The sequence below is a fragment of the Polynucleobacter sp. AP-Nino-20-G2 genome (assembly GCF_018688235.1).
Classification (GTDB): Bacteria; Pseudomonadota; Gammaproteobacteria; order Burkholderiales; family Burkholderiaceae; genus Polynucleobacter.
Genome location: NZ_CP061313.1, coordinates 1,683,515 through 1,741,185, shown reverse-complemented (window position 1 = coordinate 1,741,185; position 57,671 = coordinate 1,683,515). Strand labels below are relative to the sequence as shown.

Here is a 57,671-nt window from a genome sequence, read left to right as displayed (position 1 = left end):
TCTGAAGTCGCAGGCTACATCCATAATGCCGGCCTCAAGTTCAGGCGGCGCACCGAATGGAATGGGGTTCCTCAAGGCGGTGTAGATCTCGAGGTCATTCTCGGTGACTCTATGGGTGAAATGCCGATGTATTACAGTGCCGCGGATTTGGTGGTGATGGGCGGCAGTTTATTGCCGTTTGGCGGTCAGAATTTGATTGAGGCCTGTGCAGCCGGATGCCCGGTCTTATTAGGCGAACATACCTATAATTTTCAGCAGGCTGCTCTGGATGCACTAGGGGTTGGTGCAGCAAAGCGCATTCATGGCGAACTCTTACTTGGTGAGCCAATTGCCCTAACGGAAGCTTTGAAGGATTTATTGGCTAATTCTGCTGAATTAGCGAGGATGGCTGCTGCTGCGAAAGTCTATGCCACTGAGCACCAAGGCGCGACTCAGAAAATATTGGCCGCCCTTGAGCATCAGAATTTCACGCTAAATTGATGATTCAGTTAACCGCGTAGTTCACTATGCGGTTAACTGAGGTGTGAAGCTTAGACCTGCGCTCCAAAGTTTGGGTCGTCATTGCGTGCCGCATCATCCGGCTTGCGCTCACCCTTTACTAAATCTTCGCGTGTAACACCAAGCCACATGGCCAAGGCTGCGGCCACGAATACGGAAGAGTAGATACCAAACAAAATACCAATCGTTAGCGCTAAGGCAAAGTAGAAGAGAGTAGGGCCGCCGAAAACAAGCATAGCCAAGACCATCATCTCAGTACTGCCGTGAGTAATCACGGTACGACTAATAGTGCTGGTAATTGCATTGTCAATAATTTCGCGGGTATTCATCTTGCGGTATTTGCGGAAGTTTTCGCGAATACGGTCAAAGATCACCACAGACTCATTGACGGAGTAGCCCAGCACAGCAAGTACTGCAGCAAGCACTGAGAGCGAGAACTCCCATTGGAAAAATGCGAAGAAACCAAGAATGATCACCACGTCATGTAAGTTCGCAATGATGCCGGCAAGAGCGAACTTCCATTCGAAGCGGAATGAGAGATACACCACAATGCCGATGATCACAAACACTAGCGCCTTCAATCCATCTAAAGCAAGTTCTTGACCGACTTGGGGGCCAACGAACTCAACGCGCTGAAGTTTGACTCCAGAGGTTTTTGGATCCAAGGCTTCCATTACTGCGGCACTTTGATCTGCTGAAGAAATCATCTTTCCTTCCGTATCTTTCTGAAGCGGTAGACGAATCATCACATCACGTGAGCTGCCAAAGTTTTGAATTTGGGTGTCAACGTAACCGAGTTTCTCTACATTGGTGCGAATGGAATCTAATGGAGCAGTCTGCGGATAAGTAACCTCCATGACGGTGCCACCAGTAAATTCGATCGATAGATGTAGGCCGTTATGCCACAGGAAGAAGACCGCGGCAAGGAAAGTGACTAGAGAAACCGCATTGAGCGCCAAAGCGTGGCGCATAAAGGGAATATCTTTTTTTATTCGGAAAAATTCCATGGCTTATTTCTCCTGTGGACGCCAAACTTGGCCAATAGCGAGCTTCTGAACTTTCTTGCCTCTGCCGTACCAGAGATTCACCAGGCCGCGTGAGAAGAAGACGGCTGAGAACATCGATGTGAGAATGCCGAGGCAATGTACTACCGCAAAGCCCTTAATAGGGCCTGAGCCGAATGCAAGCAATGCAAGACCGGCGATTAAGGTGGTGACGTTCGAATCCAAAATAGTTGCCCAGGCTTTATCAAAGCCCACCGCAATCGCGGTTTGTGGTGAAGCGCCATTGCGCAACTCTTCGCGAATACGTTCATTGATCAGCACGTTTGAGTCAATCGCCATACCCAATGCCAGTGCCATCGCCGCGATACCCGGTAAGGTCAGCGTTGCCTGCAACATGGACAGAACGGAAATCAACAGCAGTAAGTTCACTGCTAGAGCGACAACTGAGAAAGTGCCAAACAGAAGGTAGTAGCACATCATGAATACAGCAATCGCCGCAAAACCAATAATGAGGGACTTAAAGCCCTTTTCAATATTTTCCGCACCAAGACTTGGTCCGATAGTGCGCTCTTCAATAATTTCCATTGGCGCCGCTAAAGAGCCTGCACGAAGCAAGAGGGCTAAGTCGTTAGCGCTCTCAGTAGTGGGTTGGCCGGTAATCTGAAACTTGGAGCCGAACTCACCTTGAATGGTGGCAATCGTAAGAACTTCGCCCTTACCTTTTTCAAATAAGATCATGCCCATTGGCTTGCCAATGTTTTCACGGGTGACCTCTTGCATGACGCGTCCGCCAGCAGCATCCAAAGAGATGTTGACCGCGGGGCGTTGGTTTTGATCAAAGCCAGCACTTGCATCGGTAATACGATCACCGCTGAAAATGACCGACTTTTTAAATACACCTTGGCGAGTTTCACCAAAACGGAATACATCCATACCTGGAGGAGGTGTTTCGCCAATCGCAATGGTTGAAACGACTGGGTCAGCCAATCTTGACTCCAGTGTTGCGGTGCGACCAATAATGTCTTTTGCGCGAGCGGTATCTTGTACGCCTGGCAATTGAACAACGATACGTTCAGCACCTTGCTGCTGAATAACTGGTTCTTTTACAGCCAATTCGTTCACACGCTTATTCAGTGTGATGATGTTTTGTTTAACGGCATTATCTTGAATCTCTTTCAACGCCACTGGCTTAAATTCGCCAACGAGTTTTGGGGAGAGACCGGTAGGTTTGATCTGCCAAACCAATTCAGGCTGACCACTTGTCAGTACTGAACGTGCTTTTTCCGCCTCCTCAGTACTGCCAAAGGTAATGGTGATGGTATCTTGGCCACGCTCAATGCCTTGATGACGCACAGACTTATCGCGCAATTGGCTACGAATATCCGCTGCTAAAGAAGTAACCTTCTTCTGCACGGCGCCTTTCATATCCACTTGCAGCAGGAAGTAGACGCCACCACGTAAGTCAAGACCGAGTGGCATTGGTAATGCGTTGATTGCGTTCAGCCATCCGGGTGTATTGGATAGGAGGTTCAACGCAACCGTGAAATTAGGATCGTTTTGATCGATATTCAGTTTTTGCTGCAAGAGATCGCGAGCACGCAGTTGAATGTCGGTATTGGTAAAGCGAATTTTGATTGAGCCTACATTACCTGCGGACTCAAAGAAGATGCCGGTATTGCTAATGTTGTCTTCAGTCAGAATCTTTTCAACTCGAGACTGTGTCGCCAAATCAACTTTGGTAGTTGGTTTGGCGGACGAGACTTGAACCGCTGGAGCCTCACCGTAGAAATTGGGTAGTGAATATAGTCCGCCGATTAATAAAGCAAATAGGATGACTATGTATTTCCAGAGAGGGTAGCGGTTCATATTGAGATACTTTTAAGCAGACGTATTAAGCAGACTTCAGTGAGCCTTTTGGCAATACTGTTGTGATGGCGCCTTTTTGCATTTGCACTTCAGTGCCAGCAGAAATTTCAACGGTCACTACTTGATCTTTCAATGCAGTTACTTTGCCAATGATGCCGCCAACAGTCACTACTTCGTCGCCTACTGCCAAAGACTCAAGCATTGCTTTGGTTTCTTTTTGACGCTTCATTTGAGGGCGAATCATGATGAAGTACAGCACTGCAAACATCAGAATCAGGGGAAGGAAGCTCATCAAGCCACCAGAATCTGCACCCGCGGCTGGAGCCTGGGCAAAAGCGTTACTAATCCACATACAAAACCTCCATTAATTACCAATTGGAAACTGCTTCAGTTTTAGGCTTTTAAAGCGAAGCCGTAAACCCGCAATTCTAAACTGTATGGGGCTTTGAGGGCTGATTTACTGCCCTAGGGTCATTAATCCTGTCCGGGCTCTACACCGCGCTGACGGTTCCGATGAAATTCCTCGCGATAGGCGCTAAAACGGTCTTTTGCTAGGGATTCCCGGACTTCTTCCATGAGTTGGAGGTAGTAGGAGAGGTTGTGGATGGTATTGAGCTGGGATCCTAGGATTTCATTCGCCTTTTGGAGGTGATTTAAGTAGGATCTGGTGAAGTTTTGGCAGGTGTAGCAGGCGCATGTAGGATCCAGCGGACGATCGTCGTCCTTGTAGCCGGAATTGCGTAATTTTAGGTCTCCAAAACGGGTGAAGAGCCAGCCATTACGAGCATTTCGAGTGGGCATCACACAATCAAACATGTCGATTCCTAGGCTGACACCCAACATCAAGTCTTCTGGTGTGCCAACCCCCATCAAGTAATGGGGCATATGTTCAGGGAGTTTTGGGGCTGTGAAATTGAGAATGCGCTCAAATTCGGGCTTAGGTTCGCCTACGGATAGGCCGCCGATGGCAATACCATCAAAGCCTTGTTGGCTGACTGCGTCCAAAGAAAATTCGCGCAGATTTTCAAACATCCCGCCTTGAACGATGCCAAAGAGTCCATTACCAGTTTCTAGATCTCGAAAGCGCTTTAAGGAGCGGTCACCCCAACGCAGAGACATTTCCAGGGAGGCGCGCGCGGTTTTCTCGGAAGTGGGTTGCCCCTTTACTTCGTATGGAGTGCATTCATCAAATTGCATGGCGATATCGCTATTGAGTACCGCCTGAATTTCCATCGAAACCTCTGGCGACATAAATAACTTATCTCCATTGATTGGAGAGGCAAAGGTTACCCCTTCCTCGGAGATTTTTCGGAGGGCGCCCAAACTAAATACTTGAAAGCCACCAGAGTCAGTGAGGATGGGTTTATCCCATCCCATAAAACGGTGCAAACCCCCATGCTTTTTAATGACATCCAAACCAGGCCGTAGCCACAAGTGAAAGGTATTGCCTAAAATAATCTGCGCTTTAGCCTCATTTAAATCGCGAGGTGTCATGGCCTTGACCGTGCCGTATGTCCCCACTGGCATAAAGATCGGGGTTTGAACCGTACCGTGCGGAAGGTCGAGTTGACCGAGGCGTGCAGGGCTTGCGGAGTCGCGTGCCAAGATATTGAAGTGAACTGGTTTGGTCATGGGTTTGTATTGTGAAGACGACTTAAGAACATCGCATCACCGTAGCTAAAGAAGCGATATTCATTTTGAATGGCGTGTTGATAGGCCTTGCGGATATTGTCCACACCAGCAAAGGCGCTTACCAACATCAGCAAAGTAGATTTGGGTAGATGAAAGTTCGTTAACAGGCAATCTACCGTTTTAAATGTAAAGCCAGGTGTGATGAATAAATTGGTTTCACCGCTATTCTTCTGGGTCAATGCTTGGCTCTCCAGGGCTCGCAGGCTGGTGGTTCCAACCGCAATGACTCTCCCGCCTTTGCGATGCGTCTCGTCAATAGCCTCGAGAGTTTCAGGAGGAATGGAGAACCATTCGTAATGCATCTTATGTTTAGTCAGGTCTTCTTCACGAACTGGGGTAAAGGTTCCGGCCCCGACGTGAAGTGTGACGGTTGCATAGTGAGCGCCTTGCTCACTGAGTTGACGCAGGATATTCTCATCAAAATGTAGACCAGCAGTCGGTGCGGCAACGGCCCCCGGATTTTTGGCAACTACAGTTTGATAACGAGTAGCGTCATCTTCATCTGGCTTATGCTCAATGTAGGGAGGAAGCGGCAACTCGCCAAAACGTTCCAGCAGAGAGAAGACATTCTCTGGAAAGCGAACTTCATAGAATCTGCCATCGTAGCCAATCATCTCGACTGGGAAGGTTTCACCCGCTTTGTTGAAGACATTAACGATCGTTCCGGTCTTTGGCACTTTGGAGGCTCGGATTTGAACCCAGGCTTGGTTCTCAGCGCTAATGCGCTCAATCAGTAGCTCAACATTGCCGCCGGTCTCTTTTTTGCCGTGTAGGCGAGCGGGAATGACCTTGGTGTCGTTAAAAATCAGTAAGTCCCCTGGATTAATAAGGGAAAGAATGTCGCGAAATTGCCGATCAATGAATTGGGCGTCCTTATCCCCTTGAGCCCTGACCTCTAGGAGGCGGCTATCGGTTCTATTCGCCAGCGGATGCTGGGCAATTAGATTGGGCGGGAGGTCGTAATTGAAGTCGGAAAGTTGCATAGCGTTACCATCAGGTATTGGATTTTAACGATGACAACTAAGCGACCGCCAACTGCACTCGAAAAGATGGGTTTAAACACCCCTATGGCACTTGCTTTGCATCTGCCATCTCGATATGAGGATGAGACCGAGCTTTTCAGCATAGAGGAGGCTTTGGGGCTTGGAAGGTTCCAATCCATTCAAACTCAGGGTGTTGTCATCCGAAATCAGGTCATGTTCCGCCCTAGACGCCAGCTATTGGTCACGATTGAAGACGATACAGCCACGCTCCAGCTCCGCTTCCTCAATTTTTACCCTAGTCAACAAAAGCAAATGGCGGTTGGGGCCCATGTGCGAGTGCGTGGGGAGGTTCGTGACGGATACCAGGGCGCGGAGATGGTTCATCCCACCGTGCGTGCCGTGACTCCAGACGCGCCATTGTCGGCAAGTTTGACCCCGGTATACCCCGCAAGCGCCGGAATCTCCCAGGCTATTATTCGGAAAGCGGTCGTTCAGGCCTTACGCGATGCCAGCCTGAAGGAAAGTTTGGCGGAGTTTTTGCCTGTCAAGCTGATGGCGGAAATTTTGCCGACACAGGATTGGCCTCCGCTCCAACAAGCGATTGCTTATTTACATCAACCTCCTGCGGATGCGAACACTCAAGCATTGCTAGAGCGCACTCATCCTGCTTGGCGTCGGGTCCAGTTTGAGGAATTGTTGGCGCAACAAATTTCTTTGAAGCGAGCGCATGCCATTCGTCGAGAAAGACGTGCCCCCAGCTTTCCGCCGTTCATTACGAAAACCAAATCCTCTATCAGTATTGAAGAGGGCTTAATTAAGGCTCTGCCGTTTCAGTTAACGGGTGCGCAAGCGCGGGTATGGTCAGAGATCGGTCGGGATTTATCCAATGCCTTTCCGATGAATCGTTTATTGCAGGGTGATGTCGGTAGTGGAAAGACGGTGATTGCCGCTTTGGCTGCGGCACGTGCAATTGATCATGGTTATCAGGCGGCCATCATGGCTCCGACAGAGATCTTGGCGGAGCAACACTACCTCAAGATGAAGGAGTGGTTTGAGCCCTTAGGTATCAAGATTGCCTGGCTTTCTGGAAGTTTGAAAGCAAAAGAAAAAAGACTTGCTCAAGAAATCATCGAGAGCGGTGGTGCTCAACTCATCATTGGTACGCATGCCTTGATTCAGGATAAGGTCAGTTTTTTTAAGTTGGGTTTAGCGGTCATTGATGAGCAACATCGCTTTGGCGTGAGACAGCGCCTAGAGATTCAGCAGCGGGTTGGTTCCGAATTGTTTTACTGCCACCAGTTGATGATGTCAGCCACACCCATTCCGCGTACATTGGCGATGACCTACTATGCTGATTTGGATGTCTCGGTGATTGATGAGCTTCCTCCGGGCCGCAAACCAATTGCCACAAAAGTAGTGAAGGCGGCACGCAGAGATGAAGTCATTAGCGGTTTACATGATTGGTTATCTAAGGGGCTGCAAGCTTATTGGGTTTGTCCCTTAATTGAAGAATCTGAAGTATTGCAATTGCAGACGGCAGTGGAGAATTTTGAGCAGCTCACTCAAGCCTTGCCAGCATTTAAAGTTGGCTTAGTGCATGGGCGCCTCAAGAGTGATGAGAAGGCTGCGGTCATGGCGGCATTCAAGGCAAATGAGATTCAGCTGCTAGTAGCGACGACAGTCATTGAGGTTGGTGTTGATGTTCCTAATGCGGCATTGATGGTCATTGAACATGCAGAACGTTTTGGTTATGCCCAAATTCATCAGTTACGTGGCCGTGTCGGGCGCGGATCAGCTGATTCGGTTTGCATCTTAATGTATGCAGAGCCTTTGTCTATGGCAGCCAAAGAGAGATTGCAAACCCTGCGAGAAACCGCTGATGGATTTGTGATTGCGGAGCGAGATTTATCCTTGCGCGGACCGGGCGAGTTGTTGGGTGCAAAACAATCGGGCGATGCTATGCTTCGTTTTGTTGATCTTCAGCGTGATGCCTGGTTAATAGAATTGGCGCAAATAGCCGCAGAGCGTTTGCTTGCAGAGCACGCTGATTTAGTAGAGAGGCATTTGGAGCGCTGGCTGGGATCTCGCACTGAATTTTTAAAAGCCTGATAATTGCTGATAACTCTTGTGAAAATTATCTAATGCGCGATCGTTTCATTGCTTATGCCCATTTAATTCGGCTTGATAAGCCTGTTGGAATCTTGCTTCTCTTGTGGCCCACCTTGTGGACGCTTTGGTTAGCGAGCGGCGGTTTTCCAGAATGGCATCTCTTGCTGATTTTCTCCGTGGGAACATTCTTAATGCGTAGTGCGGGATGCGCCATCAATGACTATGCGGATCGCGATTTTGATCGGCATGTATTGCGTACTAAAGATCGCCCTATTACGAGTGGCAAGATTTCGGGAAAAGAAGCATTACTTGTTGCTGGGGGCTTAGCTCTGCTTGCTTTTTTACTCATACAGCCACTTAATACCTTGACTAAAGAACTTTCAGTATTCGCTTTGGCGGTGGCGATTATTTATCCTTTTACCAAGCGCTTTTTAGCAATTCCACAGGCGGTTTTAGGGGTAGCATTTGGCTTTGGTATTCCGATGGCTTATGCAGCAGTCTTGAATTTCATTCCGCCTGAAGCTTGGATTCTATTTATTGGAAACATCTTCTGGGCGATTGCTTATGACACTGCTTATGCGATGGTCGATCGTGATGATGATCTGCGTTTAGGTTTGCGCACCTCGGCAATTACCTTTGGCCGTTTTGATGTTGTCGCAATTGCCATCAGCTATGGGATCTTGTTTGTTAGTCAGATACTGGTTGCGCAACTTGCCAATCTCAGTAATTATTTTTGGCTTGGTTGGTGCTTGGCTCTTGCTTGTGCCATCTACCATCTCAAATTAGTCGCCACCAGAAAGCGTGATGATTGCTTTAAAGCGTTCCGTCACAATAACTGGTTAGGCGGCTTTCTCTTTTTGGGAATTGTGCTCGGTTTAGCTTTTGCCTAACTCGTCGCCCATGGCTTTGCCACGTTGGCTGGCAGCATCAATCGCCTTTTCAAGGGCGCCATGCCAATCTAGCTGCTTGAGAATATCAAGTGCCGCAGCTGTTGTGCCACCTTTAGAAGTCACGCGTTCCCGCAATACCCCAGCGTGCTCATCTGAATTATGGGCTAGCTGAGTAGCGCCTTCGAGCGTTGCATAAGCAAGCTTACGTGCTGTGGCTGCATCAAGCCCCAGTTTTTCACCACTGGATTGCATAGCCTCTAGGAAAGCAAAGACATAGGCGGGACCGCTGCCAGATACTGCTGTAACGGCATCCATCAATTTTTCTTCGTTCACCCAGACGGCTTGACCTACTGCATTGCAAATGGTTTCAGCGAGAGAGCGGTCAGATGCGTTTACAGCGGCATCCGCAAATAAGCCAGTAATGCCTTTGCCGATGAGGGCGGGAGTATTTGGCATAGCGCGTACACAACGTTCATGATCGAGCCAGCGACTCATATCCTTGAGGCGTATTCCAGCTGCGATACTGAGGATGAGCGGGCCGGGCGCAGTTGCATGCTTAAGCTTTGCGCTTAAGGCTCTCGCTACGATATTGAAATCCTGTGGCTTGATGGCCATCACTACAACATTATTTTTGGAGAAATCAAAAGCGATTTGATCTAAAGCGCCAATGACTTGAACACCGAAATCCTGATGCAACTGCAAGCCAGTACTCGCATTAGCCTCGACTACCGAGAGTTGGTTTGCTTCAAAGCCGTTAGCCAATAATCCGCTGATCAGCGCGCGACCCATATTGCCTCCACCAATGAAGGTGATATGAGCGTTTTGATTTATTTGTTGTGTGTTCATGTTTTTATCTTATTGCGCTTCCCAAAAATGGCGCTTCCTATTCTGACCATTGTGCTGCCTTCTGCAATCGCAGATTCGAGATCGTCTGACATTCCCATGGATAGGGTGTCAAAGAATTCATAGCCAATATCGTTCGAGTGCTTTACCTTGATTCCTAAGAAACACTCTCGAACCGCCGCAAAGGCTGCCCGTTGTTGCGCGATATCGCTACTGGGTTCGGGGATGGCCATTAAGCCTCTGAGGATGATGTTGGGCAGCTTCGCAACTGAATCGCATAACAACTCAGCTTCATTCAGGGATACCCCACTCTTGCTCTCCTCAGCGCTAACGTTGAGTTGTATACATACCTGCAAATCACCAAGATCGGGAAATTCAGCGCGTTGAGTAGAGAGACGCTCCGCGATTTTGAGTCGGTCAATGCTGTGCACCCAATCAAAATGCTCTGCTACTTCTCTGGTCTTATTGCTTTGCAGTGGCCCGATAAAGTGCCATTCCAACCACGGACGTAATTTAGCAAGCTCCTGAATTTTCTCAACACCCTCTTGGACATAGTTCTCTCCAAAGGCAGATTGTCCGGCATGCATGGCCTCTTCGATGGCTCTTGCTGGAAACGTTTTACTCACCGCAAGCAATTGAATATCTTCAGGCTCACGGTTTGCGGCTAATGCCGCTAACTCAAGCCTCTGCCTAACCAACATGAGGTTGGTGGTAATTTGACTCATTATGTAACCGGGTGCGCTATGTGTTTTTTGGCGATTAGTTGATCAACAATCTCAATCCAATGCAGGACTGGGGTGTCGTCTTGTTGAAGATGGGTGATGCAGCCAATATTTCCTGAGACGATTATCTCTGCGCCAGACTCTTCACAAGCGGCTTGTAAATGATTTAGCTTGTTTTTGCGGAGTTGCTCTGAAAGTTCTGGCTGGGTTACTGAATATGTTCCCGCAGAACCACAGCAAAGATGGCTATCGGCGCAAAGACGAACAGCAATGCCGATACCGCTTAAGAGTCCCTCTACTTTTCCACGAACTTGTTGTCCGTGTTGCAAGGTGCATGGTGGGTGATAGACGACGCCCGGCTTTGGGTCTGCCCCAAGCAAATTCACTAGCTCGCTTTGCAGGGTCGGCATGATTTCGGAAATATCTTTAGTGAGATCGGAGATCTTTTTAGCTTTAGCCGCATATTGTGGATCGCTTGCAAATAGATGGCCATAGTCTTTCACCATGACACCGCAGCCAGATGCAGTCATAACAATGGCTTCTACGCCTTGCTGAACCAAGGGCCACCACGCATCGATATTTTGTTTGGCGTTATCCAAGCCGCCAACTTGATCATTCAAGTGATAGCGTAAAGCTCCACAGCAAGTGGCATTTGAGGCGCTGATCAATTGAATCTTGAGCGCATCTAATACACGGGCTGTCGCAGAGTTAATATTGGGCAACATGCCTGGCTGTACACAGCCTTCAAGCAATAGCATTTTGCGTGCGTGGCTTGTGTGTGGTCGCGCATAAGGATCGGTAGAGCTTGCCAACACCTTATTTTTCGTTTCTGGAATCTTGCGTTGAATTCCGCTAGGCATGAGTGGGCGGACAAGTCTACCTAGTGCTATTGCCGAATTAAATAATTTTGGACTGGTCAATCCTTCTTTCAGTGCCCAGCGGGTGAGGCGTTGAGCAAGCGGACGTTCTGGCGTATTTTCTTCGGCCCATTTGCGACCGATATCTACTAGGTTGCCATACTGCACACCACTAGGGCAAGTGCTTTCACAGTTGCGGCAAGTGAGACAGCGGTCTAAGTGCATCCGCGTTTTTTCTGTTGGCGTCTGACCTTCTGCAATTTGCTTAATGAGGTAAATGCGGCCACGTGGACCATCTAATTCATCGCCCAAAATTTGGTAGGTAGGGCAGGTTGCGGTACAGAAGCCGCAGTGAACGCATTTACCAAGAATTCTGGCAGCTTCAATACCTTCAGGCGTGTTGGCGAATTGGGGGGCGAGTTGAGTTTGCATATAAAGACTTATGGAAGGCGGTGCGTAGCAAAAACGCCTGCTGGATCGAAGGAGGCTCTTAGGCGCGCTTGTACTGCCTCCAATGCTATGGAGTGCGCTTGTTCGCTCAGTAAGGTGAAGCGTTGCTTGCCTGGATCAACATTCACCCCTTGTTTAAAGCGGGTGGCATGTCCTCCATTCGCATGAACGGTAGATTTAATCGCCGCAAATGTTGCATCATCACCCGGCGCTTTAAACCAACGTTGTTGACCATGCCACTCTAGGATGAGTTGATCCTTCATGCTTGTGAAGGCAAGCGGACCGCATGCTGCTGGCAAGGCTACTCGATACAGCGTTTCATCGCCTTCAAGGTTTTCAAAGGCGGGTAATTGTTGTTCGCGCAGATGACTCCAGAATTCTTCCGCAACGTTTGGGTCCAATTCTTTTGCGTTGATTAAGGCGCTCATGAGCGGAATTGCCGCTTTTACCGCGGCAGCTGCGCCAGCTAGGCGAATGGTTAATTCACCATCTTGCCCTGATTTGGCTGAGCCAATCCAGCAACTTGCGGATAGCGGTAAAGGCTGTCCCGCCCACTCATTGAGTAGCTGCAATGCGCGTGCTTGAGAAATATTGCACCGTAGCGTAGCAGTAGCGGCAGGCTTCGGAAGCACCTTGACAGAGGCTTCGAGCAAAAGGGATAGGGTGCCCATAGAACCTGGGAGGAGGCGAGATACATCGTAGCCAGCAACGTTTTTCATGACTTTGCCGCCAAAGGATAGGTCTTGGCCCTTGCCATCCATCATGCGAGCGCCCAATACGAAGTCTCTGAGATTGCCAGCACTAATGCGTCCTGGCCCAGCTAGCCCTGCGGCAATCACACCGCCAAAAGTAGCATTCTCACCAAAGTAAGGAGGCTCAAAAGGAAGTATTTGGTTCTTTTCGGCGAGTGCTGCTGCAATATCTTTTAGTGGGGTACCGGCACAAGCGGTAATTACCAATTCTTCTGGTTGATATTCCAGAATGCCAGAATAAGGGCGGGTATCTAATTTGGTAAATGTATTTTGATTTCCATACCAAGATTTAGTGCCGCCACCTTCAATAGAGAGCGGCGTTTTATTTTTAGCGGCAGCAAGAATTTGCTCCCGAAATAAATCAATATTCATATTGGTACTGGGTTGAGGATTTGAATTGGACATTAGAAGCGCTCCAATTCAGGGTGAGGCAAGTTGCCACCGCTAATACGCATACGACCATATTCGGCGCAGCGATTTAATGTAGGAATGGCTTTATCTGGGTTGAGTAGTTTTTCTGGATCAAACGCAGCTTTAACGCCCCAGAAGGATTCGCGCTCACCTTCACCAAATTGAACGCACATGGAATTAATTTTCTCGATACCAACGCCATGTTCACCAGTAATGGTGCCATCTAGCTCAACACAGGCTTCCAGAATTTCAGTGCCAAATTCTTCTGCGCGATGCCATTCTTCTTGGTCTGCACCATTAAACAAAATCAGTGGGTGCATATTGCCGTCCCCTGCATGAAATACATTTAAGCAGGCAAGACCATATTTCTTTTCCATGCCCTGAATACGCTTAAGTAGGGTGGCAATATTACGGCGGGGGATGGTGCCGTCCATGCAGTAGTAGTCAGGAGCCAGGCGCCCGGCGGCTGGGAAGGCGTTTTTGCGCCCGCTCCAGAATTTCAAGCGCTCAGCTTCATCTTGAGAGATCTGAATTCCGCTTGCGCCCGCTTTTTCTAATACGCGAGTCATACGTTCAATTTCTTCAGCAACTTCTTCGGGTGTGCCATCGGACTCGCAAAGCAAAATTGCCTCAGCATCAAGGTCATAGCCAGCATGCACAAATTCTTCCACTGCGCGGGTGGTTGCCTTATCCATCATCTCCAGGCCAGCAGGAATGATGCCTGCCGCGATGATGGCTGCGACCGCATTACCACCTTTTTCAATGTCATCAAAACTGGCCATGATGACGCGAGCCAATTTTGGCTTAGCTACTAACTTAACAGTCACTTCAGTAACAACTGTGAGCATTCCTTCGCTGCCGATCATGACCGCCAGTAAATCCAATCCTGGTGAGTCGGGCGCAAGACTGCCAAACTCAACAATTTCGCCATTCATCAAAATGCCGCGTACACGTAAAACGTTATGCAGAGTCAAGCCATACTTTAAGCAATGCACACCGCCTGAGTTTTCATTCACATTGCCGCCGATAGAGCATGCAATTTGAGATGAGGGATCTGGAGCGTAATACAAGCCAAGATGGGCAACCGCTTCTGAGATGGCTAAATTACGCACCCCTGGCTGCACTACCGCGGTGCGGGTAAAAGGATCGATGCTGATGATCTTTTTGAGTTTTGCTAGGGATAGAACTAGTCCTTGGGCGATGGGCATAGCGCCTCCGGATAGGCCGGTGCCGGATCCGCGTGGGACCACGGGGATTTCCATGGCAAAACAAATCTTCAGAATTTGAGCTGCTTGCTCTTCCGTTTCCGGCAAGGCTACCGCCAAGGGCATGCGACGATAGGCGGCCAAGCCATCGCATTCGTAGGGAATCGTGTCTTCCGGCTCCCATAGCAGGGCATGCTCTGGGAGGATCGGACGCAAAGCCGACACTAATTTAGATTGAAGGGCGGTAATAGCCGCAAGGTCTGGGGGTGGGGTCACCATATTCATAGGAATCATTTTAGCCATTTACCTATAATTAGTTTCATGGGAAATCGACTTTCAAAAATAGCCACCAGAACTGGCGACGCGGGCATGACCGGACTTGGTGATGGAAGTCGGGTAGAGAAGGATCATCTACGTATTTGCGCCATGGGCGATGTGGATGAATTGAACTCTGAAATCGGGGTTTTGATGACCGAAGCAATTCCCGAAAGCATCGCAGATGAGTTAAAAGCATTGTTTTTGCAGGTGCAGCATGATTTGTTTGATTTGGGAGGGGAGCTTTGCATCCCAAATTACACCCTGCTCAAGCCCGAGCATGTTGCCCAGTTAGATGTCTGGCTTGAAAAATATAACGCCACACTCCCACCATTAACGGAATTTATTCTTCCCGGCGGCACCCGAGCGGCTGCTCAGGCGCATGTGTGCCGTACAGTGTGTCGACGTGCCGAACGATCGATTGTGCGTCTAGGCTGGGAAGAGCCTTTGTATGACGCTCCACGTCAATACGTTAATCGTTTATCAGATCTGCTTTTTGTGTTGTCACGTGTTCTCAATCGCGCAGCTGGTGGTCAAGATGTTTTGTGGAAGCACGAAAAAAAAGAGACTAAATAAAAATAGTCTCTTTTGATGAATAAAACCGCGTAGTTTTATTTCTTCGATTTTCTGCGATTCTTTACTGCTAACGCAAGGCGTTGCAATACATTCACCGAATCTTCCCAGTTGATGCAAGCATCAGTAATACTCTTGCCGTACTCTAGCTTGCTAGGATCATCTTTCCCTGGAGAGAATTTTTGTGCGCCATCATTGAGGTGACTTTCAATCATCACGCCAAAAATTTGGTGTGAACCAGATTCAATTTGTTCGGCAATATTTTCCGCAACTACAATTTGACGCTCATGTTTTTTGCTAGAGTTCGCATGCGAAAGATCTACCATCAAGCTGGCTGGAAGCTTGGCTGCTTCTAGCTCTGCACAAGCTGCTTGAATATACTGAGCCTCGTAGTTTGGCTCTTTGCCGCCGCGCAAAATCACGTGACAGTCTTTATTGCCCTTGGTCTCAACGATAGAGACTTGACCATTCTTATGAACAGATAAGAAGTGATGTGGGCGACTAGCCGCTTGAATTGCATCGGTTGCAATTTTGATATTGCCGTCAGTGCCATTCTTAAATCCGATAGGAGCAGATAAGCCTGAAGCAAGTTCGCGATGAACCTGGCTTTCAGTTGTGCGTGCTCCAATAGCGCCCCAAGAAATCAGGTCGGCAATGTATTGCGGAGAAATGACATCCAAGAATTCGCTACCCGCTGGCATGCCGAGGCGATTAATTTCCATTAATACTTGACGAGCGATGCGCAGACCTTCTTCAATGCGATAGCTCTCATCTAAGTACGGATCGTTGATGAGACCTTTCCAGCCGACCGTAGTGCGTGGCTTTTCAAAATACACCCGCATCACGATTTCTAATTCACCAGCAAAGCGATCACGCTCAGCAAGCAAACGTTGGCAGTACTCTAAAGCTGCGCGTGGATCATGAATAGAGCATGGTCCAATGATGACCAATAGTCGATCATCCTTGCCGTGAATAATGTCGCGAATCTTTTTGCGGGTTTTGCTGATCAATGCCTCTGTTGGTGTCCCAGAGATTGGGAAGAAGCGAATCAAATGCTCTGGCGGTGGCAGAACAGTGATGTTGTGAATGCGTTGATCGTCTGTATCCGACGTTTTATCAACGGCGGCATACCAATTGGCGGGATTAGTGTTTTGTTGGCTCATACGGTTATTTTAAGCCGTATTAAGCCGTTCCCCCGACAGTTAGGCTGTCAATGCGTAAAGTGGGCTGCCCAACTCCTACGGGAACGCTTTGACCTTCTTTGCCGCAAACCCCAACTCCACCATCTAATTTCAGGTCATTTCCGATCATAGACACCTGTTTTAGGGATTCTGGACCGCTGCCGATAATAGTGGCGCCTTTGACCGGATATTGGATTTTTCCGTTTTCCACCCAATACGCTTCGGAGGCTGAAAAAACGAATTTTCCGCTGGTAATGTCGACTTGACCGCCACCAAAATTCACCGCATAGAGGCCGCGTTTAATACTGGCGACTATCTCTTGAGGATCATCTTTACCTGCCAGCATGTAAGTGTTAGTCATGCGAGGCATAGGTAGGGAAGCGAAACTCTCGCGACGACCATTGCCGGTGAGAGGCATATTCATGAGGCGCGCATTCAGGCTGTCTTGGATATAGCCTTTCAAAATGCCGTCCTCAATCAGGGTGGTGCATTGGGTGGGCGTGCCTTCGTCATCAATGTTCAATGAGCCACGGCGGCCAGAGAGCGTTCCATCATCAACCACTGTGACACCTTTGGCGGCCACGCGTTGACCGATGCAACCAGCAAAGGCAGATGAGCCTTTGCGATTAAAGTCGCCCTCAAGGCCGTGACCTACTGCCTCGTGCAACAATACTCCAGGCCATCCAGGACCCATGACTACGGTCATTGGTCCTGCAGGTGCGGGGCGAGAGTCTAGATTCACTAGAGCGCTATCCACCGCCTCATCGACATATTGATTAATCAGATCTGTGCTGAAATAGTTGTAGTCGTGACGTGCTCCACCGCCAGATGATCCAGATTCGCGACGACCATGTTGTTCTGCGATGACATGAACGGATACTCGCACCAAGGGGCGCACATCAGCAGCCAGCAAACCATCCGCACGAACCACTAAGACAACATCAAATTCTCCCGCAAGGCTGGCCATCACCTGAATGATGCGTGGATCGCGGGCTTTAGCTCGGCGCTCAATGCCTTCAAGCAGAGCAATTTTTTCTTGAGGCGCAAGAGAGTCCAGGGGGTTTAGGTCTGAGTAAAGCCCATTAGAGATGGGGGTGAATATTTTTCCAGCTACCGCTTGTTTGCCGCCTTGGGGTCCAATCACTCGAGTAGACTTGGCCGCCTTGTTTAAGGCTTCTAAGTTGATTTCATCAGAGTAGGCGAAGGCAGTTTTATCCCCATAAATCGCACGCACACCCACGCCTTGGTCAATATTGAAGCTCCCAGATTTAACGATACCCTCTTCAAGGCTCCAGCTCTCGCTACGAGTGTGCTGAAAGTAAAGATCGGCATCATCGAGTTGATGGGCAAACATCTGGCCAAAGGTTTGATGTAAGTCCTGCTCAGAGAGTCCGGTGGGCTCAAGCAAGATTGATTTGGCGAGCTTGAGAAGGTCGGCTTGCTTTTTTGGTTTAGTCCAATCGCTTGGGAATAATGCTTCTGGTGCTCTCATCTTGATTCAGCTGAACTTTCTGTATTAAAGCCTGCGGTGTTTTAGTGCGGGTAACTTAGAGCGTACCTCTTTTAATTTATCTTTGCTCAGAGCGCCAGTAATGAACCCTTCGCCCTCTGGGAGATTTGCCAATACCGCTCCCCAAGGATCGATCAACATGCTATTGCCCCAAGTGCGTCGTTGATTAAGGTGGGCTCCGCCTTGTGCCGAAGAGAGTACGTAGCATTGGTTTTCAATTGCACGGGCGCGCAACAAAATCTCCCAGTGATCTTTCCCGGTGGTGTAGGTGAAGGCTGCTGGAATGATGTGGCAGTCAACCGAGCCTAATCCCCTATATAACTCTGGAAAGCGTAAGTCATAGCAAATGCTTAAACCAAAACGCCAGTCAGTCTGATTGATATGAAGCGTTAGTTCTCCTGGCACTGAGCCAGCGGCAATTGTTTCGGATTCTTCATATCGTTCATTCGCGGTCTGAAAGCCAAACAAATGGATCTTGTCGTATCGGGCAATCTGCTGCCCCTGTGGATCGAAGACTAGCGTGGTATTTAGAACTTTGTTTGATTCTGCAGCCTCAAGGGGAATGGTGCCTGCGACAAGATGGATATTATTTTCTGTTGCGAAAGCGGCTAGACGCTCTTGAATCGGCCCGGCTCCAGGGGCTTCACGAGCACGAACTTTGTCAGTATCTTTAAGTCCCATCAAACAAAAATATTCCGGTAGCACCGCAACTTCTGCTCCAGCAGTGGCGGCTCCTTTGATCAAACGTGCGGCAGTATCCAGATTCTCTTTGATATCTGGGGTGGATACCATTTGTATTGATGCGACTTTTAATTCAGGAGACATGATCCTATCCTGGCAGTTGATTCGATGTGGGGTTGATTGACGGATTGTTGGAGGGTGCCGCCGGCTTACTCGGCTTATCCTGCTCTTTCAAAAGATTTTTCGTCCGAATCGTATCTAAAGTTTTTGCATCGAGGGGTTGGCCTTTTTGATCAAGGGGTATGACTTCGGGGTTGCTCCAAGAGCCCTGCACCAAGTAGTCGGTTTGCATGGTGCGGTTAATTTGATTGGTGATCAGATATTGCCCAAGTACCGCCCCTAATCCAATAATCGGGTTGATTGCAAACGCCGCTAGCGATCCAGCCGTTGCATCAATCGTGGGGAAAATAGTGATGCGAAGATCCTGGGTTTCTACTGGAAGATTAATTTGGCCCGTCATTGCCACCCGTGCTTGATCTAGGATCATCGTAAATTGTTTCGCTTGCGCGACTCCCTGCGCAATTTCAAAATTACCCGTGATGGAATTAAAAGGGGTTCCTTTAGTCGCGAGGTTGCCTAAGCTACCTTGCAGATCAAGTGTTGCAAATCTAAAGAGACTTTGCAGACTCAGAACATCTAGTAATTTAGCGCCAACGGTATTGACTTCCAACAATCGCCCTTTGGCCAAATCAAGTGTGACTGTGCCAGCCAGCGAATCATTGATTGGCGAAAATATGGATCCTGACCAATTTAATTTCGCGTCTAGCTTTCCTTCCCCGCCTTCGACAGATTTAGGGTTGCTCCACCGAGAAATGATATGACCAGCATCTTTGATATTCATATCAACCGTGACTGAACTTTGTTCCACTGTGTTGGAGGTTTTGCCTAGCCATTGACCCGTGATGTTTGAGTTGCCTTGCGGATTAATAATTTGAATAGATTCAACCTTTAATTGATTCGAAGCGGTTTTTGATTTGATTTTGACGGTCCCTAACTGGGCCTTTGACCAGGTCAAATCATCGATGACTAAATCTAAACTTGGAATTGCATTGGGGGTGATTGCAGTTTTAGGTGGATTTGTTTTCTGAGTGGGTTTTTGGTTTGGTGAGGCGCTCGCTTTAGATGGCGTCTCGCCGGCAATCATTTGATCTGGAATCTTGAGACGAGAAAGTCGACCGCTGACAAGCCCGCTAGGTTGATCATGACTCCCTGGGTACCACTGCACTTGGCCTGCAATTTGAGGGGCATTCACACGAATTTGCCAAGCTTGATTTTTCTCATAAGCGTTTAAGACAACATCATTCCATTCTCGCTCAAGCGCAATGAGTTTTTTAACTTGGGCGGAAATTTGGACATTGTTCTCAGGTGAGCTACCTTTTTTTGTGTCCGCAATCTTGCTAGAATTTTTTCCTAAATCTAAAAACTCTAGCCACTTATCTAGATCAAATTCATTATTTGCGATATGAAGAGCAACTCCTTGTGGTGGCATAGTTGCTGGGGCACCTATCCCTATAGCGTTGCGCGATTCATTATCCGTGCCCAGGCTGCCTTGTACAAAATATTCATCCCCAAATTTTCCTGACCAATCAGCGCGCGTTGCATTGGATTTGCTTGCTGTGTATGTGCGAACAGTGAGCTGTCCCAGTAAAGGAGTGCCTGCTAGTTTCTTTGCGGGTGCCGGCGCTGCACTAGACCAATTGCGTAAGTCAAATTTCAGATTGGTCTGACTTCCTGACTTATTAAAGTTGATCAAACCTTCGTATTTAGCTGAGCCGCTCATGGCGGAAAGCAGGGCTGGATGCGTCTGGGATTTTGTATTTTCCGTTATGTAATCTTTGATAAAGCTGGCGTTCATGTCGCCGCTAATGTTGAAGCTTGAATTGTCTGTAGCTGCCGCAGCACTTGAGATTTTTAAAGCGCCGCCTAAAAAATTGGCAGTCACATCTTCAAATTCTGGATTGGTTTCAGTGATGCGGATCTTACCCTTGAGATTTTCCAAGGGCGGGATATCTCCCCATTGAACTTTATTGCCTGGTAGGGAGAGTTTCGCATCAATCTTGTTGTCATCGTTTCCAGAGAGCGCTAGCTTTAATCCCAAGTCAAGATTAATTGGACCTGTGAGGGAGAGGTTTTTTCTTAGACTGGGTTGCTGGATTCCTACTGGGGATGCAATCAAGTACTCCAGAACCTCTGCGCCTTCGCCAGCAACTAAACCATTAACGAGGAGGGTAAGGTGTTTGGCGCTAACACTCGGAATTTGTGACTGCACGTTGGTGAGAGCTACTTTTTTATAGCTCGCCTTATCAATATCAATATTTAACTTGTCCAGCTTCATGTCAATATTGCCGCTGACATTATTAAATGTGGACCATACGCCTTGTGAGGCGGGTAACAAAGGCGCTGGTTTAAATGTGGCCTTTGAAATTGGCAAGTGCAGTGTGAGTTCGCCAACCTTCCCTGTAGGGAAGGGAATTTGATCTGGATCACCCTTAATGTGTAGGGTGCCATTTTGAACGTCCCCCGACTCAAATGCTTTGCTGAGGTATTGCCTTGTTTCTTTATTGATATTCGCTGGTAGGTAGCGGTAGGCAGTGGCCAGTTTCGCTTTAGAAAACTCCATATCCAGAGTCATTTGATCTGGTTGTTTTGGCCCGCCAATGAGATAGCTGAGATCAAAGCTGGTAGTAATTTCTGGATTGCTTAATTGCAGTTGTTTGGCGTTGATCAGCCACCCACCTTTTTGTTTTGACCAGCTGATTTCACCTTTAGCGCGATCTAGTTGAATGTGAGAGGCGGATAGAAAATCGCTCAGCTCCAATTCAAGGTTGCCTGAATCGATCGTAAAGTTTCCTTGCTTTTGATTACTTGTGAGATTGCCTGATAGATGGGCAACCGATGGTATGGATTTATTGACACCCGTAAAGCTAACATCATTGAGTTTTGCGCTGATGGCAAAGTCTAGTTTATTGGTGGCAAACCAATTTCCTGGAATGGGTAAGACGGATAAAGCAGAGTTGCTTTCTGACCAATTGATTTCAAAATTTTGGAGCTCGCCATCGGCCTCAGAAGTTTTGATCCAATGCTGAATTTTTTTAGGCAGGGGCAAATTCAGTGCAAATAAGGCAATATCCTCAAGCTGAATTTTTGGGGAGGCAAAGCCAAACTCTTTAATTTCTCCACCATCTTCTGGTGGGCGCCACCGAAAGGTCATAGGGCTTAAGTTTTCAAGCGGTGCAGAGCTTGGGCTATCGATATTGCGCCATGCCAAAGTCTTGGTCGTAATGGAATTTAATCCGCCATCTCTTTCTTGAATGAGATTGGTTTCCAATCTGCCGAATTCAATCGGATCTTCTTCCTTGTTCAGTTGGACCTTGAGGCGATCGACAGCCAAATATATTTGCCCCCCATCCGCTTTTCCGCCATCTAGCTTGAGGCTACCTTTCGAGCTGAGGTTTCCGCCCAATTCATACAAGGGCAAGGAGATATCTTGAGCAATTTGTGAGAGCTTGACTGTGGATGCATCCCAGGCGATGGTTCCGATCCAATCTCGCCAATTGCCCGCTTGTCCACCAAGGTGGTGAACAAAATTAGCTTGAATCGAAATGGGGTTTGGGCTCCAGGATGTAGTAGCGGTTAATTCGCCTTGATGTCTTCGCACCCCATTAGTGAAGTGGAAGTTCTCAATTTCAATTGAGGTTTTGAGCTTTCTACTCTTTTGATCTTCCCAAAATATGGTGGCGTTATTGATCTGGATTTCATTTTGATCCAGCAACCAGTTCTCAGTGGCGAAGTCATTGGTTTTGCTGTGAACTGGAATTCCTGCGATAGAGATCATTCCTTTGGTATCGCGCTCAGCATGTAGTTGTACGTTATTCAACGTAATTTCATGGAAATAAGGTGCCAAGTGATAGAAGGATAACCAGCTTAGTTGACCATCAATGTGTTCAATCATCAGGGGTGAAGAAGGGCTTCCAGATTTGTTAAATCTCAAACCATTGATAACAAAACTTGGGCGAATGCCTGTCCAAGAAACTTGGAGATCATCTATGGCGACATCTGTCCCTAGGCGAGCAGCAATGAGGCGCTCTAGTGTGGGTTTTGATTTTTCAAGCTGGGGCCATAAAACAAAGCGGACTCCTAGGTGACCTAAGACAAAAAACGCGATGGTCACGCCGGCCAGAATGAGGGCGCGCTTACGCCAACGACCGCCAGAGCCTGGAGGACGTTTTTGAAGCGCACTCTGCAAGCGAGTCCGGATGATGTTTCGAAGCATGGGCTCTATTATCCGTCAGCCATTGGGCGATCTCCAAGCTTCCGCTATTTCGCTCTGGACTCGGATTAAGATGGAGAAATGACAGATTTTTCCAGCCAAATTGAATTTTTGACGCAACACTCGACTTATGCGCAGCGTTGGCTAAATGCTCGCCCCGATTGGCTAGATTGGCTCAAGACCCAAGGCGCTCAAAAAGTCGATATCAATGGAATTCGGGAGTTATTGAGCCCCTGCCAAGCATCTGTTGCAATGGAGAGTCAGGATGAGGCGCAATTTATGGCTGATTTGCGGCTTGCAAGGCAGCGGCTGATGTTGTGGGTTGCTTTTCGGGATCTGAATGGGTTGGCTGATTTATCTGAGGTCACTCATGCCCTCAGTCATTTTGCAGAGGAGGCGGTTGCCTTATCTATTGCGTACATTCGGGAGGACCTCCGGCGTCGATTCGGCCTTCCTTGGAGCTCCGTGACAAACTCTGAAATGCCTTTAATGGTTGTGGGGATGGGGAAATTGGGTGGCCTGGAGCTCAATCTTTCCTCGGATATCGATTTAATCTTTTTGTATGAGCATGAGGGTGAAACGCAGGGAGCTCCTAAAAGCCTGTCGTACCACGAGTGGTTTACACGCATGGGTAAGCGCTTGATTAAGTTGTTGGCAGAGCATGATGCCAATGGTTTTGTATTCCGGGTGGATATGCGCTTGCGACCCAACGGGGATTCCGGCCCTTTGGTTTGCAGTCTAGATATGTTGGAAGAATATTTGCTGGTTCAGGGGCGCGAGTGGGAGCGCTATGCCTGGATTAAAGGTCGTTTAATTTCCCCCCTGCCAGGATCCGCTGATTTTGCTTATTGTGAAAAAGAGTTGGATCAGTTAATTCGTCCTTTTGTGTATCGACGCCATTTGGATTATGGTGTGATCGCCTCCATTCGTGAGTTGCACGCGCAAATACAGCATGAAGCGGAAAAGCGCTCCTCAAATCACCATGGTCGTTCAAAAGATATTAAGTTAGGCCGTGGGGGTATTCGGGAAATCGAGTTCTTGGCGCAAATGTTTCAGCTAATGCGCGGGGGTACAGATCCGCGTTTTAGAATCCGCCCAACTCTAGAGGTGCTTGAGCTTGTCAGACAGCAGGGCATTTTGCCTGCTAATGAGATTGAAGCCTTAAAGGAGGCCTACATTTATTTGCGTCGCTTAGAGCATCGCATCCAGGTGTGGGAGGATCAACAAACACATTATTTGCCTGAAGATGATGTAGCGCGCACCCGTCTGGCATCAAGCATGGCCGGCTCCCATCAGGACCAGCTTGTTCTATTAAGTGAACTTGAAAAACATCAGACAGAAGTGGCACGCTTATTTGAAAAAGCATTTGTGCTCGATGACAGTGCGCGCTTGGATAGCGCTTCTTTGCCTGTTGGCTGGGAGCCTGATGCGGTGCTTTTCCCTGGGTCCTTAACGCGCTGGCTAGCATGGACCGATAGTCACAAACAAAAACAACTGCCAGAGAAAAGCCGTCTGATTTTTAATAATCTGATCCGTAAGGCGGCCGACAGTCTAAAGGCTGAAGGGTTGCCTCCAGAAATCGCAGATTTAACCTTGCTGCGCTTTTTTGATTTGCTAGAGGCAATCGCTCGGCGTAGTGCTTATTTGTCCATCTTATCCGAGTATCCAAAGGCCTTGTTGAATGTCTTGGCTTTATTAAAGACCTCACAATGGGGTGCGCAATATCTGACGCGTCATCCACATTTACTGGATTATTTGCTGAACTCCAGAACTGAAAAAACGTTGATTGAGCAGCCCGAGCAATATTGGAGCGAAGTCAAAAAGACTTTGGATATGCGTTTGGATGATGTCATGGCTGATGGAGATGGCTCCGAGCAGGCGATGGATATCTTGCGCATCACTCACCATACCGAAACCTTTATTACCTTGCTAGCTGATCTGGGTATCGGAGTCGAGCAAGCCTTATCCGTAGAAAAAGTGAGCGATCATTTATCCGCACTAGCCGATCTCATACTGCAGACGACTTTTGAGCGCGTGTGGCCTAGCGTAGCCAAGAAGTTTAATTTAGCTGCGCAGTTGGATGCGCCATTTGCAGTGATTTCCTATGGAAAGTTAGGCGGCAAGGAGTTGGGTTATGCCTCCGATTTGGATTTAGTATTTTTGTATCAAGCAGAAGAGTCTGACTTTTCCGCTCAGGAAATTTATGCGCTATTAGCTAAACGCATGATCAATTGGCTAACTGCCTACACTTCGGCGGGTAGTTTGTTTGAAATTGATACCCGTTTACGACCCAATGGCTCAGCTGGATTTTTGGTGACCAATGCCGATGCATTTAAGAAGTATCAGTTGCGTGAAGGCGACAATGCTGCCTGGGTATGGGAGCATCAAGCGCTGACACGCGCTCGATTCTCCGCAGGTAATGCAGGGGTAGGGGCATTCTTCGACGGCGTTCGTTCTGAGGTGCTAAGTCAAGAACGTGATATCGAGCAATTACGTTTTGAAATTTTAGAAATGCGTCGCAAGGTTCACGCTGGCCACCCTAATCCTAGTACGGAGTTTGACTTAAAGCATGATGCTGGAGGGATGGTTGATATTGAGTTTATCGTCCAATTTTTAGTGCTGGCCTATTCGCACTCATTCCCGCAGTTGATTGGTAATTTAGGCAATATTGCCTTGCTCCGTATTGCAGGTGAGACTGGATTGGTTCCGGCGCAGCTGGCTCAACAGGTGGCAGATGCTTATCGTTTATTAAGGGCACGGCAACACCGTCTACGTTTAGACGGAGCTGAAAAGACTAGAGTGGATTTGATTGCAGAGCCGCAGTTGGTGGAGGCGAGAGAGGCGGTACTGGACTTATGGCAGCAAATTTTTCATGCGTCTTCCAATGTTTGAAGCTAAGGCCGGCGCTACTTTAATTCTGTTCTAGCAGTTCGCGAGCGTGACGGCGTGTAGTGTCAGTAATGGTCGCGCCCCCCAGCATGCGAGCAACCTCTTCAACGCGCTCCGCTCTTCCGAGAGGGCTAACTTGAGAGAGGGTTTTATCTCCCGCCTGGGATTTACTGACTTTGAGGTGGTGATTACCTTGAGCGGCAACTTGCGGAAGGTGGGTAACGCAGAGTATTTGATGTGATTCGCCCAGTTGTCGCAATAACTTTCCAACTGTCTCCGCTACCGCACCACCAATCCCGGCATCCACTTCATCAAATATCAGTGTCGGCGTAAATGAGGCTTTACTGGTGATCACGCTAATCGCTAAGCTAATACGGGCAAGTTCGCCACCAGAAGCAACTTTAGCCAAAGCGCGTGGCGTACTACCGGCATGACCGGCAACTAAAAACTCAATTTGCTCTAGGCCATGGACGCCACCTTCAGCGAGGGCTTGCAGTGCGATTTCGAGTTGTCCGCCAGCCATCGATAAATCTTGCATCGCAGCGGTAACTTGTTTGCCTAAATCAAGCGCTGCCTTGCTTCGTTTTTGAGAAAGCTGTTTAGCCAACTTTAAGTAAGCAAGCTCTTCTTGCTTTACTTTTTCACGCAGGGCCTCGATATTTTGTGAGGCAGTCAGTGCATCCAAACGCTCTGCTGTTTCGTTGAGGAGTTTTGGCAAGTCGTCTGCTTCAGTGCGGTATTTTCTGGCGGCACCATGAAGCGCTTGCATGCGTTCTTCTACTTCGTTAAGACGTCCAGGATCTAAGTCTAGTTTTTGCAAATAACGGTTCAGACTGTGTACTGCTTCATCCACCTGAATTTGAGCGGACTCGAGGGCTTGGCTAACATCGCTCAGTGCGGAGTCATGTTCAGCAAGGGCGCTCATATTGCTGCTAGCCTTGGAGAGAACAGATTCTACCGAGTTGTCCGCATCGCTTAAAACGTCAATTGCCTCTTGGCAGCCGCTCATAATTTTCGCGCCATTGGCAAGTCGGGCATGTTCACTTTGTATTGCCGTCCACTCGCCATCCTGTGGAGAGAGTTCGGTCAACTCTTCTAGTTGCCATTCAAGGCGCTCTCGCTCTCGTTCAATATCTTGCCCGGCATTTTCTGCCTGCTCTAGGCGACGGCGTGAATTGCTCAATGTTCTGAAGGACTGGGAAACTTCCCCAACCAAGTCCATGTGATTCGCATGGCGATCCAGTAGGTCACGCTGCGCGCCGCCCTTCAGTAGAAGTTGGTGGGCATGTTGACCATGAATATCAACCAGTTGATCTCCAGCTTCCCTTAATTGCGCTAAGGTGGCCACGCTGCCATTAATGAAGGCGCGGCTACGGCCATTACTTTCCACAGTTCTTTTGAGAAGCAGGCTTTGACCATCATCTTCACTCGGAAAGCCTTGCTCATCCAGCCAATGATTGAAGTGCTCTATTTGCGTAGGGTCAATGCGAAAGAGGGCGCTAATCTCAGCGCGATTACAGCCTTCCCGAATCTGGCTGCTGTCGGCGCGCTCTCCGAGAACGAGACTAAGAGCATCTAGCAAGATTGATTTGCCTGCTCCTGTTTCGCCAGTCAGCACAGTAAAGCCAGAGGCAAAGTCTAGTTCCAGTTGATCAACAATGACAAAGTCACGAAGTGCGAGAGTTTGAAGCATGCCTTAGCGTAGCGAAAAATTCGACATCAAAATGTCGATGGATACTCATTCCAATGTAACTTCTCTCGCAAGGTTTTGTAGTCACTGTGACTGCGAGGGTGAAGTAGGGTAATTGTTTTTTCAGACTGACGCACTTCGATGGTGTCGCCAGTTTGTAAATCTGTTTGGGATTGCATATCAAAATTCACAATCACCTCTCTACCATCCACCACTTCAATGCTTGCCACGATATCTTGCGGCAAAACAATGGGGCGATTGGATAAAGAGTGTGGCGCAATCGGTGCCAACAAAATTCCGGCCACTCGAGGATGAAGAATGGGGCCGCCAGCTGACAGTGCGTAGGCGGTGGAACCAGTTGGTGTTGACACAATGAGGCCGTCGGAGCGCTGGTTATACATAAAGGAGCCATTCACTCGAACGGCAAGCTCAACCATTCCGGAAATACCAGATCGATTCACGACCACATCATTTAATGCGAGGGCGTGGTTAATTTCTTTGTTATTGCGAAGAACGACCGCGTCCAATAGTGTTCGAGTATCCGCTTCGTATTCTCCGGCAATGATTTGCGGGAGGACGGTGTGGACATTTTGGATGGGGATGTCTGTCATGTAGCCTAGCCGGCCCATGTTGATGCCCACCAAAGGAACATTGCTGCCCGCCAATTGGCGGCCAATGCCGAGCATGGTTCCGTCACCCCCAAGCACTACAGCCAAGTCAATGGCTCCAGCGAATTCTTCTACCTTTTTAATGGGGTAGGCGCTTAGACCAAGATGAGAGGCCGTGGCAGCCTCTACAAAGACCTCACAGCCCTGTTTGGCCAGTAGCTCTGCAAGGTCATTGAGGCGCTCTTGCATCCCATCAGCTTGATATTTACCGACAAGCGCAACCCGGCTAAATGCCTTTTTGATGGAATTTGGGGATGGGCTTAACATATAACGATTAAACCATACGCATAAAATCCCTTCCACTATGGACGAACGTTCCCGTGCCTTACTGAAAACTCTCATCGAGCGCTATATCGAGGAGGGGCAGCCTATTGGCTCCCGGACCCTCTCGCGCTTTTCGGGTTTGGACCTCTCCGCAGCGACGATTCGCAATGTGATGGCGGATTTGGAGGAGATGGGCTTAGTGACAAGCCCCCACACTTCAGCAGGCCGCATTCCGACCCCAAGGGGTTATCGCTTGTTTGTGGATACGATGGTGACAGTGCGCCCTCTTGAGGAAATTGCCGCCCGTGAGGTGGAAAAAGGACTATTGCCAGACTCTCCGCAGCGGGTTCTGAACTCAGCGGCGCAAATTTTGTCTAATTTGACCCATTTCGCTGGCGTCGTAATGACGCCTAAGCGCGCTCAAGTGTTTAAACACATTGAATTTTTGAGGTTGGGTGAGGGTAAGATCCTGCTCATCATGGTGACACCTGAGGGTGATGTGCAAAATCGCATTCTTCCTACTACCCAGGATTACACGCCCAGTCAGTTAATTGAGGCGGGAAATTACATCAACACTCAGTTCGCAGGGAAGAGTTTTGCCGAAGTGCGTGCGCATCTTGTATCTGATCTTGATAACTTGCGGAGTGATATCTCTGGATTGATGGCCTTAGCCTTGCATAGTGGTGTGAGTGACTATGGCATGGGTCAGGGCGATATGTTGTTATCGGGTGAGCGCCGCCTTCTCAATGTGGGTGATCTCAGCACGAATTTAGATAAGTTGCGCAAGATGTTTGACATGCTTGAGCAGAAATCTGTGCTGATGCAGTTATTGGATGTGTCCAGTCATGCTGATGGCATCCAGATCTTTATTGGCGGGGAGAGTGATTTGCTACCCTACGAAGATTTAGCGGTTATTAGCGCGCCTTATAGTGTTGACGGTCAAATCGTAGGCACTCTTGGGGTGATTGGCCCAACACGGATGGCATACGATCGCGTTATTCCGATTGTCGACATCACTTCTAAGTTGTTATCAGGCGCATTGAGCTCCTGAGTTATTGAAACTTTTCCTCATTCTCTTTAAGACGGATCTCCATTGAATCAAAATCCCCACTTACGTACAAGCAAGACAGCGGTACTGCTCTTGAATTTAGGCACTCCATCTGCGCCAACACCAAAAGCGGTTAGGGCATATCTAAAAGAATTTTTATCGGATCCGCGGGTTGTGGAAATTCCCCGCATCATTTGGTGGTGTATTTTGAATGGCATTATTTTGCCGATTCGCAGTAGCGCTTCAGCAAAAAAATATGCCTCAATTTGGTTGCCGAAATTGGGCTCTCCTTTAATGCATTACTCTCGTTTGCAAGCAAAAGAATTGGGTGAAAAATTTGCCAATCAAGGTCAAGTGGTGTTGGTAGATTTGGCGATGCGGTATGGCCAACCTTCTACTCAGCATGCCCTTGAGGCCCTGCAATCACAAGGGATGGAGCGTCTGTTGCTATTGCCCCTGTATCCACAATATTCAGCAACAACTACTGCCTCTAGTTTTGATGAAGTGTTCCGTGTTTTAGGTACATGGCGCAATCAACCTGAGCTACGTTTAATTAAGTACTATCACGATCATCCTGCGTATATCGCCGCATTGCGGGACCAAGTGCTCAGCGCATGGGATCAAGATGGACGACCTGATTTTTCCCAGGGCGATCGCTTGGTGATGTCCTTTCATGGATTGCCTAAACGCAACTTAATGAAGGGCGACCCCTATCACTGCGAGTGCTTGAAGACTGGCCGTTTATTGGGCGAGTCCCTTGGCTTGGATCCAAGTCAGTATCTGGTTACTTTTCAATCGCGCTTTGGAAAAGCGGAATGGCTCAAGCCTTATACCGCCCCGACAATTGAAAAATTAGCCAAAGAAGGTTGTAAGCGAATAGATATTTTTTGCCCAGGTTTTCCAGCGGATTGTTTGGAGACTCTGGAGGAAATCGCGATGGAAGCGCGTGAAATTTTCTTGGAGCACGGCGGGAAGGACTATCGCTATATCCCTTGCTTAAATAGCAATCCAAGGTGGATCGAAGCGATGTATGAGATCGCACAAGAGCATTTATCTGGCTGGCCTCTTGGTATCGAATCGGAGGCTGATCTGGCTGAGCGTGATCGCCGTGCTGAATTGGTCAAGGCTAGAATTGCTTAAACTCGGTCTCACTTGAAATTGCATTGATTGACCCCATATTGTTCAGAAGTAGCCATTCTTATAGAAAAGTGAATTTGCACCCATGACCCAAGAAAATCAAAATCCATCTCCTGAACAGGAAAATATCGCTCCTGATGCTCAGGCGGAAGGTGGTGCTGATGCAGCAGCTGCGACTGCTGAAGTGAAAACTCCAGAACAAGAAATTGCCGAGTTAAATCAGAAGCTCACCGAGATGCAAGACAACTATCTTCGCGCTAAAGCCGAGGGTGAGAATATCCGTCGCCGTGCCGTGGAGGATATCTCCAAAGCGCATAAGTTTGCGATTGAGAGCTTTGCTGAGCACCTCGTGCCAGTCACCGATAGCTTGTACGCGGCGCTCAATGCTGAGGCGGTTGATGCCAAGGCCGTCAAAGAGGGTTTAGAGATTACCTTGAAGCAGCTGTTGTCCGCCTTTGAAAAAGGTCGCATGACAGAGATTAATCCTGGGGTTGGCGACAAGTTTGACCCTCATCATCATCAGGCTATCGCCTCCGTTCCTTCGGATCAAGAGGCCAATACTGTCGTTTCAGTGCTTCAAAGAGGGTATTCCATTGCTGATCGGATCCTTCGACCTGCTTTAGTCACTGTGAGCGCCCCTAAATAAGTCCTCTTAAAGTCATTAATCAGCAGTTTTAAGCAAGTTTTTGGAAAAAAGTAGTTAAAAAAGGCAGATTTCTGCCTTTTTTGCTCTTTTGACCCTTGAATTCCTTCTGTTTGACCCCATTTATTGAATATCGATTTATTCGCAGTTTTACGAAATTACACATAACTTAATTTTTTGGAGCCTTTATGGGAAAGATTATCGGAATTGACTTGGGAACCACAAACTCGTGCGTTTCCGTTGTTGAAAACAATGCACCTAAAGTTGTCGAGAACGCAGAAGGCGGTCGTACAACCCCATCTATCATCGCTTACGTTGAGGATGGCGAAGTATTGGTTGGTGCTCCTGCAAAACGCCAATCAGTAACCAATCCTAAGAACACTATCTACGCGGTAAAGCGTTTGATGGGTCGCAAATTCACAGATGCAGAAGTACAAAAAGACATCGGTTTGATGCCTTACAAAATTGTTCAAGCAGATAACGGTGATGCTTGGGTTGAAGCACGTGATAAAAAAATGGCGCCACAACAGGTGTCCGCAGAGATTCTGCGCAAAATGAAAAAGACCGCCGAAGATTATCTCGGCGAAGAAGTAACTGAAGCGGTTATTACTGTTCCCGCTTACTTTAACGATAGCCAACGTCAAGCAACTAAAGATGCTGGTCGTATCGCAGGTTTGGATGTAAAGCGCATCATTAACGAACCAACCGCTGCTGCATTGGCATTCGGTTTGGATAAGCAAGACAAGGCAGATCGCAAGATCGCCGTATATGACTTGGGTGGCGGTACCTTTGACGTATCTATCATCGAGATTGCTAACGTAGACGGCGAGAAGCAGTTTGAAGTGCTCTCCACTAACGGCGATACATTCTTGGGTGGTGAAGACTTTGACCAGCGCATTATTGATTGGATCATTGCCGAGTTCAAAAAAGAACAAGGCGTTGATTTGAGTAAAGACGTATTGGCATTGCAACGTTTGAAAGATGCCGCTGAAAAAGCCAAGATCGAGTTGTCATCTGCTCAACAAACTGAAATCAACTTGCCATATGTGACTGCTGATGCAGGCGGTCCTAAGCATTTGAACTTGAAATTAACTCGCGCTAAGTTAGAGTCTTTGGTGGAAGAGTTGATCAACCGTACGGCTGGACCTTGCTTGACCGCGATTAAAGATGCTGGCGTGAATGTGGCTGACATCGACGACGTCATTTTGGTTGGCGGTCAAACCCGCATGCCTGCTGTTCAAGACAAAGTAAAAGAGATCTTTGGTAAAGAGCCACGTAAAGACGTAAACCCAGACGAAGCAGTTGCTGTTGGTGCCGCGATTCAAGGTTCCGTACTGTCTGGCGATCGTAAAGACGTATTGCTCTTGGACGTTACCCCATTGTCATTGGGTATCGAAACCTTGGGCGGCGTGATGACCAAAATGATTCCAAAGAACACCACTATTCCTACTAAGCATTCACAGGTTTATTCCACAGCGGAAGATAATCAGCCTGCGGTAACGATCAAGTGTTTCCAAGGTGAGCGTGAAATGGCTGCTGCCAACAAATTACTCGGCGAGTTTAATTTGGAAGGCATTGCTCCAGCTCAGCGCGGTATGCCACAAATTGAAGTGACCTTTGATATTGATGCCAACGGTATTTTGCACGTCACCGCAAAAGACAAGACAACCGGCAAAGAAAACAAAATCACCATCAAGGCGAACTCTGGTTTGACTGAGGAAGAAATTCAACGCATGGTGAAAGATGCTGAAGCAAATGCCGATGAGGATAAGAAGGCATTGGAATTGGTAACAGCGCGCAACACTGCTGATGCATTGGCTCACTCAACCAAGAAGGCCTTGGAAGAGCACGGCGCATCTTTAGAGGCTTCTGAAAAAGAAGCAATTGAAGCTGCTCTGAAGGAATTGGATGAAGCGATCAAGGGTAGCGATAAAGCTGCAATTGAAGCGAAGACTGAAGCCTTGGGTAAAGCAAGTCAGAAGCTTGGTGAAAAAGTCATGGCTGCTGAACAAGCAAAAGCTGGTGGCGGTGCCGCACCTGGCGCGGCTCCTGGTGGCGCACAAGCTGCCGCACCTGACGCCGATGTCGTTGATGCCGACTTCAAAGAGGTTGATGACAAGAAGTAATCATCAAGATCAATTAACGTAGTTTAGAAGTAATTCAATAACAAGTCGGCCTCGTGCCGACTTGTGCCATTCAGGTAGTTGAGAGGAATTTTGTGCCTAAAAGTAAACGCGATTTTTACGAAGTGCTTGGTGTTGCAAGAGGAGCTAGTGACGAGGAGCTAAAAAAGGCTTATCGGAAGTTGGCCATGAAGCATCATCCTGATCGCAATCCGGATAGCAAGACAGCCGAAGCACAATTTAAAGAGGTTAAGGAAGCCTACGAGACATTAACTGATCCCAATAAGCGTGCTGCTTATGATCAGTATGGCCATGCAGGTGTCGACCCATCTATGGGTGGATTTGGTGGTGGCGGTTTCGGGGGCGGTGGTTTTGCTGACGCCTTTGGCGACATCTTCGGCGACATCTTTGGCCAAGGTGGAGGACGTCATTCTGGTCCGCAGGTTTATAAGGGCGCTGATTTACGTTACAACATGGAAATTACTCTCGAGCAAGCAGCCGAGGGTTACACCACGCAAATTCGTGTTCCCAGTTGGAGTAATTGCAAACCTTGTCATGGCACAGGCGCTGAGCCGGGGAGCAAGCCAGAAAAATGTACCACTTGTGATGGGCATGGCCAAGTTCGGGTACAGCAAGGTTTTTTCTCCATGCAGCAAACTTGCCCCAAGTGTCGCGGTACGGGTGAGTACATTCCAAAACCATGCAAAACCTGTCATGGCAGCGGTAAGCATAAAGAGCAGAAAACACTCGAAATTAAGATTCCAGCAGGAATCGATGATGGCATGCGCGTACGCTCGGTTGGTAATGGTGAGCCTGGCGTTAATGGTGGGCCATCAGGTGATTTATACGTAGAGGTAAGAGTAAAGCCGCACAAAGTGTTTGAGCGTGATGGCAGTGATTTACACGTACAGATGCCAATCTCATTCGCAACGGCGACCATTGGTGGCGACATCGAAGTACCAACCCTTTCAGGGCGCGTAGAGTTTCCAATTCCTGAGGGCACTCAAACTGGCAAAACCTTCCGCTTACGTAATAAAGGGATTAAGGGCCTTCGTTCAACGATGGTGGGCGATCTCTTTGTGCATGTGGTGGTTGAGACGCCAGTGAAGCTGACTGACGAGCAAAAGAAGATGCTTCAGAAGTTTGATGACAGTCTGAAATCCGGTGGTGATAAACATAACCCACATCAAAAGGGTTGGTTTGACGGCGTCAAGAGTTTCTTTAGTTAATTCAGTTAGCGATATTTATCCAGCAAAGCCGTGTTCGGATCCGGGAAATTTTCCGGACTTCACTTCCCGAACATAGGCTTTGACTGCAGCCTCAATCGAGGCATGACCATCCATAAAGTTTTTAACAAACTTCGGTGGTTTCCCAGGGCTAATGCCCAGCATATCTTGTAGCACCAAGACCTGACCAGAGCAATCTGGACCAGCGCCAATCCCGATAGTGGGAATAGAGAGATTCTCGGTAATGTGTTTTCCGAGCGAAGAAGGGATTGCTTCGAGCACAATCATTTGCGCACCTGCTTGCTCACAGGCAATGGCCTGTTCAAGCATGAGACTGGCTGCGTCTTTGGATTTACCTTGCACCTTGTAACCACCCAGAATATGGACGGATTGTGGCAATAGTCCTAAGTGAGCGCAAACTGGAACACTGCGCTCAACTAGATATTGAATGATGCCAATCTGCCAATCGCCACCTTCGAGTTTGACCATATCCGCTCCAGCGCGCATTAACTCGGCTGCTGAATCTAATGCTTGGACTGGGTCACCATAACTAGCAAAGGGAAGATCAGCGATCACAAATGCCTGGGTGTTAGCGCGCGATACGCATTCGGTGTGATACGCGACTTGTTCAACGGTAACGGGTGTTGTGCTGCTGTGACCTTGAATCACATTGCCCAAGGAGTCGCCAATCAAGATGGTTTCCACACCGCAGCGATTCAGCAGCGCTGACATCGTTGAATCGTATGCGGTGAGCATAGTAATTTTCTCGCCCTCTGCACGCATAGAGAGGAGTTTGGAAATCGTGATTGGCTTTTCGCCTTGTAAGTAACCCATGGCGTGAGTTTAATGAATTAATGCGAGGATTGGCTATAAACGTCTTTTTCACCACAATTACAGTTGCGGCAAGGGAGTTTTTCGATCCGCTGGTCGGCAACTCGGGGTAGGTAAGCTTTTAATTCCCCTAATTTTGGCAAGAAGAAATCCGGGGCGATTTCTAGTAGCGGTAGTAATACAAATGATCGTTCAGTGATTCTGGGGTGGGGGAGCGTGAGCTCGGAGTCATCCTGAGAAACGCCCTCAAAAGACAGAATATCCAGATCTAAAGTTCTTGGTGCATTCGTATAAGGGCGCTCGCGCCCAAATTCCTTTTCAACAGCCTGGCAGACGTGTAGCAAGCCATAGGGGCTGAGCTCGGTCTCAATTTCAATGACTGCATTGATGTAGTCTCCACCTGCGGCATCTACGGGAGCGCTTTGATAGAAACAGCTTTTAGCGAGAATTTGAAGTTCGCAACGCAATGCAAGGCACACAATCGCATCAGTAATAAGCTGACGTGAGTCGCCGATGTTGCCGCCAAATCCAATAAAAGCTCGAGCCATGCTCATTCCAGACAAGTAATAAAACGATTTGTAACCACCGAATCTACTTTACTGAATTTTTGTGAAACTTGCTTAGCCTGGTGCACCTTCAGTGGGCGTGGCCGCCTTGGGTTTTCTGCGACGACGACGTTTAGCTGGTGAGCCACTATTACCACCCTCATTTTTGATGCTAGCCATCAGGGCCTCTTGCCCAAGTGGATCGGCGGCAATAAAGCTGGTCCACCACTCGCCCAATGTGGGATTTTGTTCGCCAGTGGCGCAGCGAAGGAGCATGAAGTCATAGCCCGCTCTAAAGCGCGGGGATTCAATCAGGCGATAGGGGTAGCGGCCAACCCGCTTTTCGAAGCGAGGTTGCATCGACCATATCTCGCGCATATCGCTTTCAAAGCGACGTTGGATGACCATGCCATTGCTTTGGCTGGCAATCGTTTCATCCATTGCATCGTGCAATGCGGGAATATTGGAAATCCCTTTGGCGATGTTCTTTTTCCAATTGCGCAAGAGATCAGGCCACAGCAAAGTGGCAAACAAAAATCCGGCGGAAACACTTTTGCCAGACTGAATGCGTTGATCTGTATTGGCCAAAGCGATGCGGACAAATTCATTGGCTCCTTTTGAATCTTCTTTGCCATCGAGAATGTGATCCAAAAGCGGTAGGAGTCCGTTATGAAGACCAGCATCCCGCAAACCTTGAATAGCAGCCCAAGAGTAGCCTGACATCAATAGCTTCAGAATTTCATCGAACAATCTCGCTGAGGGCACGTCATGAATCAATTTGCCTAATTTAGCGATTGGCGCGCGGGTTGCTGCATCTAAAGTAAAGCCCGTCTTGGCGGCAAAACGAATCGCACGCAGCATCCGTATAGGATCTTCACGATAGCGCTTGGCTGGGTCGCCAATCATGCGCAATGTTTTCTTTTGCATGTCGGCCATACCGCCGTGGTAGTCGAGTACGGTCTCGGAAGCGGGGTCGTAATACATGGCGTTAATGCTGAAATCACGACGAGCTGCATCCTCGTGCTGACTGCCCCAGACGTTATCGCGCAGAATGCGCCCATTCTCGGCAACATGTTCGCCAGCATTTTCTAGTAAAGCCCTAAAGGTGGAGACCTCAATGATCTCAGGCTGGCCTTTACCAAAAAAGGTCACGTGCACAATCTGGAAGCGACGTCCAATCAAGCGGGCTTTGCGAAATAACCTTTGTACTTGCTCTGGTGTTGCATTGGTTGCCACATCGAAGTCTTTTGGGCTAATTCCCAGCGCCAGATCCCGTACTGCGCCACCGACAATAAACGCGTCATATCCCGCCTGCTGCAAGGTGTACGTCACCTTCACAGCATTTTTAGAAAGCAAGTGCGGATCAATGCGGTGGGACTTTTTAGCAATGCGCTTGGGTGCGCCGGAAGTGTGGGCTGCGGTATGTCGGACCATAGGGTCGCGACGCAAAATACGTTTAATAAATTTTGTAATCATGCAAATAGTTCAAGTATGGGCCAGTTACGTTTCATGGCTTCGGCGCGTAGGCGGGCATCTGGGTTGGTGGCAACGGGGTTGCTCACTTTCTCCAGGAGGGGTAAATCATTCATGGAGTCTGAATAAAAATAACTATACGGTAATTGACCTAATTCCAAGTTCTGACTGGCAAGCCAATCATGCACTCGTTGAATTTTCCCTTCTCGAAAGCTAGGAATGCCTTTCACTTCGCCCGTGAAGCTGGCAAGCGGATTGTCGCCTTCGGTCGCTGGTTCAGTAGCCACCAAATGCTCGATGCCAAAACTTTCAACAATGGGGCGCGTGACAAAGCTATTGGTTGCGGTGACAACACAGCAAAGATCACCCGCATCTTGGTGGCGCTTTACTAGATCGAGTGCTTGCTCGCGCAACTGGCCGGTGATCACCTCTTTCATAAAGGCATCATGCCACTCTTTCAGCTGGGCGCGAGAATGTTCTGACAATGGCTTTAGCGCAAAACGCAGAAACTCTTGGATATTGAGCTTGCCTTCTTTGTAATCTTGATAGAAGCGCTCGTTTTGCTCAGCGTAGTATTTACTGTCGACTACTCCAATGCGAGCCAAAAATTGACCCCATTCGTAATCGCTATCGCAGGGTAGAAGAGTGTGATCTAAATCAAAAAGGGCAAGTTGAGTCATTAATTTTATTTAGGCTGTAAGAGCTCTCTGACAAGAGGCAGTGTTACAGCACGTTTTGTTTCAAGTGAATAAGCATCCAAAGCATCGATTAAGGCCATCAGGTTTGGCATATCGCGATAAAAGCGATTTAATAACCAAGGCAAAACATCGGGCGATAAAACCAAGCCGCGCGCTAGCGCTGCTTGTTGTAAGGCTTCTATTTTCTCATCATCGCTCAGGAGATGGGTTTGGAAGATCAAACCCCACCCTAGGCGGGTTCTGAGATCCTCTCGAAGCTCAAGATTGCTTGGGGCGGCATTTCCGGCCATAAAAATGTGGATTGCCTTACTTCCTTGAACCTCATTCAGAATCCGAAATAATGACGCCACAAGACGATCATCTAAGCGATCGACATCATCGACGGTAATGATGGAGGGTTGATCACTGCCGCCAAGGTCGCCCAAATCTTCCTCCAGACGTACCCATGAGATAGGCTCATTGTGATTGAGGGGGTAATGCTTTAAACCAAGTTGTTTCGCGGCATTGCCTAAAGCCTGTAGCAAATGGGTTCTACCTGAGCCTTCTGGCCCCCACCAATATATCCAGCGCTTGTTGAGAGGGTTCTCTGATAAAGCCCGAGGGGTGTTTAATGCCCAGCCTTTTACTAGCTCTTGCAAAGCGGAGTGCAAGGCTAAATTTTCACCAGCTAAAAAATTATTTAGGCTTGGCGTGGGTGTGTGCCCAATATCAAGAGCAAATTGCCGTGGCAGCGAAGTGTTAGTCATTGCTGCAGAAATTTATTTTTGGTACCACGGGCTTTGAATGTATCGGGACCAGCCATACTGAATAAGTACCAAGCCCACGGCGCTTGTTGGTAATGCTAGAAGCACTCCGAAGAATCCAAATAATTTTCCAAAGAGCAATAATGCAAAGAGCACTGCGACTGGATGCAGGCCAATGCGCTCACCAACCAGGCGAGGCGTTAGGAAGAAGCCTTCCAGCATTTGCCCTAAGCCAAACAATACCAAGACACCAATGATTTCTGCGCCTGGCCCAAACTGGAGAAGAGCTGCAAGAACGGCCAGAGTAAAACCCAGGGCAATGCCAATGTAAGGAATCACAATCATGAGAGCGGTAAATACACCCAATGCCACTGAGCCTTTGATTCCGATAATACTGAGACCAGCGCTGTAGAAAATCGACATGATGGAGATGACAATCAGCATGCCCCTGAGATATTGCGACAATAAACCATCAGCATGCATTGCCAGATGATGAATTGTTTCTTGCGCACGCAGAGGCACAATGCTACGAACCAGTTTAAAAAAGTGATTCCAGTCCAGCAGTAGGTAAAACATCACAAACAGAATGAGGATGGCGTTTACGAATCCGGCAATCACCGAGCTTCCCGACATGAGTACCGTCTCGAATGTGGAAGACATGAGGGCATCCGAGTTGTCGTTGAGGTGCTCCGTGATCTTTTGTGTGGCGCCAGCTTTTAGGGTATTCCAATCGAAATTGATGTGAAACTCACTCAGTTTTGGCCCGAGCCATGCCTGAGTGTTTTGGATCCAATCTGGCAATTGGGCTTTGATGAGGGGAATTTCGGTTTTCAGGAGGGCAATAAAGAGGCTCAAAATTGAAAATACGACCCCCAGGCCAATAATCATGGCAATCCCAGCCGCTGCTGCGCGGGGTAGGTGATGCCTCGCAAGCCATAGGCATACTGGGCGCAAGGCGTAAGCCAGAATAAATGCAGTCAGAAAAGGGGTAAAAATTTCAGCCATCTTGCTTGAATCCTCTAGAATTCAATGATTCTACCGACCAAGCAACGTTTTTCACTAATCTTCTATCTTAGCCATGACCTCATCTACCAATTCTTCATCAAAAGGCCTTTCCTACCGTGACGCTGGCGTCGATATTGACGCTGGGGACGATTTAGTAGACCGTATTAAGCCCCTGGCTAAGAAAACCATGCGCGAGGGCGTGTTGGCTGGTATTGGTGGTTTTGGGGCCCTATTTGAAGTGCCTAAGCGCTACAAAGAGCCGGTATTGGTCTCTGGTACTGATGGCGTAGGAACAAAACTGAGATTGGCCTTTGAGTGGAATCGCCACGATACGATTGGTCAGGACTTGGTGGCCATGAGCGTGAACGATATCTTGGTTCAGGGTGCCGAACCCCTCTTTTTCTTGGATTACTTCGCTTGCGGCAAGCTCACTGTCGACACTGCGGCAACCGTGGTTGCCGGCATTGCCAAGGGATGTGAATTGTCTGGTTGCGCTCTCATCGGCGGTGAAACTGCTGAGATGCCCGGTATGTACCCTCCTGGTGAATATGATTTGGCTGGGTTTGCAGTTGGTGCTGTTGAAAAATCCAAAATCATCACTGGTGCAACGATTGCTCCAGGCGATGTGGTTTTAGCAATTGGCTCTAGTGGTGCGCATTCAAACGGTTACTCTTTGGTGCGAAAAATTATTGAGCGTGCTGGGGCTAAGCCTACTGATGACTTGGGCGGTCGCTCCCTTGGCGATGTTGTCATGGCCCCAACCGAGATTTACGTGAAGCCATTACTCAAGTTGATCTCCGAGATCAATGTGAAGGGGATGGCGCACATTACGGGCGGTGGCTTGGTTGATAACGTGCCTCGCGTGCTTCCAGAAAATACGCAGGCTGTATTACATCGCGATAGTTGGCAAATGCCAGAACTCTTCCGCTGGTTGCAGATGAAAGGTGGCGTTGCTGATGCGGAGATGGTGCGTGTATTTAACTGCGGTATTGGTATGGTGGTGATCGTATCTGCAGATCAAGCGGATACAGCGATCAAGTCTCTGAAGGCTGAGGGATTAAATGCTTGGACGGTTGGTGAAGTAGTGGAGCGCCCAACGGGTGCGCCACAAACCATTGTTATTTAAGACTGTTTCTCCAAGCCTTCTTTGCAGTACTCTAGGGCCGCCTTCAACTCATGCGGGTTGAAGGGGTCAAAAGTTTTTCTACCCGAGATCGCACGCAACCAAGTTAGCTGTCTTTTCCCTAGCTGTCTAGTTGCAGCTAGTGCCCTATAGCGCATTTGCTCAAGGTCTGTCTCGCCATCCAAGTACTCCCAAACTTGCCGATAGCCTACAGAGCGAATTGCAGGCAGATCCGCATGAAGTTCTGGGTTCTTTCGTAATGCCCGCACCTCTTCTAAGAGTCCGCTATTGAGCATTTCATCAAAACGTTTTTCTAAGTTCTGATGTAAGCGGGAGCGATCGCTAGGCTCTAGTGATACCAAGTTAATCCATTCGGGGATGGCGGAGCCTTCTCTCCCATCCTCACTCGGTGAGTCTGCGAGCAAGATAGACATGGGTTTGCCAGTGATTTCGTAAACTTCTAAAGCGCGCTGTACACGTTGAGAATCATTTGGCTGCAAACGCGCGGCAGTAAGAGGATCTACTTTGGCTAATTCAGAATGCATTGCAGGCCAGCCAATTTCTTTGCCTTGTTCATCTAAGCGAGCGCGAATTTCTGGGTTGGCTGGAGGTAATGAAGAGAGTCCATGTGCCCAAGCTCGCCAATACAACATCGTGCCACCCACTACGACGGGAATATTTCCTCGAGCACGAATCTCTTCGCACAATCTCTTCGCATCGTTTGCAAAACGCGCTGCTGAATAAGATTCAGTGGGATCTAGTATGTCGATGAGGTGGTGTTGAACTGCGACTTGCTCGGCTTTGGTGGGTTTAGCACTGCCAATGTCGAGGCCGCGATACACCAATGCGGAGTCCATGCTGATGAGTTCAAGGGTAAGGCCAATGGATTTGGCGTACTCGGCCAAAGACATGGTGAGGTGGGTTTTGCCTGCGCCTGTAGGTCCAACAATACAAAGAACTGATTGTTGATCCGGAATATGCGTCGGCTGAATGTGGGGTTCAGTTTGCATGACCCATTATATGAATGAAATGTGCTGAGTTGTATTGCCGGCCTGTTAATATCCCTTCAACTCATAACTGGAGTACAAGTTGATTGATACCTTATTGCAACTCGGTGATTTGCTATTACATATTGATCGCCACCTCGATGTGGTGATTCAGCAATATGGTAATTGGGCTTATGGCCTTCTATTTACTATAGTGTTTGCGGAGACTGGTTTAGTCGTAGCCCCTTTTTTACCAGGGGATTCTTTGCTGTTTATTGCAGGCGCTTACTGTGCTACAGAACACTTTAATCTGTGGACCCTATGCGCTGGCTTGTTGATTGCCGCCATCGCCGGTAATACAGTAAATTATTTCATTGGTCGCTGGATCGGCCATCGAATTTTTAGTAGCGAGTCGCGTTGGATTGATCAAGCAGCTCTGCGTAAGACACATTCTTTCTATGAGAAGCATGGCGGCAAAACGATTATCGTGGCGCGCTTCTTGCCGATCATTCGCACCTTTGCTCCATTTGTTGCCGGCATCTCAGAAATGAATTTCTCACGCTTCCAGTTATTTAATATTACTGGTGCGGTGTTATGGGTTTTTGGATTAGTGATTGCAGGATATTTCTTTGGCAACATCCCTCTCATCCGTCAAAACCTCAACATTATTGTGTTGATTGGTATTGGCGCTGCGGCCGTACCATTGGTATTGGCTGGCCTGTACAAGATTTTTCAGCGCAAGAAAAAATAATCCACAACTTCACTAAGCAAATTTTGTTTAGTGAAGCTTGGTTTGGCTCTCAAGGGTGACGATATGTTCGCGGATATCCGCCGCATCTTCCGCCCCCGGCATCTCACTTAAGTAACGATGTAGATCCGCAAGTGCGGGCCGAACATATTCGAGTTGTGCAAAGATGAGTCCGCGATCCCGAATTTCTTCTATTGAATCTGGTAGCAAGATCACTAAGCGCTCCTGGATGCCCAGTAGGCGCTCCCAACGCTCATGCTCCGAATAGATCATTTTGAGATTTCTCATAAAGCGCGAGAGGATTTCTCGAGAGCTTGAGGCGCGCAAGAAAATATTCAAAGGCAAGCTGAGTTCACCGCGATAGCCTTTGGCATCGAGGTAAGGATCGAGCATTTCTTGTAATTGATTTTTGGAGAGAGACTCACCAGTCAATGGATCCATGATGATTTCGCCTTGCTGCAAGGAGATGCGCATCATGAAGTGATTGGGGAAAGAGACTCCGCGAATATTTAATCCGATTTGCTGACCGAGTTCCATCATCAAAATTGCCAAGGAGATCGGAATGCCGCGGCGATTTTCAATAATCTGATGCAGATAAGAATTTTCAGGCGCGTAAAAGTCGTTCGGATTGGGACCAAATCCCAATTCGTTATAAAAGAAATGCTTTAACAATTGCAGACGCTGAATGGGTGGCGTATCTGGAGTGATGCGTTGCTTTAGCTTGTTACCCCATTGATCGATCTGATCCAGGGCCCCCTGAACATCCAAATCTGGGTAGGCATGTTGCGCAACCGCTACTGCCGCTTCAGTTAAGGGGAAGTGTTCATCTTCCGCAACAAGGGAAGTGAAGTAGTCAAGTTGTTGTGTTGGCATAAGAGCTATTTTGCATGACGCAGAAATTTTTGCCAGCGAATTCCTACTAAGCCCAAGGCTGCAAAATAAATCACTGCAGCAATGCTTAGCCAGCCTGCTAGTAAGCCAATTCTGATCCAAGGGGTTTGCTGCAAGGCAATCCAATCGTGTGCTGACGCGGCATAAAACAGGAGGCCTGAGAAGGGGATTAAGGCAAGCCCTAGTTGGGCTAAATATTTCCACCAAGCAGCGCTTGGTAGAGCGCCTCTTCTATGCAGCCCCACCCAGAGCAAGCAGGCATTGAGGCATGCTCCCGTACCAACGGATAAAGCTAGCCCAGCATGACCTAGCCAAGGAACAAAAATCAAGTTGGCAAGCTGCGTTGTAACTAAAACTAACAAACCAATTTTTACCGGCGTACGAATGTCCTGACGCGAGTAAAAGCCAGGCGCTAGGATTTTGACCAGAATGAGGCCAATCAGACCAACGCCATAGGCCGCCAGTGCGCGTTGGGTCATCAAGACATCTAAGGCATTAAATTTGCCATAGTGATACAAAACAGCCGCCAGCGGTTCGCCAAAAAGAAAGAGGGCGATTGCACAGGGCGCAGCGAGCAAGAAAGTCAGCTGCAGCCCCCAAATCAAGAGTTCACCGGCGTGCACTAAATCATTCTTTGCATTCGCTTTGCTTAAGCTAGGGAGAAGAACGGTGCCAAGCGCTACGCCTAATAGGGCTGTTGGGAACTCCATGAGGCGATCGGCATACGAGAGCCAGGACACGCTACCAGCTTGTAAGCGCGATGCGATATTGGTATTGATGATGAGTGAGATTTGAGCAACTGACACTGCGAATACTGCTGGCCCCATGAGCTTCAGAACGCGTCTTGCATCAGGATTTCTGATGGCTGCCATGATGGCTCCAGGCAGAAGGGCGATTCTTGGGAGCAGTCCGAGGCGAGCAAGGGCTGGAATTTGGATCGCGAGCTGCAGCACACCACCCAAGAGAACGCCAATGCTGAGGGCGTAAATAGGTTGCTCCAAGTGCGGCGCTAGGAAGATGGCGCTACCAATGAGTGCTAGGTTCAGTAAAACAGGGGTAAATGCGGGGATTGCAAAGCGGCCAAAGGTATTGAGAATCCCTGCTGATAGGGAAACCATCGAAATTAGGCCAATATAGGGAAACATGATGCGAGTCATGACAACGCTTGCTTCATAGGCTGGACCGCCTTCAAATCCTGTAGCAATGGCCAAAATGAGCAGTGGGGCGCCGATTACGCCCAGAAGTACCGTGAGGAGCAGGGCCCAGAATAAGAGGGTAGCGACGGCATTTACGAGGATTTGGGACTGTTTTATATCCCCTTGGCTGGAAATTTCCCCCAAAATTGGCACAAATGCCTGGGAAAAGGCTCCCTCGGCAAAGAGCCGGCGCAGTAAATTTGGCAATCTAAAGGCCACATTAAAGGCGTCAGTCCACTCGGAAGCCCCAAAACTACGGGCAATCAGGGTCTCCCGGAGGAGTCCGGTGATCCGGGACAGCATGGTGAGGGAGCTGACCTTGGCGGCCGCGGAAAGCAGGTTCATGGGCTAATTTTCCCCTATTTATCAAGCGACTGGGCTTTTTTAGTCCTTTAATGTAAAATCTTGGGTTTTGGTGAGTCAGCTTACAAATTTGGCGAACCCACACAGAATTTCAGTTAACCGTATTTTGTAATTTTTATATAGCAAGGTTTAAAGATGGCCAATACCGCACAAGCGCGTAAACGCGCACGGCAGGCAGTAAAACAGAACGAACACAATTCTAGTTTGCGTTCAAAGCTTCGCACTTCCATCAAGGCAGTTCGCAAAGCGATTGAAGCAGGCGACAAGGATGCTGCAGCTAAAGTGTTCGCAGCAACCCAATCAACAATCGACAAGATTGCTGATAAAAAGATTGCTCACAAAAATACTGCATCACGTCAGAAGTCACGTTTGTCTGCAGCGATTAAAGCAATGGCAGCGTAAGACGTTTTTAGTTTTAGGCAGGCTCAAGAGTAATCTGGGCCTAAGCCCGCTCCTTATCAGAGCGGGTTTTTGTTTTTAGGACTGGGTTTGCGATTGCGGTTCAAATTCGCAAGCTTCTTCGATGGGTAGGCTGTTGTCTTTGGCAAAGTTCATGACAAAGTCGAGTGCTCTCGGATCAAGCTTCCCTAGTCTGGTATCAATAACAACGCATTTCACTTTTGCAATAACGACTGGTCTGACATAAGGCGAGTAGGTGAAGCGGGGATCGCCAGCATCGCCTGGTGGGCGAAAAGTGGCCATGACTCCGCAAAGACGCTCGGCCCAGTCGCTGGGACGAAAAGGTTTGCCAGAAGTGGTAATGCCTTGAATGAAAAGCTTTTTGTGGTTCAAGTTGGCGTAGAAATTGTTGTAAGGAATAAGTGTTGCTCAGCCCTCAAGCTTAACAGTCTGAGAAGGCCTTAAGATGACTTTAGGTACTATTTTCGTGCAGTTCATAGCCCAAACAAAAAATGCAAGCTAAAACTCTAGTAGAAAGCTCAACAATGACGTCTTTGGCAAAGCCTCAAGTGCCTGGCCAGGTGAAGCATTACTTGCAGTTTGCCGACCTGACGCGCGAAGAATACGACTATCTCTTGAAGCGCTCTGCGTGGCTCAAAACTAAATTTAAGAGCTATGAGACTTGGCATCCCCTGCACGATCGCACTCTAGCGATGATTTTTGAGAAGCATTCCACTCGTACTCGCCTCTCCTTCGAGGCAGGCATACACCAGCTCGGTGGCCATGCCGTCTATCTGAATACCCGCGATACCCAGTTGGGCCGTGGCGAGCCTGTAGAGGACGCTGCGCAGGTTATTTCTCGGATGACGGACATCATCATGATCCGTACCTTTGGGCAAGAGATTATTGAGCGCTTTGCTGCGAATTCTCGCGTGCCTGTGATTAATGGCCTGACCAATGAATATCACCCTTGCCAAGTGTTAGCTGACATTTTTACTTTTGTGGAGGCGCGTGGCCCTATTCAAGGAAAAACAGTGGCCTGGGTAGGTGATGCCAATAATATGGCTTACACCTGGATTCAGGCGGCTGAATGTTTGGATTTTCAAATTCGCTTTTCTGCCCCAGGCGGATATCAGCTAGATGAGTCTAGGTTGACTCCCAAGGCTCTGAAGCACCTTACCGTTTGCGCCAATCCTCAAGATGCCTGCAAAGATGCTGACTTGGTCACTACTGATGTGTGGACCAGCATGGGATATGAGGATGAAAATACCTCCCGTATGAGCGCCTTCAAAGACTGGATGGTAGATGCGGAACTCATGGCTTTGGCCAAGCCGGATGCTTTGTTTATGCATTGCTTGCCGGCACATCGCGGTGAAGAGGTTTCAGCCGAGGTGATTGATGGCCCACAAAGTATTGTTTGGGAAGAGGCTGAAAATCGCTTGCATGTACAAAAAGCCTTGATGGAGTATTTGCTCTGCGGGCGTTTGGATTAAATTTTTTAAGTAATTTTTTGGTTCATTTTTAATTGAAAAGAAATCATGTCTGATATTAAAAAAGTAGTTCTAGCCTATTCTGGCGGTCTTGATACAAGCGTGATCTTGAAGTGGCTTCAAGACACCTATCAGTGCGAAATTGTTACCTTTACTGCGGACTTGGGTCAGGGGGAGGAGCTTGAGCCGGCACGTGCCAAGGCTCTGCAATTTGGCATCAAACCAGAAAATATTTTTATCGATGATTTACGCGAAGAATTTGTGCGTGACTTTGTGTTCCCAATGTTCCGCGCTAATACGATTTATGAGGGCGAATATTTGTTGGGCACCTCGATCGCGCGCCCATTGATCGCTAAGCGTCAAATTGAAATTGCCCGCTTAACTGGTGCCGATTCAGTATCGCACGGAGCAACCGGTAAAGGGAATGACCAGGTTCGCTTTGAATTGGGCTACTACGCATTAGAGCCGGGAATCAAGGTGATTGCCCCATGGCGTGAATGGGACCTGCTCTCTCGCGAGAAGCTCATGGCTTATGCGGAAAAGCATGGCATTCCTGTTGAAATGAAGCATAAGCAAGGTGGTTCACCATATTCAATGGATGCCAATCTCTTGCATATCAGCTACGAAGGTCGTCATCTTGAGAATCCAAATGCCGAGGCAGAAGAGTCTATGTGGCGTTGGACGGTTTCTCCTGAGAAGGCTCCCGATGCTCCAGAAATTATTGAAATTGAATTCCGTGCTGGCGATCCGGTAGCGATCAATGGCAAAGCCTATAAGCCACATGAATTATTGGCTGAGCTCAATCGCATTGGTGGCATGCACGGCATCGGTCGTTTGGATTTAGTTGAAAACCGCTTTGTTGGCATGAAGAGTCGCGGTTGTTACGAAACCCCTGGCGGCACTATTTTGTTAAAGGCGCACCGCGGTATCGAGAGTATTACCTTGGATCGTGAAGTTGCGCATCTGAAGGATGACTTAATGCCACGCTACGCAAGCCTGATTTATAACGGTTTGTGGTGGGCTCCAGAGCGTATCGCTTTGCAAACCTTGATTGATCACACTCAACAGATGGTCAATGGCGTGGTGCGCTTGAAGTTGTACAAAGGCTCTGTATCTGTGATTTCACGTGATTCAGCAAACACCTTGTTCGACCAAACGATCGCCACTTTTGATGATGATGGCGGCGCATACAACCAGGCTGATGCTGGCGGCTTTATTAAGCTCAACGCATTGCGTATGCGAATAGCTGAAACCGCAAGACGTAAACGTAGCAAATAAGTAAGTTCATTCATTACTATTGAGTCATTCAGATTAGAAAGAATAAAGATGCAATTTGATCAAGTTTCTGTAGGCAAGAAAGCCAATGTATTTTTCGATGGTAAGTGCGTATCTCATACCGTAACCCTATCGAATGGTGTGCGCAAATCAGTTGGCGTGGTATTGCCAAGCACCTTGCGCTTCGACCTGAGCACCAAAGAAATCATGGAAGTGGTGGACGGTAATGCATTTGTTAGCATTAACGGCGCCCCTGAAGTGGAGTTCAAGGCTGGTCAAAGTTGGGAAGTGGAAAAGGGCGGCTACTTCATCATCCGCGCCGAATCACCAGTGCATTATGTTTGCCACTTTGAATAAGTAATAAAACAAGAGTCGGTGGAGGTGATGCCTCTGCCACTCAAAAGAAAACGCAGACCTTGGTCTGCGTTTTTTTATTTACTCGTGCTTCATCAATCACTTATTTTTTGGTAAACCCTGAATGACTGCGCCTGGGGCGATGACCCTCTCGGAGAACCATTGCTTATTCATCTCTAAGGCATAACGCACGGTTGCTTTGGGGCAGTGGTTATTATTGGTTTCTGCTTGCATCTCTTCGATGTTGACAATCTTTCCATCGTCAGCAATGAAAGCAATCGATAAAGGGATCTTGGTGTTATTCATCCAAAAGCAGTGCCCCGCCTTTTGTTCAAAGATGAAGAGCATGCCTGAGTTAGTTGGCATGCTAGTGCGATTCATGAGTCCAACTTCACGTGCCTTGGGGGTATCGGCTACTTCTGCCTGAATGCGATAGATGCCGGTCTTGAGTTCAATGGTTGGTAGACCAACATTTTGCTGGGCTATCGCAGTCATGGAGAAAATACTGGCGATTGAGATAAGCCCAAGAATGAATTGCTTTAGATTATGTCGACGCATGATGTTCTAGGTGTGGAGGGTAGAGTAATTCTAAGTCAATCGAAAATGGGGCGATAAAGGTAGGCGAAAAAAAACCCAGGAACAAGTCCTGGGTTTTTAATAATGATCTAAAGCAGATTAAGCTGCTTGGATATTGGTAGCTTGTTTGCCTTTAGGACCTTGGGTAATATCAAACGTTACCTTTTGGTTTTCCTTGAGGGTTTTGAACCCAGGCATTGTGATCGCGCTGAAATGCGCGAACAACTCTTCTTCACCATCATCAGGTTTGATAAAGCCAAAACCTTTTGCATCATTGAACCACTTAACAATTCCGGTCGCCATGCGAACTCCATTACATAAACTTAAAACAACCGTGATGAGGGTGAATACTTTTTAATCAGTCTCGCTCTACAACACGCCTAAATAGGACTTCAAATAAAGCCTACCCCCTGATTGTTTGCCCTTTATGGTGGGGTGTCAAGGGGTAGAGGGTAGATAGTTATCGGTAAAGACCCCTTTTTTTATCGAAAAATGCCCCAATATGGTGTAAATCAAGCTTTCTTGATGGTTTTTTGCAACAAGGCCCTCAAGATCCAAGTTTTTATATCTGTGTTTAGAATGTTTCTCATGAGTCGTACAACGAAAAATCCAGCGGTTGGTAACCCAAATAACCCCCATATTGAAGACACCATTCTTCTCGAAAAGCAGGCCGAGAAGGTAAAGGCACCTTCGATGTATAAAGTTTTACTATTGAATGACGATTACACGCCAATGGAATTTGTGGTGATGGTAATTCAGGAGTATTTTAATAAGGACCATGAGACAGCTACACGGATCATGTTGCAGGTTCATTTAGTTGGCAAAGGCATCTGTGGTGTATTTACCAGAGATGTTGCGGCAACAAAAGTGCATCAGGTTATAGAGCTTTCCCGCGAAGCGGGTCACCCACTACAGTGCACTATGGAGGAAGCATGATTGCCCAAGAACTAGAAGTCAGTTTGCACATGGCATTTGTTGACGCGAGAGCCTCAAGACATGAGTTCATTACGGTTGAGCATTTACTTGCCGCCTTATTGGATAACGCAACCGCGGTTGAGGTCTTAAAGGCTTGCGCGGTCAATATTGCTGAGCTACGTGCGCAACTGAAAAATTTTATTAATGACAACACCCCCGTTGTCCCTGGAAATGATGAGGTAGATACTCAGCCTACTCTGGGTTTCCAGCGTGTGATTCAGCGCGCAATCATGCACGTGCAGTCAACATCGAATGGCAAGAAGGAAGTCACGGGCGCGAATGTGCTCGTTGCTATCTTCGGTGAAAAAGATTCGCATGCGGTGTATTTCTTGCAGCAGCAGGGCGTAACTCGTTTGGATGTAGTGAACTTTATTAGTCATGGTGTTCGCAAGGATCAGACTGAGCATGTAAAGCCAGCTGAGTCTGCACAAGAGTCCGAAGATGCATCGTCAGGTGGCAAAGAGAGTCCGCTTGAGCAGTACACCCAGAATCTGAATCTCTTGGCCAAGCAAGGCAAGATTGATCCGCTCATCGGGCGCGAAAGCGAAGTGGAGCGGGTTATTCAAGTGCTATGCCGTCGCCGCAAAAATAATCCGCTATTGGTGGGTGAGGCGGGAGTTGGTAAAACCGCCATTGCCGAAGGTCTTGCCTGGCGCATTGTGAAGGGTGACGTCCCAGAAATTTTGGCAGATGCCACTGTTTATTCATTAGACATGGGTGCGCTATTGGCTGGCACTAAATATCGCGGTGATTTCGAGCAGCGTCTAAAAAGCGTTCTGAAGTCATTAAAAGATAGTGCTCATGGCGTTTTATTTATTGATGAGATTCACACTCTGATTGGAGCGGGTGCCGCTTCTGGTGGAACGCTTGATGCAAGCAATCTGCTAAAACCAGCGCTGTCTAATGGCCAGCTTAAATGTATTGGCGCAACTACCTTTACTGAGTACCGGGGCATTTTCGAAAAAGATGCCGCACTCTCACGTCGCTTCCAGAAAGTTGATGTAGTTGAGCCAACTGTCGATCAGACAGTGCAAATCTTGCGTGGTTTGAAGTCTCGCTTTGAAGAGCATCACAGCGTGAAGTATGCTGCTGCTGCTTTGGTTGCTGCTGCTGAATTGTCTTCACGCTACATCAATGATCGCCATTTGCCGGATAAGGCGATTGATGTGATTGATGAGGCTGGTGCCGCTCAGCGCATCTTGCCAAAGTCAAAACAGAAGAAAACCATTGGTCGTCCTGAGATTGAAGAAATCGTTGCTAAGATCGCACGCATACCGCCACAGTCTGTGACTGTGGATGACCGTAGCAAGTTACAAACCTTGGATCGCGATATTAAGAGCGTGGTATTTGGTCAAGATCCTGCGATCGAGGCGTTAGCGAGCGCTATCAAGATGACCCGTGCCGGCTTGGGCAAGATCGATAGGCCAATTGGCTCATTCTTGTTCTCAGGCCCTACGGGTGTTGGTAAGACTGAGGTTGCTAAACAGCTTGCTTATATCCTCGGCATTGAGCTTCTTCGTTTCGATATGTCTGAATACATGGAGCGCCATGCTGTCAGCCGTTTGATTGGCGCGCCTCCTGGATATGTAGGCTTTGATCAAGGTGGCCTGCTTACTGAGGCTGTGAATAAGAAGCCGCATTGCGTGCTCCTGCTTGATGAAATTGAAAAAGCCCACCCAGACATTTTCAATATTCTGTTGCAGGTGATGGATCACGGTACGCTGACAGATAACAATGGGCGCAAGACGGATTTCCGTAATGTCATCATCATCATGACCACCAATGCTGGTGCTGAAGCAATGCAGAAGTCCACCATTGGCTTTACCAATGCTCGTGAGTCTGGTGATGAGATGGCGGATATTAAGAAATTCTTTACCCCAGAGTTCCGCAATCGTTTGGATGCGATCGTCTCCTTCAAGGCGCTCGATGAAACTATCATCATGCGTGTTGTTGATAAATTCTTAATGCAATTGGAAGAGCAGTTACATGAGAAGAAGGTAGATGCGACATTCAGTCCTGCATTACGCGCGCACTTGGCCAAGCATGGTTTTGATCCTTTAATGGGAGCAAGACCGATGCAGCGAATTATTCAGGATACGGTTCGTAAGGCCTTGGCTGATGAGTTGCTATTCGGTAGATTGGCGCAAGGTGGTCACGTTGCAGTCGATATTGACGCAGAAGGCAAAGTACATTTAGAGTTTGATGCCCCGGTTGTCGCGGGTAAAACACCTAAAGCTGATGTGGCGCCAGTTGAGGAAATCTGACCTTCTTCAATCAGAATGAGTGGCAAAGTATTGGTAGAAATTAAAAAAACCACCCTCGGGTGGTTTTTTTAATTGGGTCTCAGTGATTGCTGTTTGAATTAACCGCGGCCTGTGCTTCCAAACCCGCCTGCTCCGCGACTACTCTCAGTAAATTCTTCAACTACTTTGAGCTCTACCTGTTGAACCGGCATAACCACTAGCTGAGCTAAACGTTCCATGGGCTCGAGTTTGAAGGCTGTTGCGCCACGATTCCAGGTACTCACCATCAGTTGTCCTTGGTAATCCGAATCTATCAGTCCTACGAGGTTCCCAAGCACAATGCCGTGTTTATGGCCTAGGCCTGAACGCGGAAGAATAAAGGCGGCATAACGTGGATCTTCAACATAAATAGCTAGGCCGGTCGGTACCAGTACTGTTTGACCCGGTGCAATCTCAATCGCCTCATCGATACAGGCGCGTAAGTCTAGGCCAGCACTACCGGGTGTGCCATAGCTTGGAAGCTGATCGCGCATACGTTCATCGAGAATTTTGACTTGAAGTTCTTGCATGGAATTTCCTAAAGCTAGATAAATAGAATTTGAATTGAGGCGAAAATGAAATTAGATTTTCTTGGCGACCAACTGAACGAGTTGGCGTGCGAGCTGCAGCTTTTCTGCCTTAGCGATTTTCTTGCTACCGCTTTCATCAATAATGAGCAGTTGGTTGAGATCGCTGCCAAAAGTATCAGGGCCAATATTGCCAACAATCATTGGAATCCCTTTACGCTTGCGTTTCTCATTCGCATGCGTTTGCAGATCAGTAGACTCGGCTGCAAAGCCAACGCAATATGGGCGTGGCTTACCGGATTTGGTTTTGACAGACTTTGCTACGTCGGCAAGGATATCAGGATTGGCGATAAATTCTAGATTGGGCGCTTGTTTGCCTTGGCGCTTGATCTTTTCCTTTGCGGGTTTAGCGATACCCCAGTCAGCAACTGCGGCAACCGCAAAAAAGATATCGCAATCAATCGATTGCATTGTGGCCGCATGCATTTCTTTGGCGCTAACGACATTCGTGCGGGTAATTTTTCCTGTGACCTCTAGTGGTGTTGTGAAGTCGCAAGGGCCTGCAATTAAGTGAACATCTGCGCCAGCCTCAACTGCTGCACGCGCAATTGCAAAACCCATTTTTCCTGAGCTGCGATTGGTAATGCCACGTACGGGATCAATAGCCTCAAAAGTGGGGCCGGCTGTAATTAGTACGCGTTTGCCGATGAGTGGCTTCTTCTGAAAGAAGGCAATCAGTTGTTCGGTAATTTCTGCTGGCTCGAGCATGCGACCTAGGCCCACTTCACCGCAAGCCTGGAATCCGCTAGCAGGCCCAAGTAGCGTAACTTTATCTTCAACCAGGCGCTGCACACTTCTTTGAGTCGCCGCATGTTCCCACATTTGCTTATTCATCGCAGGCGCCAATAGGAGCGGGCAGTCTCTAGCAAGGCAAAGTGTAGTGAGTAAATCATCGGCTAGGCCTAGAGAAAGCTTTGCCATGAGATCAGCGCTGGCAGGTGCAATCAAAATAGCATCGGCGGCTCGTGACAGCTCAATATGCGCCATATTGTTAGCAATGCTGCTATCCCATTGGCTGATATAGACCGGATTGCCAGTGAGAGCTTGCATTGTTACGGGGGTGACAAATTGCTGCGCGGCTTCTGTCATGACCACTTGAACGCTGGCACCTTCTTGCATCAGTAGGCGGGCTAATTCCGCAGACTTGTATGCCGCTATTCCGCCGGAGATGCCGAGAACGATTTTCTTGTTCAAAAGTGATTGCATGACGTCAGCTTAAAGGGGTTGGGATGATTTGCCAAATGACTTGCGCAGCTCGCCCCAAATAATGAGAGCAGCACCAATACAAATAGCGCTATCGGCAATATTGAAGGCAGGCCAATGCCAGTTAGCGTAATGCAGATCGATAAAGTCGACTACAGCGCCATACATGATGCGATCAAGGACGTTGCCTAATGCGCCACCCAAGATCAAGCTCAGAGCCCAGCAAAGCATCTTGTCGCCCTGACTTCTGCGTAGCAGCCAAAAGATATAAGTAGAGGCAGCTAAGCCCAGGGCTGTAAAGAACCAGCGCTGCCATCCAGAGCCTTGGGCTAAGAACGAAAATGCCGCCCCTGGGTTAAAGAGCAAGAGCCAGTTTAAAAACGGCAATATTTCCTCGGGAATGCCTATTTGAAGATTGCTGAGTGCCGACCATTTGCTCAGTTGGTCTAGTAATAGCGTGATCACTGCAATCGCTAGACAACGAAGAAAGGATAGGTTCATGGTCATCTGAATAAGCGCTTACGCAAACAAGCGACTTTCACCGCTACCAAAGAGATTGCTGATACAGCGACCGCATAGTTCGGGGTGTTCAGTGTTGGAGCCGACATCCGCAGTGTGATGCCAGCAACGACCGCACTTCTTGTATTGACTGCCACGCACTAGTACTTCAAGGCCACCGTTGCTGAGTTCGAGATTAGCACTAGAGGTAATCGTTACAAAGCGCAGATCATTTTCCAAGGAGTGCAAGATTGCAAAGTCGACATCACCTAATTTGATAGTGAGCTCTGCTTGTAGCGATGAGCCGACATTGCCAGCCTCGCGCTCTACTTCAATGGCTTTAGTTACTTCAGAGCGGATCTCTCTAATGCGGTTCCACTTGGCAAGTAATTCTGTCGCCTGGGCAATTTCTGGGAAGGCGCCAAATTCTTCCATGAAGATGGATTCTTTGGCCTTCTCATTCGCACCATGTGGGAATGACAGCCAAGCCTCTTCCGCAGTAAAGGAGAGGAAGGGCGCCAACCACTTCAAAAGATTGCGCGTAATGTGGAAAAGAGCATTTTGCGCCGCACGACGTTCTTTAGAGTCCGGGGCGCTGGTGTACAAGCGATCTTTGAGAATATCTAAGTAGAAGCCACCTAAATCTTCTGAGCAGAAGGTCAGCATACGGACTACCGCAGGCTGGAACTCATAAGCTTGGTAGTGGGCTTGTACTTCATTTTGCAATTGATTGGCGAGTGCTACGGCATAGCGATCAATCTCTAACCATTCGCTAGCGGGCATGCTGTGCTTGCTCGGATCAAAGTCGGAGAGGTTGGCTAGTAAGAAACGCAAAGTATTGCGAATACGGCGATAGCTTTCTACTACGCGCTTGAGAATCTCATCAGAAATCGTCATTTCACCGGAGTAATCAGTAGAGGCTACCCACAGACGAATAATCTCGGCACCTAATTTGTCCGCAACTTGTTGAGGGGCAATCACGTTGCCAACAGATTTACTCATCTTGCGACCTTGACCGTCTACGGTAAAGCCATGGGTGAGCAGTGCTTTATATGGCGGCTTGCCATCGAGCATCGCGCCAGTTAACAGTGATGAGTGGAACCAGCCGCGATGTTGATCAGAGCCTTCGAGATACAAGTCCGCCAGGCGACCATCCGCATTCTCAGATTCTGGGCGATAGAGTTCGTCGCGATGTGAGCCACGAATGACGTGCCAGTGGGTTGTGCCGGAATCAAACCAGACATCCAAGGTGTCGCGATTCTTTTCGTATTGAGAGGCTTCATCGCCAAGCAATTCAGCGACCTCAAGTTTTTGCCAGGCTTCGATACCTTCTTTTTCTACGCGCTGAGCAATTTCTTCCAAGAGTTCGCCAGTGCGTGGATGCGGCTCACCACTTTCCTTATGAACAAAGAAGGCCATTGGGACACCCCATTGGCGCTGACGCGACAAAGTCCAGTCAGGGCGATTGGCAATCATGCTGTTTAAGCGTTGCTTGCCCCAGGCTGGGAAGAACTCAGTGTTCTCGATGCCGGCTAATGCGGTCTCGCGTAAGCTGGCTTTGCCATCGGATGGCTTCTTATCCATGCTTGCAAACCACTGCGAGGTAGCGCGATAAATAATGGGCGACTTATGGCGCCAGCAGTGCATGTAGGAGTGGGTATACGTTTTATCGCGCAAGAGACTTCCTGCTTCACGCATCGCTTCCACAATCTTGGGATTCGCTTTCCAAATATATTCATTGGCAAAGAGTGGGAGCCAAGATGCATAGACGCCATTACCCATGACCGGGTTCAAAATATCTTTGTCAGCAAGTTTGTTTGCTTTGCAGGATTTAAAGTCTTCCTCGCCATAAGCCGGTGCTGAGTGCACAACGCCAGTACCGGTATCAAGCGTGACGTATTCAGCTGGATAGATCGGTGAGAGACGTTTGTAGCCCTCGTGCAATGGGGCTAGTGGATGCCAGAAAGAAATATTAGCCAACTGACTGCCTAGGCAAGTGCCAATAACCTTACCCTCGAGACCGTATTCTTGTAGACAGGTTTCTACGCGATCTTTCGCGAGAATCAGCAACTTGTCGCCGGTATCAACCAATGCATAGTTGAGTTCTGGGTGAACATTCAATGCCTGGTTGGCAGGAATGGTCCAAGGGGTTGTCGTCCAAATCACAATCATTCCAGGTTTTGCTGGAATGTCATTTAGACCAAATACTTTTGCCAACTGTGGGCGTTGCGCATCATCAAAAGCGAAGCCAACATCTACAGTTGGGTCGGTTTTGTCTTGGTATTCAACTTCAGCCTCTGCGAGTGCGGAGCCGCAATCAAAACACCAGTTCACTGGTTTTAGACCTCGGAAAACGTAACCCTTTTCCCAGATCTTCCCTAGTGCGCGGATTTCGTCAGCCTCATTACGAAAGTTCATGGTGAGGTAGGGGTTATTCCAGTCGCCTAGAACGCCTAAACGCTCAAAGTCCTTCTTCTGCTTATCGACCTGCACTTTTGCATAGGCACGCGCCTTAGATTGCACTTCGGCAGTAGGCAGATTTTTGCCAAACTCCTTTTCAATCTGAATCTCAATCGGCATACCATGACAATCCCAGCCAGGAACGTAAGCGGAGTCAAAGCCCATCAGCCAACGGGACTTCACAATCATGTCCTTCAGAATTTTATTTACCGCATGACCAATATGAATATCTCCGTTCGCATATGGAGGACCATCATGCAAAATAAATTTTGGCTGGTTGGCATGCGCCGCACGAATTTTTTCGTAGAGTTTATTTTTCTGCCATTGCGCAACCCATTGAGGTTCACGTTTTGGTAGGTCGCCTCGCATTGGAAACGATGTCTCTAATAAATTGACGGGATAGGAGTTTT

At 48.2% G+C, this 57,671-nt stretch carries 50 protein-coding genes (2 of these 50 running past the window's edge); 18 read left to right on the top strand and 32 right to left on the bottom strand.

From position 1 onward, the window contains the following. Window positions 1-480: the final stretch of a 3-deoxy-D-manno-octulosonic acid transferase gene (locus FD960_RS09030; RefSeq protein ID WP_251369783.1), read on the top strand. 903 nt of this gene lie to the left of the window's left edge; the window shows 480 of its 1,383 coding nt (coding positions 904-1,383); the start codon falls outside the window, past its left edge; its stop codon occupies window positions 478-480. A gap of 50 nt (window positions 481-530) precedes the next feature. On the opposite strand, the gene secF is transcribed toward FD960_RS09030, so the two are convergent. The 5 genes from secF to queA form a co-directional block, all read right to left on the bottom strand. Beyond that, window positions 531-1,505 (bottom strand): protein translocase subunit SecF, encoded by a 975-nt coding sequence (gene secF, locus FD960_RS09025; RefSeq protein ID WP_215298811.1) that lies wholly within the window; start codon window positions 1,503-1,505, stop codon window positions 531-533. Window positions 1,506-1,508: 3 nt separating this feature from the next. Next, window positions 1,509-3,368, bottom strand: coding sequence for a protein translocase subunit SecD (gene secD / locus FD960_RS09020; protein ID WP_215298810.1), 1,860 nt, complete (start codon window positions 3,366-3,368; stop codon window positions 1,509-1,511). 25 nt (window positions 3,369-3,393) lie between these two features. Then, the gene (yajC, locus tag FD960_RS09015) at window positions 3,394-3,720 is read right to left on the bottom strand and encodes a preprotein translocase subunit YajC (protein ID WP_015421927.1); all 327 of its coding nucleotides are present in this window, start codon (window positions 3,718-3,720) and stop codon (window positions 3,394-3,396) included. A 122-nt stretch (window positions 3,721-3,842) separates the two neighbouring features. Further along, window positions 3,843-5,000, bottom strand: coding sequence for a tRNA guanosine(34) transglycosylase Tgt (tgt, locus tag FD960_RS09010; protein ID WP_215298809.1), 1,158 nt, complete (start codon window positions 4,998-5,000; stop codon window positions 3,843-3,845). Next, window positions 4,997-6,043: a tRNA preQ1(34) S-adenosylmethionine ribosyltransferase-isomerase QueA gene (queA, locus tag FD960_RS09005; RefSeq protein WP_215298808.1), complete on the bottom strand. Its 1,047-nt coding sequence runs from the start codon at window positions 6,041-6,043 to the stop codon at window positions 4,997-4,999. Before queA ends, tgt begins: the two co-directional genes overlap by 4 nt. Before the next feature lie 30 nt (window positions 6,044-6,073). Between queA and recG the strand changes: the two genes are divergently transcribed. Then, the gene (gene recG / locus FD960_RS09000) at window positions 6,074-8,152 is read left to right on the top strand and encodes an ATP-dependent DNA helicase RecG (protein WP_215298807.1); all 2,079 of its coding nucleotides are present in this window, start codon (window positions 6,074-6,076) and stop codon (window positions 8,150-8,152) included. 32 nt (window positions 8,153-8,184) lie between these two features. Next, the gene (gene ubiA, locus FD960_RS08995; protein ID WP_215298806.1) at window positions 8,185-9,042 is read left to right on the top strand and encodes a 4-hydroxybenzoate octaprenyltransferase; all 858 of its coding nucleotides are present in this window, start codon (window positions 8,185-8,187) and stop codon (window positions 9,040-9,042) included. Here ubiA and proC read toward each other — a convergent pair. From proC to FD960_RS08970, 5 genes are read right to left on the bottom strand one after another with little or no spacing between them, the layout of a single operon-like run. Then, the gene (proC, locus tag FD960_RS08990) at window positions 9,028-9,888 is read right to left on the bottom strand and encodes a pyrroline-5-carboxylate reductase (RefSeq protein ID WP_215298805.1); all 861 of its coding nucleotides are present in this window, start codon (window positions 9,886-9,888) and stop codon (window positions 9,028-9,030) included. The two genes, ubiA and proC, sit on opposite strands and share 15 nt — an antisense overlap. Further along, window positions 9,885-10,610, bottom strand: coding sequence for a YggS family pyridoxal phosphate-dependent enzyme (locus FD960_RS08985; protein ID WP_215298803.1), 726 nt, complete (start codon window positions 10,608-10,610; stop codon window positions 9,885-9,887). Before FD960_RS08985 ends, proC begins: the two co-directional genes overlap by 4 nt. Further along, on the bottom strand, window positions 10,610-11,896 hold the full coding sequence (gene glcF / locus FD960_RS08980) for a glycolate oxidase subunit GlcF (RefSeq protein ID WP_215298802.1): 1,287 nt from the start codon (window positions 11,894-11,896) through the stop codon (window positions 10,610-10,612). Before glcF ends, FD960_RS08985 begins: the two co-directional genes overlap by 1 nt. 8 nt (window positions 11,897-11,904) lie before the next feature. Then, complete coding sequence (glcE, locus tag FD960_RS08975) at window positions 11,905-13,071, bottom strand: glycolate oxidase subunit GlcE (protein ID WP_215298801.1); 1,167 nt, start codon at window positions 13,069-13,071, stop codon at window positions 11,905-11,907. After that, window positions 13,071-14,576, bottom strand: coding sequence for an FAD-linked oxidase C-terminal domain-containing protein (locus FD960_RS08970; RefSeq protein WP_371817453.1), 1,506 nt, complete (start codon window positions 14,574-14,576; stop codon window positions 13,071-13,073). The genes glcE and FD960_RS08970 overlap by 1 nt, the downstream gene beginning before the upstream one ends. 27 nt (window positions 14,577-14,603) lie before the next feature. Here FD960_RS08970 and FD960_RS08965 point away from each other — a divergent pair, with 27 nt between their 5' ends. Beyond that, a complete protein-coding gene (locus tag FD960_RS08965) occupies window positions 14,604-15,173 on the top strand; it encodes a cob(I)yrinic acid a,c-diamide adenosyltransferase (protein ID WP_215298799.1) in 570 nt (189 codons plus the stop codon). A gap of 35 nt (window positions 15,174-15,208) precedes the next feature. On the opposite strand, the gene FD960_RS08960 is transcribed toward FD960_RS08965, so the two are convergent. Genes FD960_RS08960 through FD960_RS08945 form a run of 4 tightly spaced genes read right to left on the bottom strand, consistent with a single transcriptional unit; the run spans window position 15,209 to window position 22,875 of the window. Continuing rightward, window positions 15,209-16,333: a 3-deoxy-7-phosphoheptulonate synthase gene (locus tag FD960_RS08960; protein WP_215298797.1), complete on the bottom strand. Its 1,125-nt coding sequence runs from the start codon at window positions 16,331-16,333 to the stop codon at window positions 15,209-15,211. A gap of 19 nt (window positions 16,334-16,352) precedes the next feature. After that, window positions 16,353-17,843 (bottom strand): metalloprotease TldD, encoded by a 1,491-nt coding sequence (gene tldD, locus FD960_RS08955; RefSeq protein ID WP_251369782.1) that lies wholly within the window; start codon window positions 17,841-17,843, stop codon window positions 16,353-16,355. A 24-nt stretch (window positions 17,844-17,867) separates the two neighbouring features. Beyond that, a complete protein-coding gene (locus FD960_RS08950) occupies window positions 17,868-18,686 on the bottom strand; it encodes a carbon-nitrogen hydrolase family protein (RefSeq protein WP_215298796.1) in 819 nt (272 codons plus the stop codon). A 4-nt stretch (window positions 18,687-18,690) separates the two neighbouring features. Continuing rightward, the gene (locus tag FD960_RS08945) at window positions 18,691-22,875 is read right to left on the bottom strand and encodes a YhdP family protein (protein WP_251369781.1); all 4,185 of its coding nucleotides are present in this window, start codon (window positions 22,873-22,875) and stop codon (window positions 18,691-18,693) included. Between the two features lie 78 nt (window positions 22,876-22,953). Here FD960_RS08945 and glnE point away from each other — a divergent pair, with 78 nt between their 5' ends. Further along, the gene (glnE, locus tag FD960_RS08940; protein WP_215298794.1) at window positions 22,954-25,764 is read left to right on the top strand and encodes a bifunctional [glutamate--ammonia ligase]-adenylyl-L-tyrosine phosphorylase/[glutamate--ammonia-ligase] adenylyltransferase; all 2,811 of its coding nucleotides are present in this window, start codon (window positions 22,954-22,956) and stop codon (window positions 25,762-25,764) included. Between the two features lie 19 nt (window positions 25,765-25,783). Here the strand turns inward: glnE and recN are convergent, their stop codons facing one another. Both recN and FD960_RS08930 read right to left on the bottom strand, forming a co-directional pair. Continuing rightward, window positions 25,784-27,454 carry a DNA repair protein RecN gene (gene recN, locus FD960_RS08935; RefSeq protein WP_215298792.1) on the bottom strand — a complete coding sequence of 557 codons (1,671 nt, stop codon included), beginning with the start codon at window positions 27,452-27,454 and terminating at the stop codon, window positions 25,784-25,786. Between the two features lie 26 nt (window positions 27,455-27,480). After that, window positions 27,481-28,386, bottom strand: a complete 906-nt coding sequence (locus FD960_RS08930) for an NAD kinase (RefSeq protein ID WP_215298791.1) — start codon at window positions 28,384-28,386, stop codon at window positions 27,481-27,483. Between the two features lie 37 nt (window positions 28,387-28,423). On the opposite strand from FD960_RS08930, the gene hrcA reads away from it, so the two are divergent. From hrcA to dnaJ, 5 genes are all read left to right on the top strand, one after another. Continuing rightward, window positions 28,424-29,434, top strand: coding sequence for a heat-inducible transcriptional repressor HrcA (hrcA, locus tag FD960_RS08925; protein WP_215298789.1), 1,011 nt, complete (start codon window positions 28,424-28,426; stop codon window positions 29,432-29,434). 42 nt (window positions 29,435-29,476) lie between these two features. Continuing rightward, on the top strand, window positions 29,477-30,571 hold the full coding sequence (hemH, locus tag FD960_RS08920) for a ferrochelatase (RefSeq protein WP_215298787.1): 1,095 nt from the start codon (window positions 29,477-29,479) through the stop codon (window positions 30,569-30,571). Between the two features lie 82 nt (window positions 30,572-30,653). Further along, window positions 30,654-31,214 carry a nucleotide exchange factor GrpE gene (grpE, locus tag FD960_RS08915; protein ID WP_215298785.1) on the top strand — a complete coding sequence of 187 codons (561 nt, stop codon included), beginning with the start codon at window positions 30,654-30,656 and terminating at the stop codon, window positions 31,212-31,214. Between the two features lie 185 nt (window positions 31,215-31,399). Then, on the top strand, window positions 31,400-33,337 hold the full coding sequence (dnaK, locus tag FD960_RS08910; protein ID WP_215298783.1) for a molecular chaperone DnaK: 1,938 nt from the start codon (window positions 31,400-31,402) through the stop codon (window positions 33,335-33,337). Between the two features lie 92 nt (window positions 33,338-33,429). Then, window positions 33,430-34,563, top strand: a complete 1,134-nt coding sequence (gene dnaJ, locus FD960_RS08905; RefSeq protein WP_215298781.1) for a molecular chaperone DnaJ — start codon at window positions 33,430-33,432, stop codon at window positions 34,561-34,563. A gap of 15 nt (window positions 34,564-34,578) precedes the next feature. Here dnaJ and panB read toward each other — a convergent pair whose 3' ends face one another. The 6 genes from panB to FD960_RS08875 form a co-directional block, all read right to left on the bottom strand. Next, window positions 34,579-35,394: a 3-methyl-2-oxobutanoate hydroxymethyltransferase gene (gene panB, locus FD960_RS08900; RefSeq protein ID WP_215298779.1), complete on the bottom strand. Its 816-nt coding sequence runs from the start codon at window positions 35,392-35,394 to the stop codon at window positions 34,579-34,581. 17 nt (window positions 35,395-35,411) lie between these two features. Further along, window positions 35,412-35,939 carry a 2-amino-4-hydroxy-6-hydroxymethyldihydropteridine diphosphokinase gene (folK, locus tag FD960_RS08895; protein WP_215298777.1) on the bottom strand — a complete coding sequence of 176 codons (528 nt, stop codon included), beginning with the start codon at window positions 35,937-35,939 and terminating at the stop codon, window positions 35,412-35,414. Between the two features lie 72 nt (window positions 35,940-36,011). Further along, entirely contained in the window at window positions 36,012-37,412 is a 1,401-nt protein-coding gene (gene pcnB, locus FD960_RS08890) for a polynucleotide adenylyltransferase PcnB (RefSeq protein WP_215298776.1), read from the bottom strand. Further along, on the bottom strand, window positions 37,409-38,089 hold the full coding sequence (locus FD960_RS08885; protein ID WP_215298772.1) for an HAD family phosphatase: 681 nt from the start codon (window positions 38,087-38,089) through the stop codon (window positions 37,409-37,411). Before FD960_RS08885 ends, pcnB begins: the two co-directional genes overlap by 4 nt. A gap of 5 nt (window positions 38,090-38,094) precedes the next feature. Further along, a complete protein-coding gene (hda, locus tag FD960_RS08880; protein WP_215298771.1) occupies window positions 38,095-38,853 on the bottom strand; it encodes a DnaA regulatory inactivator Hda in 759 nt (252 codons plus the stop codon). 12 nt (window positions 38,854-38,865) lie between these two features. Next, window positions 38,866-39,855 carry an AI-2E family transporter gene (locus FD960_RS08875; protein ID WP_215298769.1) on the bottom strand — a complete coding sequence of 330 codons (990 nt, stop codon included), beginning with the start codon at window positions 39,853-39,855 and terminating at the stop codon, window positions 38,866-38,868. Window positions 39,856-39,928: 73 nt separating this feature from the next. Between FD960_RS08875 and purM the strand changes: the two genes are divergently transcribed. Further along, window positions 39,929-40,981, top strand: a complete 1,053-nt coding sequence (gene purM / locus FD960_RS08870) for a phosphoribosylformylglycinamidine cyclo-ligase (protein WP_215298767.1) — start codon at window positions 39,929-39,931, stop codon at window positions 40,979-40,981. Here the strand turns inward: purM and miaA are convergent. Then, window positions 40,978-41,988, bottom strand: a complete 1,011-nt coding sequence (miaA, locus tag FD960_RS08865) for a tRNA (adenosine(37)-N6)-dimethylallyltransferase MiaA (RefSeq protein WP_215298765.1) — start codon at window positions 41,986-41,988, stop codon at window positions 40,978-40,980. The genes purM and miaA overlap by 4 nt on opposite strands. 82 nt (window positions 41,989-42,070) lie before the next feature. Here miaA and FD960_RS08860 point away from each other — a divergent pair, with 82 nt between their 5' ends. Beyond that, window positions 42,071-42,715 carry a DedA family protein gene (locus FD960_RS08860; RefSeq protein WP_215300662.1) on the top strand — a complete coding sequence of 215 codons (645 nt, stop codon included), beginning with the start codon at window positions 42,071-42,073 and terminating at the stop codon, window positions 42,713-42,715. A 27-nt stretch (window positions 42,716-42,742) separates the two neighbouring features. Here FD960_RS08860 and FD960_RS08855 read toward each other — a convergent pair whose 3' ends face one another. Together FD960_RS08855 and murJ are read right to left on the bottom strand one after the other, a co-directional pair. Next, window positions 42,743-43,585: a SirB1 family protein gene (locus FD960_RS08855; protein WP_215298764.1), complete on the bottom strand. Its 843-nt coding sequence runs from the start codon at window positions 43,583-43,585 to the stop codon at window positions 42,743-42,745. 5 nt (window positions 43,586-43,590) lie between these two features. After that, window positions 43,591-45,144, bottom strand: coding sequence for a murein biosynthesis integral membrane protein MurJ (murJ, locus tag FD960_RS08850; protein ID WP_215298762.1), 1,554 nt, complete (start codon window positions 45,142-45,144; stop codon window positions 43,591-43,593). Between the two features lie 153 nt (window positions 45,145-45,297). Here murJ and rpsT point away from each other — a divergent pair, with 153 nt between their 5' ends. Further along, on the top strand, window positions 45,298-45,564 hold the full coding sequence (gene rpsT, locus FD960_RS08845; RefSeq protein ID WP_215298755.1) for a 30S ribosomal protein S20: 267 nt from the start codon (window positions 45,298-45,300) through the stop codon (window positions 45,562-45,564). 75 nt (window positions 45,565-45,639) lie between these two features. Here the strand turns inward: rpsT and FD960_RS08840 are convergent, their stop codons facing one another. After that, on the bottom strand, window positions 45,640-45,954 hold the full coding sequence (locus FD960_RS08840; protein WP_215298754.1) for a DUF3579 domain-containing protein: 315 nt from the start codon (window positions 45,952-45,954) through the stop codon (window positions 45,640-45,642). Window positions 45,955-46,106: 152 nt separating this feature from the next. Between FD960_RS08840 and argF the strand changes: the two genes are divergently transcribed. From argF to FD960_RS08825, 3 genes are read left to right on the top strand one after another with little or no spacing between them, the layout of a single operon-like run. Continuing rightward, window positions 46,107-47,054 carry an ornithine carbamoyltransferase gene (gene argF, locus FD960_RS08835; RefSeq protein WP_215300661.1) on the top strand — a complete coding sequence of 316 codons (948 nt, stop codon included), beginning with the start codon at window positions 46,107-46,109 and terminating at the stop codon, window positions 47,052-47,054. A gap of 45 nt (window positions 47,055-47,099) precedes the next feature. After that, window positions 47,100-48,329 (top strand): argininosuccinate synthase, encoded by a 1,230-nt coding sequence (locus FD960_RS08830; protein ID WP_215298752.1) that lies wholly within the window; start codon window positions 47,100-47,102, stop codon window positions 48,327-48,329. A gap of 48 nt (window positions 48,330-48,377) precedes the next feature. Next, complete coding sequence (locus FD960_RS08825) at window positions 48,378-48,683, top strand: pyrimidine/purine nucleoside phosphorylase (protein ID WP_215298750.1); 306 nt, start codon at window positions 48,378-48,380, stop codon at window positions 48,681-48,683. A gap of 96 nt (window positions 48,684-48,779) precedes the next feature. On the opposite strand, the gene FD960_RS08820 is transcribed toward FD960_RS08825, so the two are convergent. Together FD960_RS08820 and FD960_RS08815 are read right to left on the bottom strand one after the other, a co-directional pair. Then, a complete protein-coding gene (locus FD960_RS08820; RefSeq protein ID WP_251369882.1) occupies window positions 48,780-49,175 on the bottom strand; it encodes a DUF192 domain-containing protein in 396 nt (131 codons plus the stop codon). Between the two features lie 180 nt (window positions 49,176-49,355). Next, window positions 49,356-49,559, bottom strand: a complete 204-nt coding sequence (locus tag FD960_RS08815) for a cold-shock protein (RefSeq protein WP_011903586.1) — start codon at window positions 49,557-49,559, stop codon at window positions 49,356-49,358. Window positions 49,560-49,835: 276 nt separating this feature from the next. Between FD960_RS08815 and clpS the strand changes: the two genes are divergently transcribed. Next, window positions 49,836-50,192 carry an ATP-dependent Clp protease adapter ClpS gene (clpS, locus tag FD960_RS08810; protein ID WP_215300660.1) on the top strand — a complete coding sequence of 119 codons (357 nt, stop codon included), beginning with the start codon at window positions 49,836-49,838 and terminating at the stop codon, window positions 50,190-50,192. Further along, window positions 50,189-52,495 carry an ATP-dependent Clp protease ATP-binding subunit ClpA gene (gene clpA / locus FD960_RS08805; RefSeq protein ID WP_215298743.1) on the top strand — a complete coding sequence of 769 codons (2,307 nt, stop codon included), beginning with the start codon at window positions 50,189-50,191 and terminating at the stop codon, window positions 52,493-52,495. Before clpS ends, clpA begins: the two co-directional genes overlap by 4 nt. 98 nt (window positions 52,496-52,593) lie before the next feature. On the opposite strand, the gene dut is transcribed toward clpA, so the two are convergent. The 4 genes in view from dut to ileS are tightly spaced (at most 51 nt apart) and all read right to left on the bottom strand, a layout consistent with a single transcriptional unit that may run on beyond the window. After that, entirely contained in the window at window positions 52,594-53,043 is a 450-nt protein-coding gene (gene dut, locus FD960_RS08800) for a dUTP diphosphatase (protein ID WP_215298741.1), read from the bottom strand. A gap of 51 nt (window positions 53,044-53,094) precedes the next feature. Continuing rightward, window positions 53,095-54,306, bottom strand: coding sequence for a bifunctional phosphopantothenoylcysteine decarboxylase/phosphopantothenate--cysteine ligase CoaBC (coaBC, locus tag FD960_RS08795; protein ID WP_215298739.1), 1,212 nt, complete (start codon window positions 54,304-54,306; stop codon window positions 53,095-53,097). Window positions 54,307-54,315: 9 nt separating this feature from the next. Next, window positions 54,316-54,804 (bottom strand): signal peptidase II, encoded by a 489-nt coding sequence (gene lspA / locus FD960_RS08790; RefSeq protein ID WP_215298737.1) that lies wholly within the window; start codon window positions 54,802-54,804, stop codon window positions 54,316-54,318. An 18-nt stretch (window positions 54,805-54,822) separates the two neighbouring features. Next, window positions 54,823-57,671, bottom strand: partial view of an isoleucine--tRNA ligase gene (gene ileS / locus FD960_RS08785; RefSeq protein WP_215298735.1) — the 3' portion only. 13 nt of this gene lie beyond the right edge of the window; only the last 2,849 of its 2,862 coding nucleotides appear in the window; the start codon falls outside the window, past its right edge; the stop codon is at window positions 54,823-54,825.

Bases quoted from the DNA above. Each gene is read 5' to 3' on its own strand.
- secF (WP_215298811.1), bottom strand. From the start codon at position 1,505: ATGGAATTTTTCCGAATAAAAAAAGATATTCCCTTTATGCGCCACGCT.
- secD (WP_215298810.1), bottom strand. From the start codon at position 3,368: ATGAACCGCTACCCTCTCTGGAAATACATAGTCATCCTATTTGCTTTA.
- yajC (WP_015421927.1), bottom strand. From the start codon at position 3,720: ATGTGGATTAGTAACGCTTTTGCCCAGGCTCCAGCCGCGGGTGCAGAT.
- tgt (WP_215298809.1), bottom strand. From the start codon at position 5,000: ATGACCAAACCAGTTCACTTCAATATCTTGGCACGCGACTCCGCAAGC.
- queA (WP_215298808.1), bottom strand. From the start codon at position 6,043: ATGCAACTTTCCGACTTCAATTACGACCTCCCGCCCAATCTAATTGCC.
- recG (WP_215298807.1), top strand. From the start codon at position 6,074: ATGACAACTAAGCGACCGCCAACTGCACTCGAAAAGATGGGTTTAAAC.
- ubiA (WP_215298806.1), top strand. From the start codon at position 8,185: ATGCGCGATCGTTTCATTGCTTATGCCCATTTAATTCGGCTTGATAAG.
- proC (WP_215298805.1), bottom strand. From the start codon at position 9,888: ATGAACACACAACAAATAAATCAAAACGCTCATATCACCTTCATTGGT.
- FD960_RS08985 (WP_215298803.1), bottom strand. From the start codon at position 10,610: ATGAGTCAAATTACCACCAACCTCATGTTGGTTAGGCAGAGGCTTGAG.
- glcF (WP_215298802.1), bottom strand. From the start codon at position 11,896: ATGCAAACTCAACTCGCCCCCCAATTCGCCAACACGCCTGAAGGTATT.
- glcE (WP_215298801.1), bottom strand. From the start codon at position 13,071: ATGTCCAATTCAAATCCTCAACCCAGTACCAATATGAATATTGATTTA.
- FD960_RS08970 (WP_371817453.1), bottom strand. From the start codon at position 14,576: ATGATTCCTATGAATATGGTGACCCCACCCCCAGACCTTGCGGCTATT.
- FD960_RS08965 (WP_215298799.1), top strand. From the start codon at position 14,604: ATGGGAAATCGACTTTCAAAAATAGCCACCAGAACTGGCGACGCGGGC.
- FD960_RS08960 (WP_215298797.1), bottom strand. From the start codon at position 16,333: ATGAGCCAACAAAACACTAATCCCGCCAATTGGTATGCCGCCGTTGAT.
- tldD (WP_251369782.1), bottom strand. From the start codon at position 17,843: ATGAGAGCACCAGAAGCATTATTCCCAAGCGATTGGACTAAACCAAAA.
- FD960_RS08950 (WP_215298796.1), bottom strand. From the start codon at position 18,686: ATGTCTCCTGAATTAAAAGTCGCATCAATACAAATGGTATCCACCCCA.
- FD960_RS08945 (WP_251369781.1), bottom strand. From the start codon at position 22,875: ATGCTTCGAAACATCATCCGGACTCGCTTGCAGAGTGCGCTTCAAAAA.
- glnE (WP_215298794.1), top strand. From the start codon at position 22,954: ATGACAGATTTTTCCAGCCAAATTGAATTTTTGACGCAACACTCGACT.
- recN (WP_215298792.1), bottom strand. From the start codon at position 27,454: ATGCTTCAAACTCTCGCACTTCGTGACTTTGTCATTGTTGATCAACTG.
- FD960_RS08930 (WP_215298791.1), bottom strand. From the start codon at position 28,386: ATGTTAAGCCCATCCCCAAATTCCATCAAAAAGGCATTTAGCCGGGTT.
- hrcA (WP_215298789.1), top strand. From the start codon at position 28,424: ATGGACGAACGTTCCCGTGCCTTACTGAAAACTCTCATCGAGCGCTAT.
- grpE (WP_215298785.1), top strand. From the start codon at position 30,654: ATGACCCAAGAAAATCAAAATCCATCTCCTGAACAGGAAAATATCGCT.
- dnaK (WP_215298783.1), top strand. From the start codon at position 31,400: ATGGGAAAGATTATCGGAATTGACTTGGGAACCACAAACTCGTGCGTT.
- panB (WP_215298779.1), bottom strand. From the start codon at position 35,394: ATGGGTTACTTACAAGGCGAAAAGCCAATCACGATTTCCAAACTCCTC.
- folK (WP_215298777.1), bottom strand. From the start codon at position 35,939: ATGGCTCGAGCTTTTATTGGATTTGGCGGCAACATCGGCGACTCACGT.
- pcnB (WP_215298776.1), bottom strand. From the start codon at position 37,412: ATGATTACAAAATTTATTAAACGTATTTTGCGTCGCGACCCTATGGTC.
- FD960_RS08885 (WP_215298772.1), bottom strand. From the start codon at position 38,089: ATGACTCAACTTGCCCTTTTTGATTTAGATCACACTCTTCTACCCTGC.
- hda (WP_215298771.1), bottom strand. From the start codon at position 38,853: ATGACTAACACTTCGCTGCCACGGCAATTTGCTCTTGATATTGGGCAC.
- FD960_RS08875 (WP_215298769.1), bottom strand. From the start codon at position 39,855: ATGGCTGAAATTTTTACCCCTTTTCTGACTGCATTTATTCTGGCTTAC.
- purM (WP_215298767.1), top strand. From the start codon at position 39,929: ATGACCTCATCTACCAATTCTTCATCAAAAGGCCTTTCCTACCGTGAC.
- miaA (WP_215298765.1), bottom strand. From the start codon at position 41,988: ATGCAAACTGAACCCCACATTCAGCCGACGCATATTCCGGATCAACAA.
- FD960_RS08855 (WP_215298764.1), bottom strand. From the start codon at position 43,585: ATGCCAACACAACAACTTGACTACTTCACTTCCCTTGTTGCGGAAGAT.
- murJ (WP_215298762.1), bottom strand. From the start codon at position 45,144: ATGAACCTGCTTTCCGCGGCCGCCAAGGTCAGCTCCCTCACCATGCTG.
- rpsT (WP_215298755.1), top strand. From the start codon at position 45,298: ATGGCCAATACCGCACAAGCGCGTAAACGCGCACGGCAGGCAGTAAAA.
- argF (WP_215300661.1), top strand. From the start codon at position 46,107: ATGACGTCTTTGGCAAAGCCTCAAGTGCCTGGCCAGGTGAAGCATTAC.
- FD960_RS08830 (WP_215298752.1), top strand. From the start codon at position 47,100: ATGTCTGATATTAAAAAAGTAGTTCTAGCCTATTCTGGCGGTCTTGAT.
- FD960_RS08825 (WP_215298750.1), top strand. From the start codon at position 48,378: ATGCAATTTGATCAAGTTTCTGTAGGCAAGAAAGCCAATGTATTTTTC.
- FD960_RS08820 (WP_251369882.1), bottom strand. From the start codon at position 49,175: ATGACTGCGATAGCCCAGCAAAATGTTGGTCTACCAACCATTGAACTC.
- FD960_RS08815 (WP_011903586.1), bottom strand. From the start codon at position 49,559: ATGGCGACCGGAATTGTTAAGTGGTTCAATGATGCAAAAGGTTTTGGC.
- clpS (WP_215300660.1), top strand. From the start codon at position 49,836: ATGTTTCTCATGAGTCGTACAACGAAAAATCCAGCGGTTGGTAACCCA.
- clpA (WP_215298743.1), top strand. From the start codon at position 50,189: ATGATTGCCCAAGAACTAGAAGTCAGTTTGCACATGGCATTTGTTGAC.
- dut (WP_215298741.1), bottom strand. From the start codon at position 53,043: ATGCAAGAACTTCAAGTCAAAATTCTCGATGAACGTATGCGCGATCAG.
- coaBC (WP_215298739.1), bottom strand. From the start codon at position 54,306: ATGCAATCACTTTTGAACAAGAAAATCGTTCTCGGCATCTCCGGCGGA.
- lspA (WP_215298737.1), bottom strand. From the start codon at position 54,804: ATGAACCTATCCTTTCTTCGTTGTCTAGCGATTGCAGTGATCACGCTA.